Raw genomic sequence first — 57,671 nt, forward strand, 5'->3', positions numbered from 1 at the left:
CAACAGGCGCGCCCCGATCTCCCTGTGGTCCACCCCGAAGGCGTCCGACTCCAGGTGACAGAGCGGCGCACCGGTGATCTCACGCCAGTGCGCGAGCACCCCGGCGAACTCGGCGGGCCGGGAGGAGGCGAGGACGAGCTGCCCGACCTCGTGCAGCAGCCCGGCGGTGAAGGCGTGGCCCTCCCACTCCCGTCCGTCGGCGAACCGCCGGGCGAGCCGCGAGGTCTCGACGGCGTGCAACGTCAGACCCTCGATCCACACCGGGGGCAGGATCCCGTCCGGATCGAACTCGCGGATCAGATCGTGCATGAACACCAGGCCCCGCACGGTGGGCAGGCCGAGCAGCGCGGTTGCCTGCACCACGCCGTTGACCTTGCGGCCCATCGCGTACGCGGACGAGTTCACCAGGTGCAGCACCTTGGCGGCGACCGCCGGGTCCCGCTCGAGCACGAGCCCGACCGACTGCGCGCTCGCGTCCTCCGTGGCGAGCGCGTCGATGATTTCGACGAGGGTCTGCGGCGGGCTCGGCAGCGACTCGATCACCGCCACGTCGCGCCGGACCGCGTCGTCGGCCGCCGTCGGGCTCACCGCGATGAGCCGCTCGACCGCGGTGACGATCTGCTCGGGCGTACTGGGCTTGTTGATGAACTCGTGCGCCAGCACCATGATCCGCAGCAGGTTGTCCTCGTTGGTCTGCCCGGACAGGATGACCCGGGCGATCGCCGGGAACTCCTTGCGGACGCGTTCGAGCAACTGCGCGCCGTCCATGCCGGGCATGCGGTAGTCGGTGACGATCACGTCGCAGTGCCGGCTGTGCAGCGTGTCCAGCGCGGCCTGACCGCCCTCCACGAAGGACATGTCCCACCGGTCGCGGTGGGTCCGCAGCATGCGCCGCAGACCGCTGAGGATCCGCGGCTCGTCGTCGACGAACACGATGTGCGGCCGGTCTGTCATGCGGTCGCCTCCGCCATGTCGTTGCCCTGGGCCAGATCGACCGGCAGCCGGACCGTGAATACCGTGCCCTCGCCCTGCTCGCTCGTGAAGTCCACCGACCCGCCGTGCCGGTCGACCACGAGGGTGCGGACCAGCGCGAGGCCCTGCCCGGTGCCGGTGCCGACCTCCTTGGTGGTGAAGAACGGGTCGAACAGCTTGTCGGCGATCTCCGGGGGCACCCCGGTGCCGGTGTCCGCGACCTCGATGACCACCTGGGAGTCCTCCTGCCGGGTGCTGACCCGGATCCTGCCCCGGCCGCGGTCGGCGGCGCCGATGGCGTGGGCGGCGTTGACCACCAGGTTGAGCACGACCTGGTTGATGTCGCCCAGGTGGCAGTGCACCAGCGGGAGGTCGGCGAAGTCGGTCTCGACGTCGGCGACGTACTTGATCTCGTTGTTCGCGACGATCAGCGTGTTGGCGATCGCCTCGCTGAGGTTCGCCTGGGCCTTCTCCTCGCTGCCCGGGTGCCCGAAGGCCTTCATGGCGCGGACGATGTTCGCCACCCGGCTGATGCCCTCCAGGCTCTGCTGCAGCGCCATCGGCACCTCCTCCATCAGGAAGTCGATGTCGATCTCTTCCGCGATCCGCTCGACGTTCTCGATGACCGTGGCGCACTCGGCACCCTTGCGCGCCGCGTCCGCCAGTTCCCGGTATGCCTCGTGCAGCCGGTTGAGGTCGGCGAAGGCCGTCTCCAGGAACCGGGCGTTGTCGCCGACGAACTGGATCGGCGTGTTGATCTCGTGCGCGATGCCCGCGGCCAGCCGCCCCACCGACTCCAGCTTCTGCGAGTGCCTCAGTTCCAGCTCCAGCGCCTGCCGTTCGGAGACGTCGCGGGCGTTGAAGACGATGCTCCGGGAGCCGTCGTGCTCGTTGACGTAGTCGATGACCGCTTCCACGCTGATCCACGGCGCATCCTCGCGGCTGCGGATCCGGCACGGACGGGCCGCCGGTACGCCGGGGCCGGCCGCGGCGGCGAGGATCTCCTCGAGGTCGTCGGGATGCAGCAGCGACCACAGGTCCCGTCCGGTCAGGGCCGCGCCGGACTCGCCCAGCAGGGTCTGCGTGCCGGGGTTGGCGAAGCGGATGACGCCCGCCTCGCTCGCCAGGACCAGCGCGTCCGGGGAGTGGTCGACGACCGCGCTGAGCCGGGAGCGGTTGAGCAGCTGGTCGAGCGTCAGGGCGGCCTCGTCCGCGAGCGTCTTCACCGGCGCCGACAGGTCGTCCGTGGCCCGGCCGTTCATGGCGAGCACGAGCAGGCCGAAGCATGAGCCGTGCACGGCCAGGGGCGCGAGGGCGACGCCCGGGTGGGGCCGCAGCCGGAACACCTCGCAGGCTTCCTCCGCCGCGACGTCGGTCAGGTACTCGAATCCGCCCGGATTCAGGACCGCCCGGGCGCGCTCGGGGAGCGCCGCCAGCTCGGCGACCCAGCCTGGGGCCTCCGCACCGACGTCGCCGGCCGCGGCGACCACGTGCAGGGCCGGCCCCGCGACGGTGACCACCAGTGCGGCGCTCACCTCCTCGTCCATGCTGAGCGCGGCGCCGAGGGTGACGTCCATGGCCTCTTCGCGGGTGGTGGCGGCGACCAGGCCCGCCCCGGCCGAGGCCGCCGCCCGCTCGCGGGCGGCCGACCGGTCCCGAGCCGCGCTGGCCCGGGCGAGCACGTGGTTCACCACCAGCGCGACGAACGCCGTCAGCAGCAGGGAGACGGTGGCCTCGGCCGTGGCTTCGAAGACGACGACGCCCGCCACCATGATCGCCACCAGCGTCGCGACCGCCAGCGCCTTCTCGCGCAGCCCGCCGTAGAGGGCCCGGAAGTTCACCCACATGAAGCAGAGGCCGACGGTCGTGCGGTAGTCGGAGGCACCGGCGACCAGGCAGACGGCGGCTCCCTCGGCCACCCAGCTCCAGGCGGGGAACCGCTGGCGCCGGTAACCGGCGTAGAGCCAGGCGACGAGGAGAAGGGTCGTGGCGACGGCCGCGACGCGGTAGGGCGGCGAGGACCGGTGCACGCCCCAGAGGCCGGCGAACGGCCAGATGAGCAGGAAGACGAAGAACAGGGCACGAACCTGTCCGAGCATGGTGGTGGAACCGCGGACCCACCGCTGCATGCTTGCCGGCATGCCGTCCATACCTTGACCCCCGGTCGTCCCGGTGTGCGCTTCTTCCTCCCTATCGGCGGCCGCGGCGGGTCGTACAGTTTTCGGCCAACCGGAGGACCCACCGTTTTTCCGGCCTCAGATGTGCCGGGGAGGAGCCGATGGGCAGAAAGGGACCGCCGGGCGCGGAAGCCGCGAAAGGGTGAGCCGTGGGGGAAGATCGGATGACCGACGTGTCGGCGCTTCTCGAGACGATCGAGGCCGCCGTGCCGGCCGGCGTCGCCTTTCTCGACGGGGAGCTGCGGTTCGTCCGGGGCGGCGCCGGGTTCGCGGCGGTGGCCGGCCGGTCGGCGGCCGACCTCGCCGGCCTGACGGTGCCCGAGGCCCTGCCCGCGCTCTCGGACCGGCTGGAACCCGTCCTGCGCGAGGTCACGCGGACGCGGACCCCGGTCGTCGGGATGCGGTTCGAAACCGGGGAATCCGCCGCGCCGGATCACGCCCGGATCTGGCGGGTCGACTGCCGGCCGCTGCCGGGCGACGGGCCGGCCGGGCTGTGTCTGGTCCTGACCGACGTCACCGCCCACACCTTCGCCACCGCGTTCCGGACCGCGTTCATGCAGGACATGCCGGAGGGCCTCTACACCGTCGACGCCGAGGGCGGGATCACCTCCCTCAACCGCGCGGCGTCGGAGATGCTCGGCTGGTCCCAGGAGGAGCTGCTGGGCCGGCCCGCGCACGCCACCGTGCACCTGCCGGGCTCCGACGGCACGCCGGTGCCCGACGCCGACTGTCCCCTGCGCAGGCCCGCGGCCTCGATCGACGAGGTGTTCGTCCGCAAGGACAGGTCGACGTTCCAGGTCGTCTGCTCGGTGGCCCCGCTGCGGGTCGGCTCGGACACCGCGGGCCGGGTCGTGACCTTCCGCGACGTCACCGAGACCCGGCGAGCGGACCTCGCGGCCCACCACGACCAGAAACTCGAGTCGCTGGGGCGGCTCTCCGCGGGCCTGGCCCACGAGATCAACACGCCGATCCAGTTCGTCGGCGACAACACCCGCTTCCTTGCGGACGCCTACGAGGACATGTGGCAGCTGCTCATGGTCTATCGCGAATGCATGGCCGTGGAGCTCGGCGAGGTCTCATGGGACGAGCGCACCGCCCGTGCCCGGGAGGCCGAGGCCAAGGCGGACCTCGAATACCTGGTCGCCGAGATCCCGGCCGCGGTGAAGCAGACCCTCGAGGGCGTGGAGCGGGTGGCGTCCCTGGTCCGGGCGATGAAGTCGTTCAGCTACAAGGACACCGCCGAGCAGTCGTACGCCGACATCAACGAGGCGATCCGCACAACGCTGACCGTCGCCCGCAACGAGGTCAAGTACGTCGCGGACGTGGAGCTGGACCTCGACGAGCTGCCCGAGGTGCTGTGCCACCGAGGCGACCTCAACCAGGTGTTCCTCAACCTGCTCGTCAACGCCGCCGACGCCATGGAGGGCCGGCCGGACCGGGGCCGGATCACGATCAGCTCGCGGCTCGACGGGCCGGACGTCGTCATCCGCTTCACCGACGACGGCAGCGGCATCCCCGAGCACATCCGCCAGTCCATCTTCGACCCCTTCTTCACCACCAAGGGCGTGGGCAAGGGCACCGGTCAGGGACTGGCCCTGGCCCGGGCGGTGCTGGACCGGCACGGCGGCTCCATCGACGTGCAGTCGGTGCCGGGCGAGGGCACCACCTTCACGCTGCGGCTGCCGGCGGACGGACGCCAGGACTCATGAGCACGCCGCGGGTGCTGTTCGTCGACGACGAACCGCGGATCCTCGACGGGCTGCGCCGGTCGCTGCGCGGCCGCCGCGGCGACTGGGACATGGAGTTCGCGGTCGGCGCCGCCGAGGCCCTGGAGCTGCTCGCGGCGGCGCCGTACGACGTGGTGGTCTCCGACATGCGGATGCCCGGCATGGACGGCGCCGAGCTGCTGACCGAGATCAGCCGGATCTACCCGGCGACGGCCCGGGTGGTGCTGTCCGGCCACATCGAGGAGGACGCGATCGTCCAGGTCGCCATGGCCGGCCACCGCTTCCTGACCAAGCCCTCGGACCCGGAGAGCCTGACCGGGGTGATCGACCAGCTCCTGCTGCGCACCTCGGGCTCCCATCCCGGGCCGGCCCGCCGCATCGCCGGCGCGATCCGGTCCATCCCGGTGCTGCCCGGGCACGCCGACGGCATCGCCGCGCTCCTGAGCCCCGACGCCAACCTCGATGCGGCGGTAAGCGCCGCCACCCACGACATCGGGCTGGCCGCCAAGCTCCTGCAGCTGTCCAACTCACGGTTCTTCGGCGCGCGCCCGCGCAACTACTCCATCGAGGCGATCGTGCACGCGATGGGCGTACCGATGATCCAGGCCGTTGCGCAGGCCAGCGGCCGGTCGTGGTCCCCGCCCGGCTGGTATCCGGACGCCGCACCGGTGCTGGAGACGACCTGGTGCCACGCCTGCGCGACCGCCCGGCTGGTCGAGCGGCTGGCCTCGCCGGCGAACCGGCCGCAGGCCCAGGCGGCGGCGCTGCTGCAGGACGCCGGCCGGCTCATCTGCCTGGCCCGCGCGGACGGCGAGCCGGCCGCCGCCATCGACCTCGATGCCGACACGCGTGACGACGTGCCGTTCCGCGACGTCGCCGTGGAGCTGCTGCACCTGTGGGGCGTCCAGCCCCCGATCGTCGGCGCGGTCGCCCATCGGGACGCGCCGCATCGGCCGGACCCCTCCGGGCTCGGCGTCGCCGGTGCCGTGCGGGCCGCCCACCTGCTCATCGCCCAGGCAGAGAACGGGCCCGGGCCGGACGACCAGGAACTCGCTCTGCTGCTCGCCCATCCGCAGCTGCAGGCACAGGCGGTCGACTGGCGTAAGGCGGCCGAGGAGGCCGTACGGCAGGCCGAACCCTCGGCCTGCGGCGCGGGGAGAGCGAGGTGACATCCGTGGCACGCATCCTGGTGGTCGACGACGACCCGGGAATCCGCAGTCTGCTCACCGACGTGCTGGAGATGGAGGATTACGAGGTCACCGTGGCGGTGGACGGGCTGGCCGCGCTGCAAGCCGTGGAGACCGTCGGCCCGGACTTCGTCATCCTCGACGTGATGATGCCCGGCCTGGACGGCTTCGCGGTGCTCTCCGCGATCCGCGCCCTGGACGGCGAGCCCGTGCCCGTCCTCATGCTCACCGCGGCGGCCGAGCCGGGTACCAACACCCGCGCGTGGGCCGACGGCGTGGACTACTACCTGGCCAAGCCGTTCACCGCGGACGCCGTCCTCGACCTGATCGACGGTGTGCTCAGCCAGCAGGTCCGGGTGAACGACCTGTGACCGCGTTGTCCCGAACCTCAATTTCCGCTCAAGTCGGCCACCGGGCCGCCGATGCTCCTTCCACGCGTCGGCACCCGGTCCCCACCGTGCGCCGCCGCGGCAGACGAGATCGTTCCGCCGACATGCGAGGTGCGTAGGCCATGAAACACAACCGCCGACGGGGAGTCGCGCTCGCCGCGGCCGCCGTCGTCACGATGACCGCCCTGCCGGTGTCCGCGGCCGCGCACACCGCCTCCGGGCCGTGGCATGAGGTAGTGGTGACCGGGGCGGGCGCCGACGCCGCCGCGCGCGCCGTCGAGTCGGCCGGGGGCCGGGTCCTGGCCAGCCTCCCGCTCGCCCACGGCGTCGCGGCGCTCCTGCCGCAGGACGGAACGCTTCCCGCGGGGTGGACGGTCGTTCCCCAGCGCGAGCTCACCGTCGCCGACGCCACGGCCGACGCGGCCGGGACCGCCACCACCGTGCGCCAGATGCTCGGCATGCCCGCGAAGGGCAACGAGGGCGACGGCGTCACGGTCGCCGTGGTCGACACCGGCATCGCCGACGTGCCGGACCTCGCCGGCCGCGTCGCGAAGCACCTCGACCTGACCGGTACGGGCGAAGGCGACGGCTACGGCCACGGCACCTTCATGGCGGGCCTGATCGCCGCCTCGGGTGCCGCCTCGGGCGGGGCCTACCGCGGCGTCGCCCCCGCAGCCGACCTGATCGACGTGAAGGTCGCCGACGCGGACGGGCGTACGGACCTCATCACCGTCCTGCGCGGCCTGCAGTGGGTCAGCGACCACCGCAAGGACGTCCAGGTCCTGAACCTGTCGCTGTCGGCGGAGAGCCCGCTGCCGTACCAGGTGGACCCGCTGAACCAGGCCCTCGAGTCGCTGTGGCGTCAGGGCGTCGCGGTGGTCGTACCGTCCGGCAACGACGGTCCCGGCATCGGCTCGGTGACCTCGCCCGGCAACGACCCGGTCCTGCTCACCACCGGCGGGCTGGACGCGTCCGGCACGGCGGACCGCGGCGACGACGTGGTCGGCGTGTGGTCCGGCCGCGGTCCGACCCAGCAGGGCGACGCCAAGCCCGACATGGTCGCCGCGGGTGGCCACGTGGTCAGCCTGCGCTCGCCGGGCAGCGTGGTGGACCGGGGCAACCCGGCGGCCCGCGTCGGCGACGTCTACTTCCGGGGCTCCGGCACGTCGATGGCGGCCGCCGTCACCTCCGGCGCCGTCGCCGCGACGCTGGCCGTGCAGCCGAAGCTCGGTCCCGACGCGATCAAGAACCTGCTGGTCTCGACCGCCTACCCGAGCCCGGGGCTGACCGCCGCGGCCGGTGGCGGTGCGGGCGGCCTCGACGTCGCCCGGGTGCTGGCCGCCGCCCCCAAGTGGCGCACCAGCAAGGCCCAGAGCGACTACGACGAGGACACCGCCGCCGTCGGCCGGGACGCCAAGCGCTGGGCCGCCTTCACCGACGCGGTCGTCGCCGGCGACGGCGACGCCGCCGAGCGGGCGTGGAACAAGCTGAGCCCGGCGTCGCGGGACTGGGCCGCCCGGGCCTGGGCGCAGCTCGACCCCGCGGCACGGGCCTGGGCGGCACGCGCCTGGGCGGCGCGGGCCTGGGCCGGCGCGGACGGCAGTTGGGCGGCACGCGCCTGGGCCGCCCGGGCATGGGCGGCGCGGGCCTGGGCCTCCGACGACTGGGCGGCGCGCGCCTGGGCGGACGCCGACTGGACCGCACGCGCCTGGGCAGGTGAGGACTGGGCCGCACGCGCCTGGGCCGCCGACCGGTGGAGCGCCTCGTCCTGGGCCTGGTTGCCCAGGTCGTGACCGCCGAGCCGCACGACGCCGGCCGCCCGCTCCTGCAGCGGGCGGCCGGCGCCGTGCGCGCGTACGTCCGGGACCCGATCCTGCGGCGGGTGGCGGGGGTCGGCACCCTCGGTGCCGGCCTCGGCGCCGTCGTGGTGCTCGCCATGCCGGGCCGCGGAAGCGTGCTCGGGGGCTCGGGCGTGCCCATGGCCTGGCTCGTGCCGGGACTCGTCGTGCTCACCTGCCTCGCCGAGATCACGGTGGTGCGGTTGCGCCACGGCGAGGCCGTCGAGGAGCTGAGCCTGTACGAGGCGGCCCTCATCATCGACGTCCTGCTCCTGCCGCCGCGGCACGCCCTGCTCGCCGCCGTCGCGGGCCTGGTGCTGGCCACCCTGGTCCAGCGGCGCCCGGCGGTGAAGGCCGCGTTCAACCTCGGTACGTACACCGCCGCCGTGTCGGTGCTCATCCTGCTGGTGCACCTGATGGGCGGCGCGGCCGGCACCGTGACCGCACCCGTGCTGGCCGGCGTCCTGGCCGGCACGCTGGCCTTCACGGCGGTGAACCTGTGCTGCCTGGCCCAGATCCTCGGGTTCATCAACGGCGTCGCCCCGTGGACCGTCATCCGGTCGGAAGCCCGACTGTCGCTCTACATGGCGGTCGGGACCATGGCGACCGGGCTGACGACCACCGTCATCGCGCTGCACGCTCCCCTGCTGCTGCCGTTCATGGCCATGCCGGCCCTCGCCGTCACGTACGCGTACCGGGCCGCGGCCCGCGAGGCCGACGAGCGGGCCCGGTCCGCCTGCCTGCTGCAGTTGTCGCACGCCCTCGCGGAACGGGAGGACGTCGTCCGGCAGTTCCTGGTCCTGGTCCGCGAGGCCTTCGACGCCGACGTGGGCGTCATCGCGGTGTCCGAGACGGGCCCGGCGCTGTCCGTGGCGGCCGCCGAGCCCTCCGCCGTGCAGGCCGGGCCGCTGCCGGCGTACCTCGCCCCCTGGCGGGACGCCGACGCGCCGGTGCAGCTGACCGAGAACCTGCCGGCGGGGCTGCGGCACGTGGTGATCGTCCCGGTCGAGGGCGCCGGCCGCCGGCTGGGCATGGCGGCGTTCGCGAGCCGCAGCCGGCGCCGGATCTCGACCGGCGACGTGACGCTGCTGGCCTCGCTGGGCAACGCCCTGGCCGTGGCGATGCGCGGGGCGGAGCACCTGGAGCGGCTCACCGAGGAGCGCAGCAAGCTGCAGGCCGTGGTCGAGCAGTCCGCCGAGGGCATCATGGTGATCGGCGCCGGCGGCCTGGTCCAGGTCTGGAACCAGGCACTGACCGACTTCGTCGGCACCCCCGCCGCCGAGGCGACCGGCCGGCCCGTCGGTGAGCTGCTCGACGTGCCCGCCGAGGAGGAACGGGAGCTGCTCCTGCCCGTCTCGGTGGACGTGCCGCGGGTGGCGACCGAGCTGACGATCCGCCGCAGCGACGGCGAGGAACGGCGGCTGCGGCTCGCGCACTCGGCGATCTTCGCCGCGGATGAGCTCGTCCGCGACGTCGTCGTCATCAGCGACCTCACCCGCGAGTACCGCACCGAGCGGCTGAAGTCCGACTTCATCGCCATGGTGTCGCACGAGCTGCGCACCCCGCTGACGCCGATCATGGGCTACGTCGACCTGTTGCGGACCCGCGGCGAGCGGATGACGCCGCAGAAGCGCCTCGACGCGCTCACGCTGATCGGTGACCGGGCGGCGCATCTCTCCCGGCTGGTGGAGGACCTGCTGCTCGCTTCGAGGTTCGGCGACAACCCGGACGAGGCGTCGCTGCAGGTGAACACCGCTACGCACGACCTGGTCGCGATCGTCCGGCAGGCCGTCGAGGACCTCCGCTCCGACCGGGTGGTCCTGAGCGCGCCGGAGGAGGCCTGGCTCGCCCGGTGCGACAGCGGCCGCACCGTCCAGGTGCTCACCAACCTGATCGGCAACGGGCTCAAGTACTCGGCTGACGACCGTACCGTCGAGGTGAGCATGCGCCGCGACGACCGGATCCTGCACGTCGACGTCCGCGACCGCGGACGCGGCATCCCCTCCGACTCGCTGGAGAAGGTGTTCGAGAAGTTCCACCGGGTCGAGGACCCCATGACGATGAGCACCAGCGGCACGGGCATCGGCCTGTTCATCGCCCGTCAGCTGGCCCGCGCCATGGGCGGCGACGTCACCCTGGAATCCACGATCAACGTCGGGTCCCGCTTCACGCTGGCCCTGCCGGCAGAGGGTCCCGAACCTCCGGGACCCAGGTCCTGACCTGATCCGGATCGCTCGATCTTGGCCGCGGACGCCCGTACGCAGGCTGCCCGCCCCGGAGCTGCCGGTGCTCGCGCAGGCCGGGGAAGGTTTGCGCCCGGCTTGAGAGCGGCCTGAGGTTGCATTGAGGTTGCAGACCGAATCTTCGGGGCATGACCGTCGCACACCTCATCGCCGTCCCGCCCTTCGTCGTCGCGGGCCCCGCACCCCGGGAATCCTCGACGCCGGACCCGGTCGCCGTCGAGTTCACCGTCGTCATCCCGTTCCACAACCCGGGCGCCAAGCTGCGGCGTGCGGTGGAGCGCATGGCCGAGCTCCTGTACGCGCAGAACATCTCGTTCGAGATGATCGCCGTGTCGGGCGGCTCGACCGACGGCTCCGAACGGTCCCTCGGCGACCTGCCCTGGATGCGGATCATCACCGACCGCGAGCTGCAGGACAAGGGCGCCGCCCTGCAGACCGGTCTCGCCGCCGCCGGCGGGGCCTACGTCGGCGTCGTCGACGTCGACGCGGACGTCGAAGTGGACCCGCACGACCTCATCGAGTGTCTGCACCGGGCCCGCGAGCGCGAGGCCGTACTCGCCTGATCCCCCGCCCGCACGACGACCCCGGCACGCCTGGCGTGCCGGGGTCGTGTCGTGTCAGGGCGCCGCCGACCGGGCCGGGAACGCTTGCCGATTACTTGAAACCGGTCTGAGACTGCCTTGAGGGTCGCTGCCGAAACAGAAGGCATGACTCTCACCGCGGCTCCTCTCCCCGCCCTCTACAACGTGCGGGAAGTGATCCACTCGCAGGCGATCCAGCCGACGTTCCAGCCGGTCGTGCACCTGGAGGACGGCGTCGTCAAGGCGTACGAGGCGCTGGCCCGCTTCGACCAGGCGCACTTCCCCAGCCCGGCCGACGCGTTCGCCGCCGCCCTGGAGGCCGGGGTGGGCGTGGACCTTGAGCTGCTGGCGCTGGAGCGGGCGTTCGCGTACCTGGACGAGATGCCCGCCGGGGCGTGGCTGAGCGCGAACCTGTCGGTGGAGGCGCTGCTGACCCCGCGGGTCTGCGCCACCCTCATGGCCCACGCGCCGCGGGGCATCGCCGTCGAGCTGACCGAGCACACCCAGGTGCACGACTACCCGGCGCTGGTGAAGGTGACCGAGGGGCTGCGCGAGGCCGGCATCCTCATCGCCGTCGACGACGCCGGGGCCGGGTTCGCCAGCCTGAGCCACATCCTGCAGCTGCGCCCGGACATCATCAAGCTGGACATCACCCTCACCCGGGGCATCGACAACGACCCGGTCCGGATGGCGCTGGCCCGCTCGCTGGTCGGTTTCGCCGAGGACATCGGCGCCATGCTGATCGCCGAGGGCATCGAAACCGTCGCCGAACACGAGAAATTGCGGGCGCTCGGGGTCAAGCTGGGGCAGGGTTACTTCATGGCCCGGCCCGGGCCGTTGCCGGACCGCGCCGACATCACGGGGGGCATGCGGAACCTTTGATTCGCCCCGGGACGGCCGATAGGACTCGAAGCCGCGCCGAAACAGACGCGGCGCCCATCCGCCGTTCCGCAGGGAAACTGGAGGCCACGTGGCCAGGCCGCGCGCTCTCGTCGTCGAGGACTCACCCGAGTTCATGCTGCTCTGCCAACACCTGCTGGAGCGGGAGGGCTTCGACGTGATCGTCGCGACCGACGGCCGGGGCGCGGTGGAACAGGCCCAGAAGGAGCGGCCCGAGATCGCCATCCTCGACCTCGGCCTGCCCGACGTCGACGGGATCGAGGTGTGCCGCCAGATCCGGTTGTTCACCGACGCCTACATCGTCATGGTCACCGGCCGCACCGACGAGGTGGACAAGGTCGTGGGCCTGTCGGTCGGCGCCGACGACTACGTCACCAAGCCCTTCTCCCCCCGCGAGCTCACCGCCCGGATCCAGGCGATGCGGCGCCGGCCCCGGGCCTCGGCGTCCGGCCCCAGCGCCGCGATCCGCGAGTACGGCAGCCTGCGCATCGACCCCGACGTGCGCGAGGTGACCCTGGACGGCCAGGTGCTCGAGCTGACCAAGATCGAGTTCGGCATCCTCGACCTGCTCTCCTCCGCGCCGCGCCGCACCTTCACCCGCGGCCAGCTGCTCGAGGACGTGTGGGGTGACAACTGGTACGGCGACGACCACATCATCGACGTGCACGTCGGGAACCTGCGCAAGAAGCTCGGCGAGTCCGCCTCGTCCCCACGCCACATCCGTACGCTGCGCGGCGTGGGGTACCGCTTCGAGCCCTGATCCACGGCTGCACCACAGGCACCACGCGCCCCGCGCGTGGTGCCTTTTCGTTTGTCCGGCCCGGGTCCGGAACAACCCAACGGCACCCCGGAACGGACCGAATTCCCCCGCGGCTCGCCCAGACTTTCCTTCATGACTGAGGCCCAGCCCGCCTACGTGATCTGCGCGACGACCGGCACTTGCCTGCCGCTCATCGTTCAGGATCGCGCCTGCGCAACCGACGGAATAGCGTGACTACCGCGACACAGGCGCTGCGGATCGGGGTCGTAACCGCCCTTCCCCCCGGCCGTAACAGCCTCAACGAGTTCGGCTTCCACCTCGTCCGGCACCTCGCCGGGGTACCCGAGGTGTCCGAGGTCGTCGTCTACGCCGACGAGACCGACGCGGGCCCTCCGGCCACCCTGCCGGGCACCCGGAGCGTGGGCTGCTGGCGGTTCAACAGCCCCGCCAACCTGGTGCGGATCCTGCGCGCGGTCCGGGCGACCCGGCCCGACGTGGTGCTGTTCAACCTGCAGTTCGCCACCTTCGGCGACCGCCGGCTGCCCGGCGCGCTGGGCCTGCTGACCCCGGCGGTCCTGCGGCTGCTGGGCGTGCCGAGCGTCGTCGTGCTGCACAACCTCGCGGACAACGTCGACATGCGCGACGCCGGTTTCGCGGGCTCGCGGCTCGCCGCGTGGGTCATGAAGACGGCCGGCCGGGTCCTGACCCGCGCCCTGCTGCGCTCGGACCTCGTCGCGGTGACCATCCCCCGCTACGTCGAGCTGCTGCGGGACCGCTACGGCGCCCGCAACGCCCTGCTCGCCCCGCACGGGAGCTTCGAGGAGCTGGCGGTGCCCTCCTTCGACGTACCGCCCGGCCCGCGGCGGATCCTGGCGTTCGGCAAGTGGGGCACGTACAAGACGGTCGACGTGCTGGTCGAGGCGTACCGGCTGCTGCTGCAGCGCGGTTACGAGGACCTGGAGCTCGTCATCGCCGGCTCGGACAGCCCGAACTCGCCCGGCTACCTCGACGAGGTCGCCCGCCGGTACGCCGACGTGCCGAACGTGGTCCAGACCGGCTACGTGGCCGAGGACGACGTGGCCGGGCTGTTCCGCTCGGCGACCGTGGTGGCGTTCCCGTACACCTCGACGACCGGCAGCTCGGGCGTCCTGCACCAGGCCGGCGAGTACGGCCGGGCGGTGGCGCTGCCCCGGATCGGCGACTTCGTCGAGATCATCGAGGAGGAGGGCTTCCTGGGCACGTACTTCGAGCCGGGCGACGCCGCCAGCCTCGCCGACTCGCTCGCCCTGATGATCGACGACCCCGAGCTGCGTACCGACCTGGGCCGCCGCAACTTCGCCGCCGCAACCGGCATCCCTATGTCGGAGGTCGTGGAGTGGCACGTCATGCACATGCAGCGCGTACTCGCGGGGCGGTCCCGGTGAGCCGGACCGCGGTGCTGCCCGACGAGGCCGCCGCCGGCACCCGGCTGGCCCGGGCCGGCATGGTGCTGGCCCTGGCCACGACCGTCGCGCACGCCGGCAACTACGTGCTCAACCTGCTGATGGCGCGCTGGCTCAGCCCGGCCGAGTTCTCCGACGCCACCCTCATGGTGACTCTGATGGCCGTGGTGACGGCGCTGGCCATGGGCCTGCAGATGGTCACCGCGCGCTCGGTCGGCAACTTCGAGGTCGCGGGCCTGACCGACGTGGCCGACCGGCTCGCCGGACGCCTGCGGCGCTGGGCCTGGTCGTCCGGTATCGCTCTGGCCGCCGTGCTGATCCTGACGGCGCCGCAGTTGCAGCAGGTCTTCCACACCGCATCGGCCTGGCCGTTCGTCGTCCTGGGCCTAGGCATGCCGTACTACCTGGCACAGGCGGTGGGCCGGGGCGCGCTCCAGGGCCGGCTGGCCTTCGGACGGCTCGCCGTCACCTTCCTGGTGGAGATGCTCGTCCGCGTCGGGGTCTCCGTGTCCCTGCTCGCCCTGGGCGGCGGAGTGCCGGGGGTGACCGCCGGGCTGACGGTCTCGTTCATCGCCACCTGGCTGTCGGTTCGCAGTGCGACGGCCAGGCGCAGTCTCGCGCCGAAGGTGCGCGCGACCGACCTCACCGAGATCCGGGCGTACGCCGCCGCGGTGGGACTGCTGCTCGGCGCCCAGATCATCATCACAAACGGCGACGTGCTGATCGCCAAGCACTTCCTCGAGCCGGAGATCGCCGGCGCCTATTCCGCGCTGTCACTGATGGGCCGGGCGGCGTTCTTCCTGTCCTGGTCGGTGGCGACGGTGGTGTTCCCGGCCGCCGCCCGCCGGCACGCCGCCGGACAGAACTCCGACCAGCTGCTGCGCGGCGGTATCTACGCCGTCGCGGGGATCGGCGGCCTCTGCGCCCTGGCGACCGGGCTGTTTGGCAATGTTTTCATCGGAATTTTCCTAGGCTCGACCTACCGGAACCTCGGCGGGCTGCTGACGGTGTACGTCGTCAGCACCACCCTGTTCGCCGTGTCGAACCTGGTGGCCAGCCATTACCTGGCCACCGGGCGCACCACGGAGTCCTGGGCTCTGCTCAGCGGCGCTGTGGTGCAGACGGTGCTGTTGCTGCACTGGAACCACAGCATGCAGGAGCTGGTCCGCGCCCAACTCGTGGCGATGACCGTCCTGGTCGTCCTCGTGGCTGTATGTCGCACCGCCCGCAAGTCCTCCCCTGAACCGACGGTCGAAAGGCGAACCTCCCGATGAACAACAGTGCCTACGAGGCGTACCGGGCTTGGGCGACGCACGAGATCACCGTGCCGCCCGTGGTGTCCGTGGTGATCCCCGCCTACAACGAGGAAGAGCGGATCATCCCGACCATCGGGGCGATCGCCACCTACATGTCGTCCCGCGGCGAGCCGTGGGAGCTCATCGTGGCGGACGACGGCTCCACCGACACGACGGTGAGCCTGCTGCAGAACATGCGGCTGGCCAACATGCGCGTGCTGGTGGCCGCCCGCAACGGCGGCAAGGGCAGCGCGGTGCGACGCGGCGTCATGGCGGCGCGCGGATCGGTGGTCCTCTTCGCCGACGCCGACCAGTCCACGCCGATCGAGCAGTTCGACCGCCTGTACCGCAAGATCGTCGTGGAGGGGTACGACATCGTCATCGCCTCCCGCAGCGCGACCGGCGCCGTGGTGGCGGGCAAGAGCCGCCTCCGCAAGGTGCTCAGCGGCGGCCTGCAGGCCCTGGTGCGCATCGGCGGTGGCCTGGCGATCTCCGACACCCAGTGCGGCTTCAAGCTCTTCACCGCCACGGCGGCCAAGCGCCTGTTCAGCCTCCAGGTCATCGACGGGTTCTCCTTCGACCTCGAGGTGCTCTACCTGGCGCAGAAGAACCGCATGAACATCGCGGAGGTCCCGGTGGAGTGGATCGACGCCCCCGGCTCCACCGTCAACCCGGTGACAGTGACCCTGCAGTTCCTGCGGGAGATGTTCAAGGTCCGGCTGAACTCCGCCCGCGGGCGCTACATGCAGCACAACCACCTCGGCGCCGGCGTAGGGCCGTCGCCCTCGGTCTCGGTTTCCGTAGGAGAGCACTGATGGAGATTCGCAGTGAGCGCTGGGAAGCGCGGCACCTCATCACGCTGACCGGACGCTTCGACGCGCACGAGACGCCACGGTTCCGCGAGCTTCTCGCGGACCTGCTGGCGAACGGCAGCGGCATCGAGGTCGACATCGACCTGTCCGCGGTGCATTTCATCGACTCCAGCGCGCTCGCCGAGCTGCTGCGGGCCGCCCGGGCCGCAGCGGACGTCGGCGCCACCCTGGTGCTGCTCAACCCGTCCGACCCGGTCCGGGTGATCTTCGAGCTCACCGCGCTGGACCAGGCGTTCTCCATCCGGTACGCGCCGACCGTGCCCGACACACCGGGCTTCGCGGGATGAGTGCGGTCCCCGCGACCATGGCGGAGGCCGTCAACACGCTGCTGCGCGCGGCGGGTACGGAACAGGTGCGCCTGGACGTCGGACCGTTCGCGGCCGGATCGGTCCCCGAGGCGGTCACCGCGGCCCAGCACGTCCTCCAGCTGCTCGACCTGCACGAGCAGGCCGAGGAGGAGCTGACGGACGCCCTGGTCGCCGCCCAGGACCGGCTGCTGGCCCTCTACGACCTCACCCGGGTCCAGGCGGAGAGCCGCGACCACGCCGAGGCGCACGAGCGTACGGCCACCGCGGTGCTCACCAGCACCGAGTGCGACAGCGGGGTGCTGGTCGGCGGCGGGCTGCTCTACGAGGCCGGCGACGAGGCCCACTTCCCGGTCCTCACCCGGATCGCGAAGGAGGCTGTTGCCCGCGGGCTGACCGAGCCTGCGGTGTGGCCCGACGCGCCGACGCCGACGATGGTCGCGCCCGTACCGGTGAGCACCTCGCCGGCGCTGGCGATGGCGGTCACCCGTACCCGCGGCCCCGCGTTCGACACCGGCGACGTCAAGCTGGTCGCCGCCGTGGCGGCGGTCATCGGCGGGCTGGTGAACCTGACCCGGCTGCACCGCTCCGAGGTCCGGCGCGCCCAGCTGGAGCAGGAGCACCAGATGGCGTCCGAGCTCGCCCAGGCGGTGCTCTCCACCGAACCCCCACAGGTGCCCGGCGCGGAAGTGTACGCCCGATGCGTACCCGCGAACCTGGCCGGCGGGGACTTCTTCACCTTCGCCCCGCGCGACGGCGCGCTGTGGTTCGCCGTCGGCGACGTCGCCGGGAAGGGCCTGCCGGCCGCCATGATCATGACCCGCGCGGTGACCGCGATCCGCAACGCCTGCGTCGCCGGCCGCTCGGACGACCCGGCCGACGTGGTCAACCAGGTCAACGAGGAGCTCTTCGGATACCTGGTCGACGCGGGCCGGTTCATCACGATGGCCGTCGGGCGCTACCTGCCCGGCTCCGGCCACGTCGACATCTGCAACGCCGGGCACAGCCCGCTGGCCCGCGCCGACCGCTCCGGCGTCACGGTGATCCCGCCGGCGACCCTGCCGATTGGCGCCCTCAGCACGGTGAACGCGCGCTCCCTGCGGCTGCCGTTCGCCGAGGGCGACCTGCTCGTGCTCGGCTCCGACGGCCTGGCCGAGCAGCAGGACCCGCACGGGCGGCTCTTCGGCTACGAGCGGTTCCTGACCGCGGTCGGGAACGCCCACGAGGCCCTGTCGTACGGCCGGCGCCACGACGACGTGCCCGCCCAGGTCGCGAGGCGCCTGTTCGCCGAGGTGGCGCTGCACGCCGCCGACACCCAACCGGACGATGACTGCACCCTGGTCGTTCTGCGCGCCGCGGAGGTGGACCGATGAGCGCCGCACCGCTCGTCCTGCCGGCTGATCACGAGGCGCTGCGTGGGCTCGGGCCGTGGCTCGCCGAGCTGGTCGGCGAACCGCTGCCCGGCGACATGCCCGGCCTGCTCTCCCGCATCGAGCTCGCGCTGCACGAGGTCTGCGTCAACGTCGTGGACCACGCGTACGGCGGCGGGCCGGGCGAGCTGACCATCGCCGGCACGGCCGACGACACGACCGTCGAACTGCGGGTCACCGACTCCGGACGCGCCTTCGAACAGCACGCGGTGGTCGCGCCGCGCGCCGGCGTCCCGCAGATCCGCGGGTACGGCCTCATGATCGTGAAACAGCTGGTGGACGACGTCGACTACGAGCGCGTCGACACCACCAACATCTGCACGCTGCGGTTCTCGCGGCGCGCCGAACCGGCGCTATGACGCCGGCGATCACTCAACTTCGCACCAACGACGCCGATGGGACAGCTGTGGAGACAACGGAGCACATGGACGAAGCCGTAGGTGCCGCGACCGTGGCCCTCAAGGGACGCCTGGACTCGCTCGAGGCCCAGGGGCTGCGGGACACCGTCCGGCGGCTGATCTCGGGCGGCTGCCGGCGGATGGCGATCGACCTCACGGACGTGACCTTCATCGACAGCGCGGGCCTCGCCGTCCTCGTCCGGACCCACCGCGAGCTGCAGGCCTCCGGGGGTGAGTTGACCCTCATCCGGCCGTCCGGGGAGAACGCGAACCGGATCTTCCAGCTGACGCAGTTCGACCAGATCTTCACCATGCGCGACGCCGCGCCGGAGGAGTGACCCCCATGGACGCCGCGACGGAGCCGGTCCTCGTCGTGGAGGACGACGTGGTGTCCCGCATGATCCTCTGCCGGATGCTGCAGCAGATGGGGTACCGGCCCGACACGGCGACGTCCGTCGAGTCGGCGCTCGAACTCGCCGCGAGCATGGACTACTGCCTGATCATCTCGGACTTCCAGCTGCTCGACGGCACCGGCATCGACCTGCTGGACCAGCTCCCGGTGGCGGGCCGGTCCGCCGCGCCCTTCATCCTCGTGACGGGCATCGAGTCCTCGTCCGCCGAGGCCGACGGCTGGCGGCACCGCGTCGACGCCTTCCTGACCAAGCCTGTGCACTCCCGGGAACTGCGGGCGTGCGTCGAGCGGGTCCGCGGGTCCGGCCGGGAACACGTCGGGTGACCACCGCTCTTTTCGTCGTCCTGCTGGTGGCGACGACGCTGATCTACGCCCTGGTGCTGCTGCGCCTGCTGCGACCGGAGGGGTACGCCGCCCTGGTCTGCGCCACCGCGGTCGCGGACTGGTGCATCCTGACGGCGGCGCCGCTCGCCGTGGTCGCCGCGCTGCTGCACCAGCCGGCGCTGGTGATCGTGCTGACCGCGCCGGCCGTGGTACAGATCGGCAGGCTGCTGCGCATGCTCACCATGCACCTGCGGCGTACCGAGCCGGTGGCTGGTCCCCGGCTGCGGCTCGTGACCGCCAACGTGCTGCTCACCAACCCCGCCATGGAAGCCCTCGCCGGTGAGCTCGCCGACCTCGACGCGGACGTCTGCTGCCTCCAGGAGGTCACGGACGAGCACCTGGCCGCGATCAAGGCCGCCGGGCTCCTCGACGCCTATCCCCATGCGGTGCTGGATCCGCGTCCCGGATACAACGGCTCCGCCATCCTCTCGCGGATCCCGCTCGAGCACGCCGCGCCGATCGACGTGGCGGGCGGCCCGATGACCCGGGCCGACCTGCGCCTGCCCGGCGGCGTGATCCGGCTGGTCAACGTGCACACCGAGGCGCCGGTGAACCGGGCGAAGCTGGCGGCGTGGCGCCGCCAGCTCCGGGAGCTGGCCGGGACCACCGCCCCGCCCGGTGCGCACCTGGTGCTCGCCGGCGACTTCAACGCCACCGCGGACCACCGGTCGATGGCCGCGCTGCTGCGTCCCCTGCGCGACGCGTTCGACGAGGCCGGCCGCGGCCTCGGTGCCACCTGGCCGCGCTGGCGCGGGCCGATGCCCACCCTGCTGCGCCTGGACCACATCCTGGTCTCCCCCGGTGTGGCGGTCCGCTCCGCGCGGGCCGAGCACAGCACGGGCAGCGACCACCGCCGGCTGGTCGTCGACCTCGCGGTGCTGGTCAAGAGCTGATCGTTCAGGGGCGGCACAGGCGGGGCGAGGCAGTCTAACGGACTGTGCCGCCCCGTCGCCGGGTATCCCCGCGACGGCCGATCCGGTGCCGGATCCGCACTCAGCAGACGGCGGAAGTGTCCGATCAGAAAGATGTGAAAACGGTCGAAAGCATCGGGTCCGGGCTCAGCCGTACCCGCCGCGGTTCGGCCGTGCTCCCGTGGGCGCTGCGCGCGGCCACGGCCCTGCTCGTGGTGAGCGCCGTGCTCGTACGCCTGCACGCCGAGAACTCCGTCGTCCTCCTCGCCCTGACCACGGTCGGGGGCTGGGTGCTGCTGCTGGCCGTACCCGTGGCCGTGGTCGCGGTCGTGCGCCGGGAACGGGTGGTCGCCGCCGTCGCCATCGTGCTGTGCCTGCTGCATCTCGCCTGGCTCAGCGGCGCGTACTGGACCGCTGGGCCGCAGCAGGCACCGGGCGGCGCCGTAACCCTGCGGCTGCTCTCGGCCAACCTCAAGGCCGGCAACGCCGCCATCGGGTCGGTGGGCCTCAAGCTGCGCAACTCCGGCGCCGACGTGGTGACTCTCCAGGAGGTCACGCCGGAGCATCTGGCGCGGCTGAAGAAGACCGGCCTGACCGAGGTGTACCCGTACAGCGTCACCGACCCGCTGCCCGGATTCCACGGCTCGGCGATCTTCTCGAAGCTGCCCCTGACCGCGGCCAAGGCCTTCGACGTCAACGGCTCGCCGATGACGACCGCCACGATCACGCGCGGCGACCGGACCATCCGCATCGTCGATGTGCACGCCGTGGCACCGCTCTCCGGCACCAACCTCACCCGGTGGCGCGGCCAGCTCGCCGACCTGGCCCGGATGCAGCCCGCCGAGGACTCGGCGACGGTGCTGATCGGGGACTTCAACGCCACCCTCGACCACCGCTCGCTCGCGAACCTGACCGACTCCGGCTGGCGCGACGCCTTCACCGAGGCCGGCGAGGGCTTTGGCTTCACCTACCCCAACGGGTGGACGCCGGTCGTGCCGATGCTGCGCCTGGACCACGCCATGGTGTCCGAGCCGGTCACGGTGCTGCGCGCGGAGACCGCCGACAACCCGGGCAGCGACCATCGGATGCTGGCCGTCGACATCGCCGTACCCGCGGCCTCGTGACCGTCGACATCGAGGGACGGGCATTGCCCCCCGCGGACTGGCCGCCCGTGACACCCACCCCTCCACCGCCGGCAGCCCCGGTCCCGGCCGCACCGGCTGCCACTCCGGCACCAGCCGCCACCCCCGCAACGGCCGCCACCCTGGCACCGGCCGCGTCGCCGGCTGTGGGCTTCGTCCGGCGGCACCGGCTGTTGCTGGTGGCGCTCGCCGTGCTCGCCTTCTACCACGGCGCCCTGCTGCTCAGTGGCAGCTACCAGCGGACGTACGACGCGTACGTGCACATCTTCATGGCCGACCACTACCGCCGCGGCTGGTTCACCACCTGGGACGACCGCTGGTACACCGGCTTCACCACGGTCAGCTACCCGCCCGGTAGCCACTACGCCATCGCCGCGCTCAGCCCGCTGACCGGGCTGCGGGGCGGGTTCGTCGTCGTCCAGCTGTTTGCGCTCTGCAACCTCACCCTCGGCGTCTACCGCTGGTCGCGGATCTGGGTGGACGAGCGGGCGGCGGGCTGGGCCGCGATCCTGCTCGTCGTGTCGTCGTCCATCTCCGAGACGGTCCACGTCTTCGGCCAGCTCCCCACGACGTTCTCCCTCGGCTTCCTGCTCAACGCGCTGCCGTTCGCGCACCGGTGGGTGCGTACCGGGCGGTTGAAGTTCCTGGTGCTCGGCATCGCCTGCACGATGGGCGCCACCGCGGGACACCACGTGACCACGCTCTTCGGCGCGGTCTTCTTCGTGGGCCCGGTCCTGGTCAGCGCGCTGGTCATCGAGCTGCGGGCGCCGCTGCCGGACGAGCCGGGCGGACACCTGGACGCGATCGGCCGCAGCTCCCTGTGGCCGGTGGTCGCCCGCCGGCTGCGCCGCATCATGCGGCCCTTCGGGCGCACGATGGTGTTCGGCACGCTCATGGTGCTCGGCCTGCTCCTCGTCGTGCTGCCGTACTGGCTCTACTCGCAGGCCGACCCCATCACCCAGGTCTCGATCCCGCACGCCAGCCGCGACAACTATCTGGTGAACACGAACGCCGGGCTGGTCTTCTGGCTGATCCCGTGGGGCACGACGCTGGTCGTGCTGCCGTACGCGCTGATCCGCGGCATCACCTCCAACGCGTGGCCGCTGACCCTGTCGCTGGCCGTGCTGACCTTCCTCGGCACGGGCGGCACCACTCCCCTGCCGAAGATGCTGCTGGGAGGCGCCTACCAGATCCTGACCCTGGACCGGTTCACGTTCTGGGCCACCATCTCGATCCTTCCGCTCGCCGGCAGCCTGGTGTCGAGCACCATCGACGGCACCGTACGCGCCTGGCTGGTGCACAACTTCGGCCGCCGCCTGGCCGGGGGCCTGCCGGTGCTGATGGCCACCGCCCACATCGCGTTCACGCTCTTCTCGGCGAACCTCACCCACTACCGTCCGTTCCAACCGCAGGCCATCGACCCGGGCCCGATCGTCTCCTTCCTCAACAAGGACGAGCACTGGCGCTGGCGCTACCTGGCGCTGGGCTTCGGCGACCAGATGGCCTGGCTGAGCGCCAACACCACGGCGCAGACCGTGGACGGCAACTACCACTCGGCCCGACGGCTGCCCGAGCTCACCTCGCGGCCGGTCGAGCGCCTGGAGGGGGCGAAGTACTCCGGGCTGCCCGGCATCGGCAGCCTGCAGCAGTTCCTCGCGGTCCCCGAGCGCTACAACCTCAAGTACGTCTTCAACAACGACGCGTTCTATGCGCCACTGCTGAGCTTCAGCGGCTGGCACGAGCTGGGCACGCTGGAGAACGGGATCATGGTGTGGGAACGGGCGGACGTGCCCCCGTTGCCGGACACCGAGGTCGACCGGGAGGTCGCCCGCTGGCAGCGGGTGATGTGGGGCACCGTCCCGCCGGCGTCCATGCTCCTCGCCATCCTGCTGCTCGCCTGGGCGTCGTGCGGCGCCCGGGTGCCGGCGCGTGTGTCGCGAGCCCTGCGGTGGGCCAACCGCCTGCTCTGGCGGATGCCCGGGCCCAACCTGGGCAGCCGGCTGGTGGCCCGGATGGACCGCAAGCTGCTGGCCGCGTCGGGACGCATCGGCGCCGAGCGCACCGCCGAAGGCGGCATGCGCTGGCAGTCGACGCTGGAGCGGCTGCGCCGGCGGGCCGCGCATCGCTACGTCTCCCCGCGCCGGCGCCGCTTCCAGGCGACCGCCGTCATCCTGGCCATGCTCGCCGGCCTGGGCTGGATCGGCTACCAGCACCGCCCCGTCGACCCCACGCCGATCGACATCGTCAAGTCCTACTACGACGACCTCGACTTCAACCGGCAGGCGGACGCGTACGCCCGCCTCGATCCGCGCACCGCGCCCACCTTCGCGGCCTACCAGGTGGATCTCTCCCGCAACGGTGGCCTGGTGGCGTCCTTCGGCAAGCTCAAGTCGATCGTCACCACGGTGACCGAGGAGACGGCGACCGGCACCACCGTGTCGGCCGACCTGACGTTCCTCACGTCGCTCGAAGAATTCCACATGACCAGGAAGCTGGTCATGCGGTGGTACCGGAACACGTGGTGGATCGACCTGCCGCCGGCCGAGGTGTACCAGCCGCCGGACCAGTTCGTGCAGCGCCCGGGCGTCACGTTCCTGGAGCAGGGACGACGGGCGGTGGCGACCGACGGTACGTCCACCGCCGACCTGCAGGACCGTCCGCAGCTCGCGTTCGGGTCCGTCCGCTCGCTGCTCGTCGACGGCCGCTGGGTGGTCGTCGGCGAGGTGACCAACATGGACGTGGATCCGGCCGACGTGACGGTCAACGCCCAGATCCGCGACAAGAACGGACGGCTGCTGGCGTCGTGGGACGCCGCCCAGGTGCTCACGCACAAGCTGCTGCCGGGCGAGACGTCCCCGTTCCGGATCGAGTTCCAGCGCATCGCGGGCACCGGCGCGTACGGCACGGAGGTCGACGGCGGCGTCAAGAAAAACGAGACGGGGCCGGACGCGCAGGCGGGCACCGCCCCCGCGCAGCCGTCCGCGAGCTCGTCGAGCGGTCTGCACGGGCCGGTCGAGTTCGACCCGCTGCAGATCACCCCGCTGGTGCTGGGCGCGGCCGACGTGCCCGCGTCGATCGCGGTGTACGCCCGCGGGGTCGTCACCCCGCGCGGCACCACCCGGGGTCTCCAGGTGACCGGCCTGCACGTCACCGAGGCGGACGGCGCGTCCTACCTCGAGGGCGAGATCCGCAACGACATGACCGTCGAAGCGGCCATCCCGCACCTGCTGGTGGCGTACAGCTCCGCGAACGGCGAGCTGGCCTGGGTGGATCACGCGTACCTGGCGGACAGCATCGCCCCGCAGCGCCGGACCACCTTCCGGATCCCGCTCGCGGACGGCTCCGGATTCAAGCCGTCCGGGCTGCCGACGACCGGCTACACCGGCGTCGACGGGCCGGCCCGGGCGCCGCGCCGGGCGACGATGCTGCGCGCCCCGGAGTCCAGCGGCTTCGCCGGCATCACCGTGTACGCCAGCACGTACATCCGGGGCGGGCGATGAAGCACCGCCGCCGCGAACTGCCCGACGGCCGCCGGCTGCTGCGCCTGCTCGCGGCCGGCACCGCCCTCACCGTCCTGGCCGCGGCGGCGGCGGTCGCGGTCAACCGGGCGTTCGTCGCCGACCTGGGCGTGGTCATCACCCGCCCCATGCAGCTGAGCCTGACGTTCACCCGCCGGGTGCAGGCCGCCGAACCGGTGACGGTGGCCGTCGGCGGCGCCCCGCCCGGCGCCGCGGTGTCGCTCATCAGCGTCGGCTCCATCGGTGCGGTCACCGCGGACGCCGTCGCCGGCCGCAACGGGGCCACCTTCGAGCTGTCGGACGACACCACCCGGTGGGCCGGCACGGTCACCCTGATCGCCCGCAGCGGCAACTCCGTGACCTCCGCGACGCTGACGGTCGCGCCGGGGCCGGTCGTCGGGCCGGCGCTGGCCGCCGTCGGCCCGCGCTCCATCGTGGCCGACGGTACGGACCGGTCGATGGTGGTCACCGTGCCCACGGACCGGTTCGGCAACGCCGCGCCCGACGGCACCCAGGTGGACGTCATCCGCGGGCGCGCCGGAGCCGGCGAGCGGCGCACCGAGCTGCGGATGGACGGGCTGCTGGCGCACGGGCTGCTCCAGTCCGGCACGGAGGCGGCGACCGGCGAGGTACGCGTGGGCGTCGGCGCGGTCAGCGGCCCGACGGTCAGCCTGGACGAGGTCGCGGGCCCGCCGAAGCCGTTCACCCTCCAGGTCACCGGGGCGGTGCCCGATGCGGACGGCCGGTCGCTGCTCACGGTGGCCACGGCGGTGCTCACGGACCGTTTCGGCAACGTGCAGCCCGACGGCACCGAGGTGAACCTGCGCTGGAACGAGGCGTCCGGCGGCAGCGAGGCCGACGGCTACACCGTCCGGGGCGTCGCGCAGTTCGCGATCGAGGCGCCGGGCCAGGCCGCCACCCTGGCGCTGCGGGCGACCTGCCGGGGCACCGCCACCGCGCGCCCGCTCAACGTCCGGTTCCGGGCCGTCCAGCCGACGATCGCCCTGACCGCGCGCCGCAACCCGAAGGGCATCGGCGTCGTCGTCGGTCCCGTCCGCGGCTCGCTCGGTGCGCTGGTGGCCGACGGCACGCCGGCGGCGGTGTCCGTCATCGATCCGAAGGGCCACAAGGCCCGCGGTTCCGGCCAGCTCGTCGAGGGCATGCTGCGCCTCGAACTTCCCGACGACGCCCTCAGCGGGGTGCTCTCCGTACGGGCCACGGTGCTCGGCAGGACCGAGCGGGTGACGCTGAGGTGATCCAGCGCAACCGCGTCAAGCGCGTGATCGTCCAGTCCGTCGCGGTGTTCGGTGCCCTCGCCTGCGGTGCCATGCTGGCCGGGGTGGCCCGGCTGGCCAGCTGGCAGATGCCCGGGTCGCTGTCCACCTCCGCGCTGCACGAGGTCGCCGAGCTGCCGCCGGAGGCGGACCGGCTCGTGACCTGGCTGCCGGACCGCAGCGACGCCCAGCGGGTGCTGGACCCGGCCACCCGGGTCCAGATCGAGGCCGCCTACGTCCGGGCCTGGGCGGCCATCGGGCGCTACCAGACCACCGGCGACACCGAGCCGGTGACGAGCACGTTCGCCGAGCCGGCCCGCGGCGCCGCGCTCGCCGTGCCCCGCTCGGCGACCGCCTCCTGGTCCATCGCCCACCACCTGGAGCTGCAGTTCTTCGCCCTGGACGGGATGACCGTGGCTGTGCGCGACACCGACGCCGACATCGTCCGCTCGGCCGTCACCGCCGGCCTGCCCACGCTGACCGACGTGCACGAGACGTACGACGTGGTGCTGGTGCTGCAGGACGGCTACTGGCGGATCGAGCAGCTGCGCCGGGTCGCCACCGAGCCGCCGGTGATCATCGGCCGCACCGCGGGCGGTACGGGCGCCACGGTCCTGGCCGGCGTCCGCGCCGCCAGCGCGCGTACCGTCCCGGAGCTGCACGGCGTCGGCTACCAGCTGCCCTTCGACAAGCCGCTGGACGAGAAGGCGGTCGGCGCGGACCTGGCCACCGTCACCCGGCTCGGCCTGGACACGGTCCGGGTGCCGTTGCCGTACGCGGAACTGGGCGGGGACGCGGCGGATGCCGAGAAGCTCGCGTTGTTCCGGCGGTTCCTCGACCTCGCCGCCGCGCAGAACGTCCGCGTGGTGCCGGTGCTGTTCTCCGGGCTGGCCTCGCTGACCCCGGACTTCTGGGCGGCCACCGACATGCATCTGCGCGCGGTCGTCGGCGCCCTGCGGGACCATCCCGCGATCGCCATGTGGGACGTCGCCGACGCGCCGGACCGCCGGGCCACCGGCGTGGCGGGCTCGGTGGAGGTCTACGGGTGGGTGGTGCACACGGTGACCGAGTTGCGGGCCGTGGACCCGGACCACCCGGCCACCGTCTCGTGGTCCGACGTCTCCGCCGCGGCCAGCCCGACGGTCAACGGGCTGTTCGACGCGGTGTCGCTGGCCTGGGACGGCGCCCACGACGAGCTGGCGGCCGCCCTCACGCAGGTGTCCCGGAACGCCTCCGGCCGGCCGGTCATACTGTCCCGCTTCGGGCTCAGCACGTACAACAGCGTCTTCCCCGGCGGCCATACGGAGGCCGACCAGGCGTACGACGTGCAGCAGAGCCGGCTGATCGCGGCCCGCGGCGGCGTGCGCGGCACCGTATTCGCCTGGCTGCGCGACTCGATGACGACCCAGGCCGCCAGCCTGCTCCCGTGGCGCTCGGGCCCCCCGGAGGCGGAGGGCCTGCTGCACGCCGACGGCAGTTCCAAGCGGGCGGCGGCGCTGATCGGCAAGGACGCGAACCTCGGCCGGCCGGCGCACCCGCCGCTCGCCGACGTGCTCCGCAAGCCCTTCTGGTGGCTGGCGGGGATGCTCGGCGCCGGGTTGCTGCTCCTCGTGGTGCTGGTGGTCCGCCGGCGCCGCCGGACCGCCCGGGAGCGGAAGATCCGTGGCGCCCCGCAGGCTCCCCGGCATCTCGCCCCGGCACGACCCGGTCCGGCGCACTGAAACCCCGTTGCTCCCGAACGCTCCCCCCGCCGCCCCTGCGGGCACCCACCCTGATGCACGGACCCGACCAACCCCGGGCCCAGGCTCCTGCGAAAGGTCAGGTCAAGCGCATGGGATTTGCGGCGCGCACGCTGGTCGAGGCGATACCCGGCCCGGCGGCGATCGTGGATCCGGACGGTCGTGTCCTGGTCGCCAACGGGCGATGGGCACGACCGGACGGCGGCTCGGCGTACCCCGCCGAGGGTGCCGTGCTGGGCGCGTCCGGCGTCACCTGCCCGGGACACCAGCAGGTGCTCTCCGCCGTACGGGAGATGACGCCGCAGGCGGCACCCACGGTCCTGCCGTGCCGGTGCGACGCCGCGGGCGACGGCACCGTGCGGGTCACCCACCTGGAGAGCGACTGCGGCTCGCACCGGCGCCTGGTGACGGTCGAGCCGGCCGCTAACACAGCCGGCGGCACTGCCGGCACCGACGCCGACGCGGACGCCGCGGCGCAGGCCAAGTCGCAGTTCCTCGCGCTGCTCGGCCACGAGATCCGGACCCCCGTCACCACCGTCGTCGCCACGGTCGACCTGTTGCGCGCCCAGCAGCTGCCGCAGGACGTGCGGGAGATCGTCGACAGCGTGCACCGGTCCGTGCACTCCCTCAAGGCGCTCACCGACGACATGCTCGACCTCGCCCGGCTGGAGACCGGCAGCCTGCACGTGGAACGCAAGCCGGTGATCCTGCGCCGGGTGTTCGAGGGCATCGTCGAGCCGTTGCAGCAGCAGTCGCGCCGCAAGGGCCTGCTGCTGCTGGCCAGTCCCGCCCCCGACTTCCCCGCCGCCGTGCTCGGCGACATCGACCGGCTGCGCCAGGTGCTGACCTGCGTGGTCGGCAACGCCGTCAAGTTCACCGAGGCCGGCGAGGTCGTCGTCACGGCCGAGCGGGACGGCGACGACACGTACCTGATCACCGTCTCGGACACCGGGCCGGGCATCGGCGAGGCCCACCTGCAGCGGATCTTCGCCCCGTTCGTGCAGGCCGACTCGTCGGCCGCGCGCCGGCACGAGGGCGCCGGCCTCGGCCTGGCCCTGGCCGCCCGGCTCGTCGAGTGCATGGGCGGCACGATCGAGGTGCACGCCGAGCCCGGCGAGGGCTCACAGTTCTTCATCCGGCTGCCGCTGGAGGCCGCGCCGCAGCAGCCGCCCGCGGCCACGCCACCGCCGCTGATCCGCCGCCGGATCGCCGTCGTCGCGCCCACGTCGCGCTCCACGCTGGCGATGTCGTGGCTGCTGAGCGGCGCGGGCGCCGAGCCCGTGCCGGCTCGCTTCGACGACGTGCTGCGCCGGATCCCGGACGTGGACACGGTGCTGTGGTGCGACGACTCGCACGACCCCGAGGCCATCCGCCGCGCCGACGCCATGACCGAGGCGCTCGGCCCCAAGGGCCGCACGCTCATGATCAGCGCGACCGACCCGCGGACCGGCATCGTCCGCAAGCCGGGCGTGCTGACCGCCCCGCTGGTCATCGGCCGCCTGGTGGCGGCACTGAATCTGGAGCGCACCGGCGTGCGCGGCGCGCCCATCACGGTGCCGCCGCTGGCCGGTGGCCGGGTGCTGCTGGCCGAGGACAACGACGTCAACCGTACGGTGTTCCGCCGCATGATCCAGCTGCTCGGCGTCGAGTGCGACGGGGTACCCGACGGCTCCGCGGCGGTGGACGCGTTGCTCGGCGACACCCCGTACGACGTGGTGCTGATGGACCTGCAGATGCCCCGTACCGACGGGCTCGAGGCGACCCGCCGGGTCCGCGCGGCCGGCTGCACCATCCCGATCCTGGCCCTCACCGCCACCGCGCTGCACGGCGACCGGGAGCGGTGCCTGGAGGCGGGGATGGACGGCCACCTCAGCAAGCCGATCACGCTGCCGGAGCTGCGGGCGGCACTGGAGCCGTACCTGTCCGGGCCCCCGGACGAGCCGGAACCGGAACCGGATGCCGAGCCGGCGGCGGCGGATACCGACGCGCCGGATCTCAGCAAGCTGCGTGACCTCGAGGAGCAGCTCGAGGACCGGGCGCTCGTGGTCACCACGGTGAACACGTTCCTGTCCCAGCTCGACGGGCGCCGGTCGGCGCTCGCCGAGGCGCTGCAACGGCTGGACCACGACGCGCTGCGCAAGACCGCGCACACGCTCAAGTCGTCGAGCGCCCTGCTCGGGGCCGGCTCGCTCGCCGAGGCGTGTGCCCAGGTGGAGCGCAACGCCACCCCCGGCGCCAGCGAGCAGGACCTGACCGCGCTGGTCGCCGGTGTGGAGAACGCCGTCGCCGGAGCCGTCCGGGTCATGGCCGGCTACCTGGCCTCAGACGAGGACGGAGCCGACAGTGCCGGACAACGCTGACCTCCCCCTCGCCCCTTCAGACCCCACCCCCCGGGACGGTGCCCCCATGCGAGTAGTGACTTCCCGCGCCCAGCGGTGGTCGCAGCGCCGTCGGCGGATCGGCCGGTTCCCGCGCCGGTACGTCGTCACCACGGCGCAGCGCCCCGCGACGAACCTGTACGCCGAACTCGAGCGCGAACGCCTCCGCAACGCGGAACTGGAGCGCCGGGTCAACGAGCTGAACCGCTCGGTGCAGGAGCTCGAGGCGTTCTCCCGCGAGATCAGCCACGACCTCAAGGCACCGCTCGCCGGCATCTGCGGGTACGCCCAGCTCCTCACCCACCTCGACATCGGCTACCCGCACCCTGACGACTACGACGACTTCGTGGCCGAGATCAACCGGAGTACCGACCGGATGGGCCGGCTGATCGACGACGTGCTGGCGTACTCGACGGTGCGCGGTGCCCAGCTGCACTTGACGACGATCGACCTGTCGGCGCTGGTCGACGACGTGGTGGCGGACCGGGCGATCGAGCTGTCCTGGCCCGGCGCGACCCGCCGGCCGGAGCCGCAGGTCACCTGGGAGACCCTGCCGGCGGTCCGCGGCGACCACGGGATGCTGCGGCGGCTGCTGGAGAATCTGCTGGGCAACGCGCTCAAGTACGTCCGGCCGGGCGAGGCCGCGCGGGTGCACCTCTCCGCGCGTACCGAGGCCGGCATGGTCCGGGTGGAGGTGACCGACCAGGGCGTCGGCATCCCCGAGGGGCAGCACGAGGCGATCTTCGGCGAGCTGCACCGGGCGCACCCCGACGCGTACCCAGGCACCGGTCTGGGCCTGACCATCTGCCGCCGGATCGTGGAACGGCTGGGCGGCGCCATCGGCGCCGACCCGCAGTTCCACGACGGCGCGCGGATCTGGTTCGTCCTCCCGGCCGCCACGGCCGACACCGCGGGCGGGCAGGCCCCCCTGTCGGCGGACGCCGCCCGCTGATCACGTCCCGGGGACACACCCACCTCCACGAGTCATGATGAGGTGTGTCCCCGCGCCGCAGGCTCGTGCTGCTCGCCGCCCTCGGGATCGTGGTCGCCGTGCTCGCGGTCGTCGGTGTCCGGCTGCTCACCGGCGGCGATCCGGGGCCGCGCGCCGATCAGTCGCGGCCCGGACCGGTCCTGCTGGTTCCCGGGTACGGCGGCAGCCGCACGGCCCTGTCCAGCCTGGCCACCCGCCTGCGGGCAGACGGGCGCGACGCGACCGTGCTGACCCTGCCCGGTGACGGCACGGGCGACCTGCTCGAGCAGGCCCGAACCCTCGACACCGCCGCCAAGGCCGCCCTCGCCAGCGGCGCGCCCTCGGTGGACGTCGTCGGCTACTCCGCCGGAGGCGTGGTGACGAGGGTCTGGGTGGACCGGCACGGCGGCGCCGCCGTGGCGCGCCGGATCGTCACCCTCGGATCCCCGCTGCACGGCGCCCGCCTCGCCGGTGCCGGCGCAGCGCTGGCCCCGGGCTCGTGCCCCCCGGCGTGCCGTCAGCTGGCCCCGGGCAGCTCCCTGCTGGACAGCCTGGACGACGAGGTGCCGGACGGCCTGCCCTGGCTGTCGATCTGGACCGAGAACGACGAGACGGTGCAGCCGCCCGACTCCGCCCGCCTGGACGGCGCCGTCAACGTCGCGGTGCAGAGCATCTGCCCGGCCGCCCGGATCTCGCACAGCGCGCTGCCCACGGACCCGATCGTCACCGCCCTGGTCCTCGGCGCTCTCGGCACGGCGCCGCTCACCGAGCCCACCCGCTGCCCCGCCTAACTGCGGGCGTCGCGGGTCATGAAGTTGGCCTGCCGGGCAGCCCGACGACCACGAACCGGGCCAGTCCGGTCCCGTACGCCCCCAGCGCGGTCACGCCCCCGGCGGCGGGCTGCCGCGGCTGCCCGGCCAGCAGATCCGGCGGCGTCACGGAGTCCCACCGGTCGAGTACGCCCAGCACGTCGGCGGCCTCCGTGGTGGTGAAGCCCGTCCCCGGGCGCCGGGCCGGCGGCTCGAGCACCCCGGCGGCCGGGGCGGCGAGGATCAGCTCGAGGAACCGGGTGACGAAGACGGGCCGCGCGACGCCGCGGGCGGTGACCTCCACGCGCACCGGCAGCCCGGATGCCCGATCGGCCCAGATGTCCGCGTGCGCGATGGTGGTTCCGGCGGCCGCCGGCACGATGCGCAGGCCCGCCGCGAGCACCCCGGCGACCCGTCGGCCGGGCAGCGGCTCCAGGCGGTCCCCGGCGGCCAGGCTCAGCAGGCGGCGGGCCAGCTCGGGCGGGGTCAGGTCGGCGGCGCGGGGCAGCCGCACCGGTTGCTCGCCGAGGATCAGGGAGAGCTGGTTGTCGCCGTAGTCCCAGACGACCTGCCCGTCGCCGCTGCGGTAGAGGTCGCGCTCGGTGCCCGGGCCGAGCACGTCGAGGCGCCAGCGGTCCGGAGCGGCGTACCAGACCCGCATCTCGGTGGTGCCGCTGAGCGCGGCGGTGACCTGGGCGAGGCCGGGTAGCGCCGGGAGGCCGAGGGAGCCGGTGCTCTGGGCGTACCCGTGGAAGGGCCGGCGCGCGGACGCCATGATCTCCTCGCGCAGCGTGCCGGGGGCCACCCCGGTGGCCGGCACCGGCCGGTGGGCCAGCGCCACGGGGACGGCGACCAGGACGACGATCAGGGCCCCGACGAGGCTCCACCGGAGCCGGGCCTGCGCGCGGACGACCGTGCGGCCCGCGCGAAGGAGGTCCCTCATCCTGCGAATCTACGCCGGAGCGCCACGATCGGCCGACGCGCGCGGACCGGCCGCGGGCGCCCGTGGCATGTGGTTAGCTGACCGGCAACAAGCCATACCAGCGAACGGAGCCGGATACCGGTGGATGTGGTGACCGAGTCACGGACGAGCGGTGCCGTCTGCGTCGCGGTCACCGGGGAGATCGACATGGCTACGGTCGGTGCCCTGGAGGCCGCACTGCGCGACGCCTACGACCGGGACGGCGTGACCGAGGTCGCCGCCGACCTCGCCGGCGTGACGTTCTGCGACTCGTCGGGGATCGCGGCGCTCGACCGGGCGTACGGGGAGGGCTCCGCGCGGGGCATCCCCTTCCACGTGAGCGCGGTGTCGGCGCCGGTGCGGCTCGTGCTGGAGATCACCGGCATGCTGGAGACCCTCACCCGGCCGCCCGCCTGACCCTGCCGGGGCGCAGGCCGACTCGCGCGCCGGGGATCCCGCGCTATTGCGCGAATAGGTTCACTCATTGTCCGCCAAGGATCCGCGCCCGGCGAGAGCTCCGCCGATTTCGGATGGTGCAATGAAAGGCCGTAATAAAGCGCGGGCCCGGCCCGGGCCGGAACCGCAGCTTGCCGGGCCGGTGGCGCTATTTATGAACAGCGATGGGTGAACACCGGATTGACGCTTGAATACGGTGGTGTTTCGACTCTGTACGACCGGCTCATCTGTGTCCGCCGTCACCGATTGCCAATGACGGCTATCGACCCCTAACGTAATTCCGGTGCAGCCGACGACGCCGCCACCGAAGCCGGTGATCGCAGTTTTTTACGCCCGCGAAATACGAGCCGAATCCCGGCGCAAACTCTTCGGGAGCGACCATGCCGACCACCGATCCGCCCGCCCGTGCCGCCGCCCCGCCGCGGCGGGCCTGGCGACCGCTGCAGCGGTCCACCCGGGTCGCCATCTTCGGGGCTCTGCTCGCCACGCTGTTCTACCAGTCGTTCCTGCTCGACCCGCAGTATCGCGGGCCGGTCTGGCTGTGGGCCACGATGCTGCTGGCCGAGGGACTGACCGCAGCGCACGCCATCGGCACCTGGTGGACCATCCTCGCCCACGACAACCGCGATGAGCCCGGCGCCGTCACCGTGCGGCGCAACCGGCTCCGGGCTGGCGCCGACGTGCCCGGCATCGACGTCTTCATCACGGCGTACGGCGAGCCCCCGGAGCTGGTCCGCACGACGATGCGGGCCGCGCGGGACATGACCCTGGACCACCGCACCTGGGTCCTCGACGACGGGGACAGCGACGTGCTGCGCCGGATCTGCGCCGACGAGGGGGTCGGATACCTGCGCCGCGACGGGGGCCTGCACGCCAAGGCGGGCAACGTCAACGCGGCGCTGGCCCGCACCACCGGCGAGTACGTGGTGATCCTCGACGCCGACCACGTCCCCGAACCGAACTTCCTGCTCCAGATCCTGCCCCATTTCGAGGATCCGGACGTGGCGTTCGTCCAGTCGCCGCAGTCGTACACCAACCGGACCAACCTCGTCTCCACCGGCACGTCGGAGGCGCAGCGCATCTTCTACGAGCTGGTGTGCCCGGGGAAGAACCACTTCAACGCCGCCTTCTGCGTCGGCACCAACGTGATGTTCCGCCGTACGGCACTGAACGAGATCGGCGGCATCGCGACCGGCAGCAACTCCGAGGACATCTGGACGTCGCTGGAACTGCATCGGCGCGGCTGGAAGTCCATCTACGTCCCGCAGGTGCTGGCCCGGGGACTGGCGCCGACGGATGTGGCGTCGTACCTGAAGCAGCAGCTGCGCTGGGCCAGCGGCGGATTCGAGGTGGTGCTTCGCGGTGGCATTTTCCGCCGCGGCACCGGGCTGACCGTCGACCAGCGCCTGCAGTACCTCTTCGTCGGTACGCACTATCTGCTGTCGCTGGCGATGCTGACCTTCATGCTGTTCCCGGCGCTGTACCTGCTGTTCGCCCTGAGCCCGATCCGCGCCGACGGCCTGACCTGGGCCACGCACTACGTGCCGTTCCAGGTGATGGTCCTGGTCGTCACCTGGCTGCAGTCGGGCGGCTTCAAGGGCTCGGCGATCGTCGCCAGCATCGGGGCCGCCCCTGTGCACGCCCGGGCGTTCTGGGCCACCCTGCGCCGCAAGCCGGCGAAGTGGAGCGTCACCAACCGCGCCGGCGCGGGCTCACGCTCGCTCTGGGTGGTGATGCCGCAGGTCGCCCTGGTCGTGCTCAACGCCACCGGCATCGTGGTCGGCCTGGTCGTCATGGCCGATCCCGCGCCGACGTGGCTCTCGGTGGCCTGGGCCACCATGATCGTCCTGATTCTCGGCCGGATCATCGCCGAGTCGGTCATCGGCCGCGGCGACGAGGCCGCCACCTTCCCCACCGAGCGCGCGGACGCCCCCGTGACCGCCCCGGCCCGCTGAAGCGCCCGCCCGCCCGAACCGTGTCCATCGTTCAAGGGATAACCGCAATGACCAGTGTCGTCGAGCACGACCGTCTCGCACAGTCCCCGCAGTCCACCCCCGTGCCGCCCGTCCCGGCGGACCCCGTGCCGGCCGGCCCCGGCCCCACCCGCTCGCGCATCCCCGCCGTCCGGACCTTCGTCGTCACCGCTCTCCTGCTGGCCGGCGCGGCGGCCGGAGGCACCTACGTGACGACCCACCGCCTCGCCGCGTCCGCCTTCGTGACGCTCGAGGACGCGGTTCTGACCGCGGACGCGCTCCCGGTGGGCCCCACCGGCTCGGGCGTGGTCACCGAGATCCTGGCGGCCGACCAGAGCCGGGTCGCCGCGGGCCAGCAGCTCGCCCGGGTGCAGCTCGCCGACGAGCCGGCCCCGGCCACCGGCTCCCAGCCGCGGACGGAGACGCTGCGGGCGCCTTCGCCCGGAACCGTGTCCAAGGTCGACGTCCCGGTCGGCGCGGTGGTGGGCGCCGGAGAACCGGTCGTCACGATGTACGACCACACCAAGCTGAGGTTCCACGCCAAGGCGACGGCCGACCAGCTCCGCGAGCTGCGCCTCGGGATGACGGCGACGATCACCGGCCCCGGCCTCGCCCGGCCGGCCCCGGTCGTCGTCGACCACGTGGAGGCGCGGATCGGACCCGACCCGCTCTCCGACGCCCCGATGACCGCCGACCAGGAAGCGGCCCACGAGCAGCTCACCGTCGTGCTGGTGCCGCGTACCGACGCCGTCGACACGATCGGCGCGCTGGTGCCGGGACTCCGCTTCACGGCCGACATCGACACCAACACCGCGGTCGGCCGGATCCCCGCCGTGAACGGTGCCGGGTGACGGCCCGCCTCCGGCGGATCATGACCGCCGCATGCCTGGCCCCGGTGCTGCTCACCGCGGCCTGCTGGACGCAGGCGTCCCCGGCCGGGAACGGCCGGATCCCGGCGCCGCCCGCCTCCGGGGCGCTCAACGAGGCGGCCGCCGCCACGGTGCTGAAGGCCCCGGCCGCCGGCGGGAAGGCCCGCCTGGCCGACGCCCTCCCGGCGGGCACCGGCCCGAAGCAGGGGCCGGTGCAGGCCGGGCAGCCGCTCGGCGGCCAGGCGCTGCCCACCAGCCAATGGTGGAGCTCGGCGCTCACCGGGCCGCTCGCCCAGCCGCTCTGGGCGCACCCCTTGGCGATCAAGAACACCGGTGCGGGGCTGGGCGTGAGCGCCGCCGCACCCGTCGCCTCGGCCGACGCGGTGGTGACACCGTTCCGGCCGGCACTCACCCTGGGCGGGCCGATCACCACGGTGCGGGTCGTCGGGTACGGCGCCTTCCACGTCGTCCTGCGGGCGGAGCTCCGCGACGGCGGCAGCGTGGAGATCACCCTGGTGCAGGGCAGCCCCGTGCTGTACCTCGACTTCGGGGACACGACTCCGTCGCTGACCGCGAGCGCGCCGATCGTCCGCTCCGGCGGCGGCGGCCCGCTCGCCCGGCTCACCGTCGCCGGCCAACGCTGGGACGTGCAGGCCGAGGAGGGTGCCGGCTGGCGCCAGGACGGCGACCGGCTCACTGTGGACCGCTCCGGCCGGCACGCGATCGCCGTCGCCCGGGTGCCGAACCAGGCGGACGACGCCCAGTGGACCGGGGCGCTCGCGGGTGCCGCCGGCGATCCGGTGATCCGCACCACGTCGAACATGGCGTACGACGGCACCACCGGCACCGTGACCCAGACACTCGGCGCCGAACGCCGGTCCGGCAGGCCCGGGGTGTGGGCGCTGCTGCCGCATCAGCAGGCGGGACTCGTACCCGGAGGTGGCCTGGAACCGATGACAGGCAGCTACGCAGACGCCCGCGGAACCCTGTCCGTGGCCCGCGCAACCGGGGTCCGCGTCCGCGTGCCGATGCCCGGCCTGATCACGGAGGCGCCGGCGATCACACTCACGGGTGCGGCCCGCACCGCCGTGCTCACCGAGCTCACCAAGGATCTCGCCGACCACCCCAAGACCGCGAACGGCGGCAGCTACTTCGGCCTCAAGGAGCTGGGCCGGCTGGCCACGATCGCGGAGGTGGCCAAGGGCGTGGGTGCCCTGCCGCAGCAGGAGGTGGCGTTGCGGCGGCTGCGCGCGGCGCTCGTCGACTGGCTCACGTACGGCGGCCCGGGAGACGTCCGGTACTTCGCCTACGACCGCGTGTGGGGCGGGCTCATCGCCGTACCCGCGGAGTTCGGCAGCGGCGACTACAACGACCACCACTTCCAGTACGGCTACCTGGTCCGCGCGGCGGCGGTGATGGCGGGGGCCGACCCGGCGTTCCTGCGCGACTACGGCGATGCCGTCGGCCTGGTGGCCCGCGACTACACCGGCACCCTGGCCGGCGACGGCGCGGACGGGTTCCCGCCGTTCCGGGTGTTCAACGCCTACCTCGGACACTCGGCGGCGTCCGGCTTCGCCCCGTTCGCCGACGGGAACAACCAGGAGTCGTCGAGCGAGGCGGTCGCCGCGTGGGAGGCCGTGACCCGGTGGGGCATCGTGACGGGCGACGAGCGGCTGACGGCGTACGGCGTCACCCACTACGCGCTCGAGGCGGCGACCGCGCGCCGGTACTGGCTCGGCGAGGAGGGGCAGCGGCCGCCCGGCTATGCGCACACGGTCGCCGGGATCGTGTGGGACGCCAAGATCGACCACGCCACCTGGTTCGACCCGAGGCCGGAGTCGGTCATGGGCATCCAGCTGCTGCCGCTCACCTTCGGCTCGTTGTACCGCACCGATCCCGGGAAGGCGGCGGCCCGGGCGGCCGAGGTGACGCGGGAGGCCGGCGGGAAGCCGCGGGTGTGGGGTGACCTGTTCGCGGCCGACCTGGCCCTGGCGGACCCGGCGGCGGCCCGGCGGCGCCTGAATCCCGCGCCGCCCCGGGAGGACGGCACGAGCCGCGCGATGGTGCGGTACTGGGTCGAGATGCTGGCGGCCTACGGGCCCCCGCAGACGTCGGTGGTCGCGGACGGGCCGTACGGGCTGGCCTTCGGGAGTGCCGAGCACCCTCGTCTGCTGGCCGGCAACCCGACGACGGCCCGCCGGACCGTCACGTTCCGCAGGAACGACGCCGTCATCGCGACGGTGGTCGTCGACCCGGGCCAGAGCATCCTCCGGCAGCCCTGAGGAAGGCATCCCATAGGAGGCATCGCGCCGGGCCGGCACAGGCCCGGCGCGATGCCTATTTCGGGTGGAGGGCCACGAAGCGGTAACCGCGCGCCTTCAGGGCGGGGATCACCGTGCGCAGCGCCGCGTACGTCTGGGACCGGTCCCCGCCCCCGTCATGGCAGAGCAGAATCTGGCCGGGCCGGGCGGCGAGCAGCCGCTGGGTGATCGCCCCGACGCCGGGGCGTGACCAGTCGCGGGGGTCGTCGCTCCAGTCCAACGGCACCATCCGGGCCTTGGCGGCGCCGGCGAGCAGGCCGGGTGACCAGTCGCCGCCGGGTGAGCGGAACAGCGCCGGCGCCTGGCCGGTGGTGTCGTAGATCTTGTTCTGGGCGCGGTCGAGCTCCCGGTGGACCTTGGCCGACGACAGTCGCGACATCCGTATCGGATGGCTCCAGGTGTGGTTGGCGACCAGATGGCCGTCCCGCACCACCTCGCGCGCCACCGTCTCGTGGCCGAGGACCTGGTTGCCGATCATGCAGAACAGCGCGGGGACGTGATGGCGCTGCAGCAGGCGCAGGATCTTCGGCGTCCACAGCGGATGCGGGCCGTCGTCGATGGTCAGCGCTACCGAATCGCCGGGGAATGCGGGGCCGGGCACGACCCGGCGGTAGTCGCGCAGGGTGAACACCGGGCGCTTCAGCACCGGTACGGCCGGAGCCCGGGCCGGGGCGGGCGTCCCGGACGACCGCGGCGCCGGTGGGCGGGGCGCCGTGGTGAAGCGGGCGTGCCGGGGCTCCGGCGCGGACCCGGCGAGCAGCAGCGCGCCGGCGACGGCCGGAGCCGTGCGCAGCAGCCGGCGGCGGGTGACCTCCGTTCGGGGGTTGATCATGGCAAACCAAGCTAGCAAATATGGACGAAGGCGAATTGTCCGCCCGGAGCTTGTGTTACACGCGTTACATGCCCCGCCGCGCCCACTTCCAAGCAGCTCCTAACGCGGAACATATTGACGAAGGGGCGAACAGAATGTTTCCTGAAGACATCCCCGTTTCACCAATGTTTCATTGTTTCATCCGAGCCCCCGATCGGAGGGACCCCTCATGCCTGCCGTCCCCTCAGGCCCCGTCAGCCGCCGCCGGCGCCGGCTGGGCGCCGTCGGCGCGGTCGCCGCGGCGCTCGTCGCCTCCGGCGCCTTCGTCGCCGTCACCGACGCCCCGTCCCAGGCCGCGACCGCGGCCGACGTGTGGCTGACCACGCCGGACCGCGCCAATCTGCTCAGCCAGAAGAGCGCCGTCACCTTCGGTACGACCGGCAGCGGCCCGGTCATCACCGTCAACCCCGGCACCACGTACCAGTCGATGGTCGGCTTCGGCGCGGCGTTCACCGACGCCGCTGCGTGGAACGTCTTCAACTCACCGCAGCGCGACACCGTCATGAACGCGCTGTTCGGCACCGGAAGCGGCATCGGACTGAGCTTCCTGCGCCAGCCCGTCGGCGCCAGCGACTTCTCCCGGTCCTTCTACACCTATGACGACGGGGCCGCCGATCCCTCACTGTCACGGTTCTCGGTCGCGCACGACCAGGCGTACATCCTGCCGCTGCTGCAGCAGGCGAGGCAGCTCAACCCGCAGGTCACCGTCAAGGGCGCGCCGTGGAGCGCGCCGGCGTGGATGAAGACGAACAACAACCTCGTCGGCGGCTCGCTCAGCCAGGCGAACGAGGGCGTGTACGCCGACTACCTGGTGAAGTTCGTGCAGGCCTACCAGGCCGCGGGCGTACCCGTCGGCTACCTGAGCGTGCAGAACGAACCGCAGTTCTCGCCGCCCGGATACCCCGGCATGCTGATGTCCGACGCCCAGCAGAGCCGCATCATCAAGCTGCTCGCGGCGAAGCTGCGCACCGCCGGGCTGAGCACGAAGATCCTCGGCTGGGACCACAACTGGGACAACACGTCCTACCCCCAGGCGGTCAACAACGCGGCGGGTGCGGACGTGGCCGGCTCGGCGTGGCACTGCTACGCCGGCGACCCGAGCGCGCAGTCCACGGTGCACAATGCCCAGCCGGCCAAGGACATCTTCTTCACCGAGTGCTCCGGCACGGAGTCCGCCGACACCTCGAAGACGTTCGCGGACAGCCTGTGGTGGCAGGGCCGCAACCTCGCCGTCGGCGCCACCCGCAACTGGGCGCGCTCGGTGGCGCTGTGGAACCTCGCACTGGACGCCAACCACGGCCCGGTCATCGGCAGCTGCACCACCTGCACGGGCGTCGTCCGCATCAGCGGCAGCTCCGTCACCTACAACGCCGAGTACTACGTGCTCGGTCACCTCAGCAAGTTCGTCAAGCCGGGCGCCGTCCGCATCGACTCCACCGGGTACGGCCAGGGCGGCATCGAGAACGTGGCGTTCCGCAACCCTGACGGCTCGATCGCGCTCGTGGCGATCAACACCGGCGGCACCCAGAACTTCCAGGTCTCGTACGGCGGCGCGTCCTTCGGGTATCAGCTGCCCGCGGGCGCCATGGCCACCTTCACCTGGGCCGGCGGCACGACCCCGACCACCCCGCCGGCCGGCGCGACCGGGGCCGTCACCGGCTCCGGCGGCAAGTGCCTCGACGTCACCGACGGCTCGACCGCCAACGGCACCCTGCCGCAGATGTGGGCCTGCACCTCGGGCCCGAACCAGCAATGGACCCGCGCCGCCGACGGCACCCTGCGCGGGCTGGGCAAATGCCTCGACGTCAAGGACAACGGCACCGCCGACGGGACCGCGGTCCAGCTGTGGGACTGCTTCGGCGGCGCCAATCAGCGGTGGACGTACACCGCCGGCCGGGACCTCGTGAACGCCGCGTCGGGCAAGTGCCTCGATATCGTCGGCAACAGCACCGCGGACGGCGCCAAGCTCCAGATCTGGAGCTGCACCGGCGGCGCTAACCAGAAGTGGACGGTCCCCGCCTGACCGGTGCGGGGCCGGTGGACCCCCGGACGACCAGATCGGTGGCGAGCTCGACGTGCCGGGCGTCGAGCTCGTGCCGCTTGATCATGCGCAGCAGCAGGGTGACGGCCATCCGCCCGAGCTCGGCAAGCGGCTGCCGTACGGTGGTCAGCATCGGCTCGGTCGCCTGGCTGATGTCGCTGTCGTCGAAGCCGACGATGGACAGGTCCGCGGGCACCCGCAGGCCCCGCTCCCGCGCCGCGCGCACGGCACCGACCGCGACCTTGTCGTTGAAGCCCACCAGCGCCGTCGGCCGCTCCGGCTGGTCCAGCAGGTCGCAGGCCGCCGCGTAACCGTCGCGGACGGTGGGCTCCACGAACCGCAGCAGCTCCGGGGCCGGCAGGACGCCGACGTCGGCGAGCGCGGCCACGTACCCGGCCATCCGGTTGTCGGTGACCAGCCACTCGCGCGGGCCGGCGATGATGCCGACCCGCCGGTGGCCGAGCTCCACCAGGTGCGCCATCAGGCTGCGGGCACCGGTGACGTGGGCGGCGGAGACCGCGACGATGTCCCGCGGCGGGGTGGTGCGCGGATCGAGCACGACGAACGGGAACCCCTGCTCGCGCAGCCGGATCAGGCTCTCACCGGGCTCCGGCGGCAGGATCAGCACGCCGCCCGCGACATCGTCCGATCCCGGCAGGGCGGTCAGGGCGGCACTGCGCCGGGCGGCCGTGCCGGCGTCGAGGACGGCCGTCATGCCGTGCAGCTCGACGGTCTCGACCACCGACGTCACCATCGGACCGAAGTAGTCGTCGAGCAGGTACGGGCACCGCACGTAGATGCCACCGCGGCCGGCGGACGCCGACGCGGGGCCGCCCAGCCGGTCCACCGCCCGCAGGACCAGGTCCCGCGTCCGCGGCGCGACGTTGGTGCGGCCGCTGAGCACCCGCGACACCGTCGCGATCGACAGGCCCGTCTCGGCGGCCAGTTCCCGCACCGTCGCGCGCTGTCGCAAGAAACCCGTCCCAGGTAGAGGCTCCGATCCGCCGATCATAGCCGCGGGACCCGCGGCCGGTCCGGGCCGGATTTTCAGGCGGCACCCGGGGTCGCCACAGCTTCCTGACAGGTACGGCGCCGACGGTGATGCTGACCCGTTCTCACCCGGAGGTTCGACGTGCAGCGTTCCACGAAACTCACCACCGCCGTGGCCGGGGTGGCCGCCACCGGCACGGCCGGCATCCTCGGCCTCATGCTCGCCGGCAGCCCGGCCCAGGCGGACCCGAGCCCGTCGGCCGCGGCGGCACCGTCCAACTCGGCGCCCGCGAACGCCCCGGGGGACCGCGACGCCGACCGGGCGCAGCGCCAGGACGAGCTCGCCGGCGCGCTCGCCACCGAGCTGGGCGTCGACAAAGCCAAGGTCGCCGCCGCGCTGGCGAAGGTGCAGGCCGACCAGCAGGCCAAGGCGAAGGCCGACCGTACTGCGCAGCTCAAGACGCGCCTGGACGAGGCGGTGAAGGCCGGCAAGCTCACGGCCGACGAGGCCGCCGCGATCCAGAAGGCCGCCGAGGCGGGTGTGCTGCCACAGGGCGGCGGCCCGGGTGGCGGCGGGCACGGCCGGGGTGGCTTCGGCGGCTTCGGGCGCTGACCCGGTGGCTCCCCGGCCGGAACATGCCCGGCCGGGGAGCCGTCACTCGGGCGTACGCGGAAGCCGGACCGTGACCGTGGTCCCCGCCGGTTCGTGCCGGCTGAGGGTGATGGTGCCGTGGTGGTGCTCGACCACGGCCCGGCACAACGCCAGGCCCAGCCCGTTGCCCGGGATGCCGCTGTGGCGGGCGTTGTCGCCCCGGTAGAGCCGGCGGAAGAGCGCGGGCCGGTCGTCGCCCGGCAGGCCGATGCCGTCGTCGGTGACGGTGAGCACGACGGCCTCCCGGTCGCCGGTCAGGCGCACCGTCACGGTGGAGCCGTCGAAACTGAACTTGACGGCGTTGTCGAGCAAGTTCTCCACGACCTGGCGCAGCCGGCCGGCGTCCCCGGTCACCGTCACCCCGGGCTGCAACTCGGTCGTGACGGTGACGTTGTGGGCGCTCACGCCGTCGACGGCGGCGGCGGTCAGGGCCGTGAGGTCCACCTCGCCGGCCGCGAAGGTGCGGTGCCCGGCGTCGAGCGCGGCCAGGTCCAGCAGCTGATCGACGAGGTCGCGCAGGCGGCGGCTGTTGCGGTCCACGACCTCGGCCATCTCGCGCAGGTCGTCCGGGAGCCCGGGCGCCGCGGCGAGGAGCTCTATGTACGCGCTGATCGAGGTCAGCGGGGTACGCAGCTCGTGGCCCACCAGGGCGACGTACTCGTCCGTGGTCGCGGCCAGGTGGCGCGCCAGGTCGTCGGCGCGGTGCTGCTGCAGGTGCGCGCCGATGCTGCCCGCGACGCCCGTCAGCAGCAGGCCGAGGGCCGGCTCCGGTTCCTGCGAATCGTACGAGAAGAAGGTCATGACCCCGGTGACGTGCTCGCCGCTGCGGACCGGCACCGCTCCCCCGGCGCGGAACTCGGTGCCGGCGACCACCTCCGGCAGGATCGGCGAACCCTCGGCGTGGAGGTCCGTCACCCACAGCAGCTCTCCGCGCTGCCAGCACAGCCCGGCGAGCCCTTCGCCCCGGGCGATGCTGGCCGGCAGCGGCAGCGGTCGCTCGTCCGGCCCGGTGTAGGCGGTCTCGGGGCGCAACCGGTCGGTGACGGGGTCGACCAGCCACAGGCGTACGGAACGCCAGCCCAGCATCTCGCCGACCGTACGCACGACCTCGGCGCGCGCCTGCGCGGCGCTGGTGCTCTCCGCGAGCGCCTTGAGCACCTCCGTCTTGCAGGCTTCATAGATCCGGGACCGGTGCGCCGCGGTGATGTCCCGCAGAGCGGCAACGGCGCCCACCACCGTCCCGGACCGGTCGCGGACCGGCCGGGCGTTGATGGTCAGCCAGCGCGGGCGGCCCTGCCGGTCGGTCGCGAGGAGGCCGGCCCGCTCCACCACCTCGCCGGTCAGGGCGCGGGCCATCGGAAGGTCCTCGGCGTCCAGCTCGCTGCCGTCGTGGTGGCGCAGGGCGAACCGCTTCGGCCATTCCTCGAGCGGCACACTGCCGCTGGTGTCGCCGAAGAACTCCCGCAACATCGGGTTCAGCAGGATCATCCGGCCGTCGGCGTCACAGGCGGCCAGCCCGGTGTCCACGCTCCGCACCAGGGCATCGACGAAGTCGGGACCCAGCGCCGGGCCCTCCAGCAGGGGTCCGGGCTGCTCAACCGGTGGACGCGCCGAGGCAGCGCCGAGGTGGGGAACCAGCGCGGCGGCGAGCTCCGTGAGCGTGAAGGGCTTGCGGATCACCGCCGTGGCCCCGACGTCGCGCAGCCGGGTGTCCCCGGGCAGCGAGAAGGCGGTGACCAGGACGATCGGCACGCCGGCCAGGTGCGGGTCGGCGCGCAGCGCCCGGCACAGCTGCAGCCCGTCCATCTCGGGCATGTCGACGTCCGCGACCACCAGGTCCGGCCGGCGGCGCTCGGCCGCCGCGAGCGCGGCCCGGCCGTCTCCGGCCACCGTGACCTCGTGCCCCAGGCGCCGGATCACGCCCGCGACGAGGCGCTGGTGATCGAGGTCGTCCTCCGCCACGAGTACCGAAGCCATGCACCTCACCCTAGGCCCCAAAAGGTGCAAAGTTCCTAGATCGGCGGCCACGGGGCCCAGGCAGCGTTGCCGAGCTCCGGCTGATGCGCCTCCAGCCGGCGCAGGAGGATGCCCTCGCGCAGGCCCCACGGGCAGATACGGACGGAGGCGACACCGAGCCCCCGCATCACCTCGTAGCCGACGATCGCGCCCGCGAGGATCTGCCCGGCCCGGTGCGCCGACACCCCGGGCAGCCGCTGGCGCTTCACGGCCGGCATGCCCGCGAGGCGGTCGATCCACGGCCGCAGCGCCGGCCCCTGCAGTTCCCGGGTGACGAACGGCCCCCGGCGCAGCGGTGCCGAGCCGGTGAGCCGGGCGAGCTGCTGGAACGTCTTGGAGGCGGCCACGGCGGTGCGGGGCGCCTCCCAGGAGCCGTGCGCCGCGATCCGGCGTACCTGTTCGCGGACGTGTTTTCGCAGGTCCCGGACCGCCCGGCGGGACGGCGGATCACCGTCGCGCAGGAACTCCCGGGTGAGCCGCCCCGCGCCCAGCGGCAGCGACAGCGCGGAGTCGGGCTGCCTGTCGCGGCCGAAGGCCACCTCCAGCGTGCCGCCGCCGATGTCGAGCAGCAGCATCGGCCCGGCGCTCCAGCCCAGCCAGCGCCGGGCCGCCAGGAAGGTCAGCTGCGCCTCCTCCAGGCCGGACAGGGTGCCGAGCCGGATCCCGGTGGCGGCGGCCACGTCGTCCAGCACGGCGTCCCGGTTGGGCGCGTCCCGCACCGACGCCGTCGCGTACGCGAACACGAGGTCGACCCCGGCCCGCCGGATCTCCTGCGCCGCCCGGCCCACCGCGTCGATGAGGCGGCGGCGCCCGCCGGGCGCGATGGTCCCGTCCGGTCCGAGCCGTTCGGCGAGACGGGTGTGCAGCTTCCAGCTGTGTGCCGGCAGCGGCACCCCCGCCCCGGCGTCGGTGGCCACCAGGTTGACCGTGTTGGAGCCGATGTCGAGGACCGCGAGGCGCATGTCCGACGCCTACCCCGCGATCCCCGATCTCTCACCTGGCGGCGTTCACGGACCGCTGGTCAGATAGGTGACCTGGTGACCGGAGTTCACCGCGTCGCCCTTGTTGTTGATGACACGGGAGATGGTTCCCGTGCCGCCGAGGGACACCGTGACCATGTCGGTGAACCTGATGCCGGGCTTGGCGGGCACCTCGAAGGCCCGCGCGTTGACCACCGACCGGTTGACGTTGAAGTAGCAGTAGCTGCCGAGTCCCCACGCCTGGTGGTTGTTCACGGAGTCGGCCACCTTGTACGCCGCCCAGCCCTGGGTCGAGCCGTTCATGTACGCCGCCTGGTTCGGCGGGTCGTACGGCATCTCGTTCTGGTAGAAGTACGTCCGGCCGTTCTCGCCGTTCCAGATCGTCTGGTACTGCTGATAGTGCTCGACGAACAGGCCGTAGAACGTGACGTCGTCGCCGTTGACGACCAGGCCGTTGGCCGCCGGGTTGACCGTCCACCCGACCGTGCCGGCGTTGCCGTGGTCGGCCCGCCAGATCCACGCGTGGTCGCCGATCACGTCGTCGCTGTTGATCCGCAGGCTCACCGAGGCCTTGCCCGCGATCGAGCCGCCGATGCGGAAGAATACGTCGGACAGCACCGTCGGGTCGGCCGAATGGTCGGCCGACGCGCCGTTCGGGCCGACCTCCATCAGCACCGGCGAGTTCGTGGTGCCCGCGTCGAACAGCAGGCCGGCCACCCGTACGCCGTCGACGTCGGCGACGGTCATGGCCACCGCGCCGTTGTCCGGTACGAACGTCGCCAGCCCGAGGCCGAGCACGACGGTGCCGGCCCGGTTCACGGTGATCGGCGCGTTGAGGTGGTAGACGCCGGGCGTGACGAGCAGGTTCTTGCCGGCCGCCAGCGCCGCGTTGATGGTGGCGGCGGTGTCGCCGGCCTTGACCACGTAGAACGTGGCGATCGGCAGCGAGGAGCCGGCCGGGTTGCCGTTCGCCCAGGTGGTGCCGGTGGCGTTGCGGCGCAGGGCGGGCACGAAGACCTGGTACGCCCCGGCGCCGTCCACATAGAGGTACGGCTTCTCCGCGACCACCGGAGCCGACCCCACGCTCGTGTACGGCGGCGATGGGAAGCTCTGCGCCGGCGCCCCGGGGGCACCGACGAAGACCTGGTTCCAGTTCGAGCCGGACCAGCTGCCCATGGCCGAGTTGCGAGTCAGCCACTGCTGCTGCGTACCGGACTGGATCTGCCCGTCGATCCTCGAGTCGGCGAGGAAGCCGCCGGAGGACCAGCCGCCGTCGGACAGCGCCAGGTTGCCGCGTACATGCATCCGCCGGTACGGGGCCGCCTGCGACACCGCCCATCGGTCCAGCCCGCCGGTCGGCGTGACGGACAGGCCCTCGGCCGAGCGCCAGAAGTTCTGGGTGGCGTTCTGCGAGCCGTCCGGCCACCAGTCCGCCTCGGCGTGCACCCGGCCGTTGACGGTGACGGCGTCCGGGCTGAGGCCCAGGCCGGCGACCTGGGTGAAGAAGCCGACGTTCGCGTCGACGTTGTAGCTGCCGGGCTTGAACAGCAATGCGTAGCGGGCATTGCCGAACTGGTTGGTCACCTGCTGGTTGAAGACCTGGTTGAGCCGGTTCTGGATGGTGGCCGCCGACATCGACGGATCGAAGACGCTGACGTTCGGCCCGAGGTCGGGGTTCGACGGGTTCGGTGGCACGGTGCTCGGCGGCGTGGTGGGGGCGCCGGAGGCCGTCCACTTCTGGTTGGGGGTGCCGGCACACGACCACAGCTGGAGCCGCGCGCCGTCGGCGGTGCTGTTGTCCTTGATGTCGAGGCACTTGCCGGAGGCCGTGTTCACCAGGTCGCGGCCGGCGGTCAGCGTCCATTTCTGGCTCGCCACCGAGTCGTAGCACGTCCACAGGTGCACGACCGCGCCGTCGGTGGTGGCGCCGTTCACGACGTCCAGGCATTTGCCCTGGGACTGCACGGAGCCGTTGTCCGCGAGGGCCCATTTCTGGCTCGCCACGGAGTCGTAACACGTCCACATGTGCACGACGGCGCCGTCGGCGGTCGAGTTGTTCGCCACGTCGAGGCATTTGCCGCTGGACGCGCTGACCAGGGAGCCGGTGGAGGCGGCGAAGGCGTCGGTGACGCCCGCGACGCCGAGCGCTCCGACCGTGAGGGCGGAGCCGAGGACGGCGAGGAGCTTTCTTCTTCTCATGGCGTCCTTTTCGGGGAAAGGAGGGGATGGGGGACGCCAGTCAAAGGCTTGTTACGGCACCGAGTCAAGTCGATGAACGACAATAGATAATTGTTATGGGAGAGCGCTCTCTCGGCGCCGGGAAATGGCGGATGTCTCACGCCGGGGTCTGTCCGTGGGCACCGCCGCCCTGCTAGCCTGCCGATCAGCTTACTCTTATTTTTAGGCAAAGCGAAAGACGGGAGGCCCGATGGGCTACCTCCGCACCCGCGGAACGGAGATCGTCGACGAAGCGTGCCGGGCCCTGTTGCTGCGCGGGGTCGGGCTGGGCAACTGGCTGCTGCCCGAGGGCTACATGTGGCGCTTCGGTGACGGCCTCGGGTCACCCCGGGAGATCGAGGCCCGCATCGCACACCTGATCGGCGCGGACGCGGCCGCCGACTTCTGGAAGCGGTTCAGGGACGTGTTCGTCGCCGAGGAGGACATCGCCCGCATCGCGGAGCTGGGCTTCGACCACGTACGGCTGCCCATCAACTCCCGCATCCTGCTCACCGGCGACGGGGACTTCCGCGCCGACGGCTTCGCGCTGATCGACAGGGTGATCGACTGGTGTGCGCGCCAAGGGCTCTGGGTGCTGCTGGACCTGCACGGGGCGCCGGGCGGCCAGACCGGCACGAACATCGACGACTCGCCCCGCGGCAAGCCGGAACTGTTCATGGACGAGCGCTACCGCAGGCTCACCGTCGCCCTCTGGCGCGAAATCGCACGACGCTATCGGCACAACACCACGGTGCTCGGGTACGACCTGCTCAACGAGCCGCTCCCGGAGCAGTGGCAGTACGTCTATCCGCGCGAGCTGATCGACCTGTACATGGACCTCACCGCCGCGATCCGCGAGGAGGACCCGGACCATCTGATCATGTACGAGGGCCCGCAGTGGGCCACCGACGTGTCGGTCTTCACCCGGGTGCTCGACCCGAACTCCGTGCTGCAGTTCCACCGCTACTGGTGTGCGCCCGAGCGCGCGAGCATCGACGACTATCTGCGCGTGCGGGACCGCCTCGGGATACCCGTCTACATGGGCGAGGGCGGCGAGAACACCCCGGAATGGATCTACACAGCCACCCGGCTCTACGAGCAGTACGGCATCGGCTGGAACTTCTGGCCCTGGAAGAAGCTGGGCACCCGCACCTCGCCCGTCTCCGCACCGGTGCCGGACGGCTGGGATCGGATCGCCGACCCCGGTGACGAGGTGGACGCGGCGACCGCGCAGCGGCTGCTCGACACCATGCTGGACAACGTCGCGCTGCGGCGGTGCGAGGTCCGTGAGGACGTGATCAACGCACTCTTCGGGCGCGTACCGCTGCGGTTGCCGGCCTGGGGTCACGCGGAGACCGGCCCCGACGCCCCGACCCGCTTCGCCGGCCGTGACGAGGCCGCCCTGGAGGCGATCTGGCACCACACCGCGGGCGAGCCGTACCCCGATCCGCTGGAGCTGACCGTGCGCGCCGGGCAGGAGCTGCGGTTCCCCCTCGCCGCGCCACCCGCGGGCTGGACCGTCCACGCGGACGACCCGGCGGCCTTCGACGTACGGTGGTCCGGCGACGCGCTGGTGGTGCGCGCGACGGCCGGCGGCGTGCTGCGGGGACTGGACCTCACCGGGCGAACCGGGTAGACATGTCCGCAGGTCGTGGCACTCGGAGGCATATGGGCGTCAGTTTCACCTCGGGTCGCCGGAGCCTGGTCGTGCCCGAGGCATCCACCGTGACGTCGCTGCGCCACCGGAACCGCTCGCTGGTCCTGCGCCACATCATCCTGGCCCGCGAGACCACCCGCGCGAAGCTCGGTCAGCTCTGCGACCTCTCCCCCGCCTCGGTCACCAAGCTGGTCGGCGAGCTGATCGCCGAGGGCCTGGTGCAGGAGAACGGCTCTGTGGCCTCGCGCGGCGGCCGGCCCATCGCGCTGATCGGCCCGCGCCCGGAGGCAGCGTATTCGGTGGGCGCCGACATGGGCGAGCGCGGCGTCGCGGTCGAGCTGTTCGACCTCACGATGAACCGGGTCGACCGGGAGTTCCGCGGCGGCCGCGAGCAGGAGGACGCCGCCACCATCGCCCACGACCTGAGCGACGCGCTCGCCGCGCTGCGCGAGCGCAACCCGCAGGCGTGGACGCGGCTGCTCGGCATCGGCGTCGGGCTGCCGGGGCTGGTGGAGACCGACGCGAGCGGCGGGCAGGTGCTCTACGCCCAGACGCTGGGCTGGCCGCCCGTGCCGGTCGACCGGCTGGTCACCGCCGACGTCCCGGTCTTCGCGGAGAACGGCGCCAAGACCCAGGCCAAGGCCGAACTCTGGTTCGGCGCCGCGCACGACGTCGAGCACTCGCTGGTGGCCCTGCTCGGGCGCGGCGTCGGTCTCGGCGTCGTCAGCGACGGCCGGTTGACCCACGGGTACGCCGGCAGCGCCGCCGAATGGGGCCACACCAAGGTCGAGCGCAACGGCCGCCGCTGCCGGTGCGGCGGGCGGGGCTGCGTAGAGGCGTACGCCGGCTCCGACGCGATCCTCACCGCCTGGCGCGAGCAGGGCGGCGTCTTCGAGGGCACCGGCTGGCGTGCCGTCGGGGCCTTCCTCGAGGCGGCGGAGACGGACGCGACGGCGGCCCGGCTGCGCGACGAGGTGATCGACACCGTGGGAATCGGCCTGGCCAACATGGTCAACCTGACCAACCCCCAGCGCATCATCGTCGGCGGCTGGGTGGGCCTGCGCCTGATGGATCGCCTCGCCGGCCCGCTGGAGCAGGCGATCCGGCGGCACAGCCTGCCCCGCCCGGGCACCCAGTTCGACCTGCACCCGTCGACCTTCGGCGGCGACGCGGTGGCGCTCGGCGCGGCCATCATGCCGGTCGAGGCGATGATCGCCGCCGAGACCGCGGCCGCCTGACCGGTCTCAGTCGGTGAGCGGGATGATCTCGGGCCGGCCCGACGCCCAGTCGCAGTCGTCGGCGGCGACGCCGACCGGCTGGTAGTAGACCCGGATCCCGTAGCCGCCCTTCGCGGTGCTCACGGCGAACCACCATGGGCAGCCGCCGGCCGGCTTGATCGCCGAGTACACCCCGGCGGAGAACCCGGCGGGGCGCCAGCCCGAGCGCGCGGCCAGGTCGGCGTAGTAGGCGCGGATGTCCGCCGCGCTCTTCGACGTGGTCAGCCGCCGGGCGACGACGGCGTTGTTCACGAACGAGACGGGGCTGTCGCTCGGTGACGAGCCGCAGGAGTACGACTCGACGGGCTCACTGAGCCGGGATCCGGCCGGATGCTCACGGAACACCGCCTCCTTGCGGATCTCGCGTACGGTCTCCGGCCGGCCGCGGCAGGGACTCTGGGCGGCCGGTGCGGGTTCGTCCAGCGCCGCGAGCGCGACGGCCCAGAGGAAGAGTGCGCTCACCACGATCGGTCCGGCGAGCATGCCGATCCTCCGGAGGAGACTCCTGCGCGGGGCGGCAGGTGGGGTCGGCGGATTCGCGCTCATCTGTGTCCTTCACTGCGGGGCGATCGACGTCGTGATCATGCCGGACCCGGCCCCGCGTCGGCAGACCCGTAACCTGTTGGTTACGCTTCCGGGGTGGACGAGGTGGCGGGCGCGATCGCCGATCCGGTGCGGCGGGAGATCCTGCTGATGCTGCGCGACGAACCGCTCTCCGCCGGGCAGATCGCCGACCGGTTCGTGATCAGCCGCCCGGCCGTCAGCCGGCACCTGCGCGTGCTGCGCGAGGCCGGCCTGGTGCGCGACACGGCCGAGGGACGCCGGCGGGTCTACGCCCTGGTCATCGCCCCGCTCGACGAGCTGGCCGGATGGCTGGCCCGGCTGACGCGCCCGTCCGGCTGGCAGCACCACCTCGACGCGCTGGAGACCGAGGTCTACCGCACCCGCCGCGAGCGGCACCAGGCCGCCGGGCGACACCCATCTCAGAAGGAGACCGCATGAGCCCGACACCCACCGGCCGGCTGTTCGGCGACGACCTCGTGCTGACCCGTACGTTCCGCGCTCCCCTGGCCGACGTCTGGGCGAGCCTGACCGATCCGGCGCGCACGGCACGCTGGTTCGGCCCGTGGGAGGGCGACGCGGCACCGGGGAACACGATCAAGGTCCAGATGGTCCAGGAGGAGGGCCGGCCCTGGATGGACATGACCATCGACGCGTGCGAGCCTCCGCGCCGGCTGGCGCTCTCCTCCGTGCACGAGCACGGCAGCTGGCACATGGACATGGTGCTGACCGAGGACGCGGGCGTGACCGAGCTGCGGTTCACGCACCACCTGAGCGGCACGGAGGGCGTCGGCGAGGTCGGGCCGGGCTGGGAGTTCTACCTGGACGCGCTGGTCGCCTCGCGCGACGGCGGCCCGGCGCCGGACTTCGACGACTACTACCCCGCGATGAAGGAGCACTTCGAGGCGCAGCGATAGGGCCAGGTGCGGCGCTTCCTGTGTTGTTCGTGGGGGCTGGGAGCTGCCGGGGCGGGACCTGCGCCCGCCCCGGGTCGGCATGATCGAGATGGTGGCCTGCGTGCTGGTCCTGGGCGGGTCCTGCTGCTCTAGCTGGCCGTCTGGTCGTCGACGGTCGCACCCGGAGCGTTCTTCCGGATCGACTCGATCGTCTCCAGCGCGGACGACTTGCGGGTGTACGTCTCGCTGGTGGCCACGGTCTGGCCGTTGCTCGCGACCATGTTGAACCGGAACTGTCCGTTACTGGCCTTCTTCACGATGAACTTCATCGGTGATCACCTCCCGCACTGGTGATACCCGGTCCCGGCCTGCGCCGAAACCCCATACGCACCAACGGACACAGCAGTGGGCCCGCGGTACGACCGCGGGCCCACATGGTTGCGTTGCGTCAGGAACGGGCGTCGCTGAACGCCCGCTTGCTCTGGTCCTGTGCGTCCTGGGCGGACGAGCGGGCCTGATCCTTGGTCGCCTGCGCGGCGTCCTGCGCGGTCTCCTTCAGCTGGCCGACGGCCTCCTGCACCGTGCCGGAGAGCTCGTCCTTCATGCCCGCGGCGACGTCCTTGACCTTGTCGGTCAGGTCGCCGCTGTGCTCCTTGAGCTGCTCACCGGCACGCTTTTCGGCGTCGGTGACCGGGATCAGCGTGGCGGCCAGCATGCCGACGCCGAAGGCGATGATGCCGGCGGCGAGCGGGTTGCCCTGCGTCTGCTGGGTCACGGCCTGCGGCGCACCGCGGACCGTGTCGGCGACGTTGTGCGCCGCGCCCGACGCCTTGTCACCGAGCTGCGATGCCTTGTCCGACGCCATGCCGCCCAGGTGCGAAGCCTTGTCGCCGAGCTGGGAGGCCTTGTCCTGCACCGTGCCGGCCGCCGAGTGCGCGGCGCCGGAGGCGGCGTGCCGGGCGTGGTCCGACGTACCCATGATCTTCTCCTTCACCGCGGTCCAGCGTCGCTGCGCGACCCGCGAGGGGCTGGTCTTCTCCGCCAGCAGGTCCACGTCGCGCGTCAGCGAGGCGCGCGTCTGCTCGATCTCCTGCCTCAGCCGGTCGGGTTCTTGAGCCATTGCGCGTCCTCCTTGAGGGTGTCGACGGTGCGGTGCGGTACGGGATCGACGGTCTGGAGCTTCTTGCGGCCGTTGAGCGCGAGCACCGCCCCGGCGGCGCCCCAGAGCGCCGCGACGATGAGTGCGGCCCAGCCCAGGTCCATCACGTTGCCCAGCGCGAACACCAGCGCGAAGCTGAGCAGCACGATGGTCATGTAGCCCGCGAAAGCGGCGCCGCCGAGCATCCCGGCGGCCTTGCCGGCCTTGGCGGCCTCCTGCTTGATCTCCGCCTTGGCGAGCTCCACCTCCTGGCGGAACAGCTGGGAGAGGTCGTTGCTGACATTGCCGATCAGCTCGCCGATGGAGGTCGCGCCGACGTCCTCGCGCTGATCGTCGCGGTGGGCGGTCGCCGTCATCGCGTTCCTCCGGGCAGGTCGGTGGCGTAACCGTTGTCGGCGACGACAGGAGTGCCGGTACCGGTCGCGGCGTACTGCGTGGAGGTGCTGTACGAGCCGGGGGTGGTGCCGGTGCCGTAGGTGGACGCCGGGGTGTAACCGGTGGTGCCGTACGGCTCGGTCTCGGACGTACGGGAGACGAAGGCGTCACCGGCGGGCTTGCCGCTGTCGTCGTCGGCCTTCATCACGCCCTTGCCCAGGCGCCCGACCACGAAGCCGGCGGCCAGGGCGGTCGCGAGGAAGGCACCGGGACGGCGCCGGGCGAAGTCGGTGACCTCCTGCAGAACCCCTTCCGGGCCGTTGCGGTCCAGGTAGTCGGCGAGCTGCCGGCCACCGTCGGCGACCCGGGAGACCACGGTCGCGGCCGGCGAGTCCTGCCGGTCGCCGCGCATCTGGTCGAGGTGGTCGGCCGTCTCGCGGATGGTGCTCACCAGCTTGTCGCTCTGCGTACGGGCCTGCTCGCCGACCTTGTCACGCAGCTCGGCGGCGACCGTACGGGCCTGGCTCCCGGCCTCCGCGGCGACGCGCTGAGCCTGGTGCTTGGCGGTGCCGGCGACCTCGCTCGCCGCCTGTCCGGCGGCCTGGGCGCTCTGGCCCGCCGCCTGTCTGGCCGCCGACGGCGCGTCCGCGTGCGTGCCGTTCGGCGCGTACGGGTCCGCATATACGTCAGTCATATCAGCGCCTCCTCCTGAAGGTGTTCGGCAATGTCGTGCGGTCCACTGCCTACCCACCGTGATCCACTGCAATCCTGTTCGGCGCCGCCTTCATGCCGTCGGGTGGCGGGCGAACTCAGCGCCCGCGGCCGCACTGCCGATAGGACAGGCGGAAGAGGAGGTACGGCGGGTGGCACGGCTGCTGGTGGTCGACGACGAGCCGGACATCTGTGCCCTGGTCGCGCGGCACCTCATCCGGGCCGGGCATCAGGTCATCTGCGCGCACGACGCGCCGACCGCGCTCGCCGAGATCGCGGTGCACGGCGTGCCCGACGCCGCCGTGCTCGACGTCGGCATGCCGGGCATGGACGGCTTCGCGCTGCTCGAGCGCCTGCGCGCCGGCATCCCCGGCCTGCCCACCGTGTTCCTGACCGTGCTGTGGGACGCCGACGTCCTGGCGGCGGCCGCCCGGTACGGCGCCGGATACGTCGCCAAGCCCTTCACCCCGTCGGCACTGCACGACGCGCTGCACGACGTCCTCACCCGAGCGCGTGAGGCACCGCGGCACCCGGGAACGGCCTCATGAGCCTGCGGAGCTCGCTCGGCCGTACGGCGGTCTTCACGCTGCTGTACCTGGCTGCCACCTGGCTCGGGCGGCAGACGATCATGGACGGCACCAACCTCAGCCTGGTGTGGCCCGCCGCCGGCGTCTCCGCCGTCTGGTTCCTGGCCCAGTGGCGCTCGCGACGGCGGTGGCTGGACGTGCTGGCGTTGTCCGTGGTGACCATCGTGGTGAACATGGCCACCGGTGCGCCGGCCGTGCTGGCCGTGGGGTTCGTCGTGGCGAATCTGATGCAGGCGGGGGTCTTCGCGTACCTCTTCCGCCGGTGGCTGCCGCACCTGTGGGGCGGCGGCGGTGACCGGCCGCTGGCCCGGCTCGCCGAGCTCTGGCACCTCATCGTCTCCGCGTTCCTGGCCACCGCCGCGGGCGCGGTGATCGGTCCCACCGCCGGCTGGATCGTCAACGGGGTCTACTCCTGGCCGGCGACGGCGGTCTGGATGACCCGCAACACCGTGAGCATCCTGCTGATCGGCGCGACCGGCCTGCGACTGGGCCACGCGCTGCACCGGTGGCGGGCCGCGCGCCGGGCGGCCCCGCGGTGCGGCATCGTGCCGCCCGTCGGCAGGCACCTGCTGGAGTACGTCGCCGTCGTCGTGTGCTCGGCGCTCACCTACACCGTCGCGTTCGGTCTCGACAACGGGCTGCCCCTCGCGTTCCCCCTGCTGATCATGACCGTCTGGGCCGGGCTGCGGCTGCACACCGCCTTCGTGGTGGTGCACGACCTGGTCTTCGGCTCCACCGCGGTGCTGTTCACCCTGCACGGCGACGGCCCGTTCGCGCAGATCGGGGACAACGCCCTCCGCGCCCTGATCGCCCAGGCGTTCGTCGGCATGGTGGCCGTCGTCGGGCTCGCGCTGGCGCTCGGCCGCGACGAACGCGTCCGGCTGCTCGCCGACCTGCGCGCCTCCGAGAAGACGGCCGCAGACCAAGCGACGATGCTCGTCGCCATCGTCGACAGCATGGCCGAGGGACTCGTGGTCATGGACGACGACGGCCGGGTCATCCTGCGCAACTCCGCCGCCGCCCGGCTGATGGGCGGTGTGGTGAGCACCAGCGGGCAGGCGGCCGACGCCGGCTTCTACGGCCTGTTCCACCCCGACGGCAAGCCGCTGAGCACCGGCGAGTTGCCGTTCCGCCGGGCGTCGGAGAGCGGCGAGCCGCACAGCATCGACATCGTCGTCCGCAACCCCGGCGTACCGGATGGGCGCATCCTGCATGTGACCGCGACGCCGATCCCGCAGCTCGTCGACGGCCGGCCCTGCACGGTCAACATCTTCAGCGACGTCACCGCCGACCGCCGGCACCGCGACGAGCTCGCTTCCTTCGCCGGCGTCGTGGCCCACGACCTGCTCAACCCGCTCACCACCGTCGAGGGATGGTCCGACGCCGGCCTGTCCGCGCTCGACGAGGCACCCCAGCACCCCGCCGTCGAGGACGCCCGGGACGGCCTGCGCCGCATCCAGCGCGCCGGCACCCGCATGCGCAACCTCATCAACGACCTGCTCGCGTACACCACGGCCCGCGACGCGGCCCTCGCCACGGTCGACCTCTCCCTCGACGCCGTGGTCTCGGAGCTGGCCACCGCCCGCGTCGACCAGGCCCAGAGCGGCGGTGGCCCGGTTCCCCGGTTCACCGTCGACGGGCTGCCCGCGGTCCACGCCGATCCCGTCCTGATCCGTCAGCTGCTCGACAACCTGATCAGCAACGCGATCAAGTACACCGGCCCGGGCGTCGTCCCCGAGCTGGAGATCACCGCGGTGGCCGGCGACGCGGGCCAGGTCGAGGTGCGGATCCGGGACAACGGCATCGGCATCCCCGACGGACAACACGCCCGCGTCTTCGACAACTTCCACCGCGCCCACCGCACGGCCGGCTACCAGGGCACCGGCCTCGGGCTGGGCATCTGCCGCCGGATCGTGGAGCGGCACGGCGGCACGATCAGCGCCGAGCCGAACCCGGACGGGCAGGGCACCAGGTTCCGGTTCACGCTGCCCGCGGCCACCGCCGGCTCAGACCGGCGCGAGGGGCGCCGAAGAGAAGCTCATGAAGAC

Annotated in this window: 50 protein-coding genes (3 of these 50 running past the window's edge); 37 read left to right on the forward strand and 13 right to left on the reverse strand. The window is 72.6% G+C overall.

Translation table 11 applies throughout. The annotated features are described in order from the left end of the window. Together AB0368_RS26810 and AB0368_RS26815 are read right to left on the reverse strand one after the other, a co-directional pair. Positions 1-954, reverse strand: partial view of a response regulator gene (locus tag AB0368_RS26810; protein WP_366156730.1) — the 5' portion only. 246 nt of this gene lie to the left of the window's left edge; the window shows 954 of its 1,200 coding nt (coding positions 1-954); the start codon lies at positions 952-954; its stop codon lies off the left edge, out of view. Then, positions 951-3,113 (reverse strand): ATP-binding protein, encoded by a 2,163-nt coding sequence (locus AB0368_RS26815; protein ID WP_366156731.1) that lies wholly within the window; start codon positions 3,111-3,113, stop codon positions 951-953. Before AB0368_RS26815 ends, AB0368_RS26810 begins: the two co-directional genes overlap by 4 nt. Positions 3,114-3,313: 200 nt before the next feature. Here AB0368_RS26815 and AB0368_RS26820 point away from each other — a divergent pair, with 200 nt between their 5' ends. The 24 genes from AB0368_RS26820 (at position 3,314) to AB0368_RS26935 (ending at position 32,035) form a co-directional block, all read left to right on the forward strand. Beyond that, positions 3,314-4,858 (forward strand): ATP-binding protein, encoded by a 1,545-nt coding sequence (locus tag AB0368_RS26820; RefSeq protein ID WP_366156732.1) that lies wholly within the window; start codon positions 3,314-3,316, stop codon positions 4,856-4,858. Beyond that, positions 4,855-6,045 carry a response regulator gene (locus AB0368_RS26825; protein WP_366156733.1) on the forward strand — a complete coding sequence of 397 codons (1,191 nt, stop codon included), beginning with the start codon at positions 4,855-4,857 and terminating at the stop codon, positions 6,043-6,045. The genes AB0368_RS26820 and AB0368_RS26825 overlap by 4 nt, the downstream gene beginning before the upstream one ends. 5 nt (positions 6,046-6,050) lie before the next feature. Continuing rightward, positions 6,051-6,434: a response regulator transcription factor gene (locus tag AB0368_RS26830; RefSeq protein WP_366156734.1), complete on the forward strand. Its 384-nt coding sequence runs from the start codon at positions 6,051-6,053 to the stop codon at positions 6,432-6,434. A 140-nt stretch (positions 6,435-6,574) separates the two neighbouring features. Further along, complete coding sequence (locus tag AB0368_RS26835; RefSeq protein WP_366156735.1) at positions 6,575-8,245, forward strand: S8 family peptidase; 1,671 nt, start codon at positions 6,575-6,577, stop codon at positions 8,243-8,245. Then, positions 8,206-10,509, forward strand: a complete 2,304-nt coding sequence (locus tag AB0368_RS26840; RefSeq protein ID WP_366156736.1) for an ATP-binding protein — start codon at positions 8,206-8,208, stop codon at positions 10,507-10,509. Before AB0368_RS26835 ends, AB0368_RS26840 begins: the two co-directional genes overlap by 40 nt. A 152-nt stretch (positions 10,510-10,661) precedes the next feature. Next, positions 10,662-11,096, forward strand: coding sequence for a glycosyltransferase (locus AB0368_RS26845; RefSeq protein WP_366156737.1), 435 nt, complete (start codon positions 10,662-10,664; stop codon positions 11,094-11,096). Between the two features lie 144 nt (positions 11,097-11,240). Beyond that, complete coding sequence (locus AB0368_RS26850) at positions 11,241-11,996, forward strand: EAL domain-containing protein (RefSeq protein WP_366156738.1); 756 nt, start codon at positions 11,241-11,243, stop codon at positions 11,994-11,996. Between the two features lie 88 nt (positions 11,997-12,084). Then, positions 12,085-12,774, forward strand: a complete 690-nt coding sequence (locus tag AB0368_RS26855) for a response regulator transcription factor (RefSeq protein ID WP_366156739.1) — start codon at positions 12,085-12,087, stop codon at positions 12,772-12,774. A gap of 230 nt (positions 12,775-13,004) precedes the next feature. Continuing rightward, a complete protein-coding gene (locus AB0368_RS26860; RefSeq protein ID WP_366156740.1) occupies positions 13,005-14,198 on the forward strand; it encodes a glycosyltransferase in 1,194 nt (397 codons plus the stop codon). Beyond that, positions 14,195-15,490: an oligosaccharide flippase family protein gene (locus tag AB0368_RS26865; protein ID WP_366156741.1), complete on the forward strand. Its 1,296-nt coding sequence runs from the start codon at positions 14,195-14,197 to the stop codon at positions 15,488-15,490. Before AB0368_RS26860 ends, AB0368_RS26865 begins: the two co-directional genes overlap by 4 nt. Beyond that, positions 15,487-16,326, forward strand: a complete 840-nt coding sequence (locus AB0368_RS26870) for a dolichyl-phosphate beta-glucosyltransferase (protein WP_366156742.1) — start codon at positions 15,487-15,489, stop codon at positions 16,324-16,326. The genes AB0368_RS26865 and AB0368_RS26870 overlap by 4 nt, the downstream gene beginning before the upstream one ends. After that, entirely contained in the window at positions 16,326-16,670 is a 345-nt protein-coding gene (locus AB0368_RS26875) for an STAS domain-containing protein (protein ID WP_366156743.1), read from the forward strand. Before AB0368_RS26870 ends, AB0368_RS26875 begins: the two co-directional genes overlap by 1 nt. Then, a complete protein-coding gene (locus AB0368_RS26880) occupies positions 16,667-18,061 on the forward strand; it encodes a PP2C family protein-serine/threonine phosphatase (RefSeq protein ID WP_366156744.1) in 1,395 nt (464 codons plus the stop codon). The genes AB0368_RS26875 and AB0368_RS26880 overlap by 4 nt, the downstream gene beginning before the upstream one ends. Next, positions 18,058-18,477, forward strand: a complete 420-nt coding sequence (locus tag AB0368_RS26885) for an ATP-binding protein (protein WP_366156745.1) — start codon at positions 18,058-18,060, stop codon at positions 18,475-18,477. The genes AB0368_RS26880 and AB0368_RS26885 overlap by 4 nt, the downstream gene beginning before the upstream one ends. 65 nt (positions 18,478-18,542) lie before the next feature. After that, positions 18,543-18,854 (forward strand): STAS domain-containing protein, encoded by a 312-nt coding sequence (locus AB0368_RS26890; RefSeq protein WP_366156746.1) that lies wholly within the window; start codon positions 18,543-18,545, stop codon positions 18,852-18,854. Positions 18,855-18,859: 5 nt separating this feature from the next. Then, positions 18,860-19,252, forward strand: coding sequence for a response regulator (locus AB0368_RS26895; protein ID WP_366156747.1), 393 nt, complete (start codon positions 18,860-18,862; stop codon positions 19,250-19,252). Then, the gene (locus AB0368_RS26900; RefSeq protein WP_366156748.1) at positions 19,249-20,205 is read left to right on the forward strand and encodes an endonuclease/exonuclease/phosphatase family protein; all 957 of its coding nucleotides are present in this window, start codon (positions 19,249-19,251) and stop codon (positions 20,203-20,205) included. The genes AB0368_RS26895 and AB0368_RS26900 overlap by 4 nt, the downstream gene beginning before the upstream one ends. A 134-nt stretch (positions 20,206-20,339) precedes the next feature. Continuing rightward, complete coding sequence (locus AB0368_RS26905; protein ID WP_366156749.1) at positions 20,340-21,347, forward strand: endonuclease/exonuclease/phosphatase family protein; 1,008 nt, start codon at positions 20,340-20,342, stop codon at positions 21,345-21,347. Continuing rightward, positions 21,344-24,865 carry a hypothetical protein gene (locus tag AB0368_RS26910; protein WP_366156750.1) on the forward strand — a complete coding sequence of 1,174 codons (3,522 nt, stop codon included), beginning with the start codon at positions 21,344-21,346 and terminating at the stop codon, positions 24,863-24,865. The genes AB0368_RS26905 and AB0368_RS26910 overlap by 4 nt, the downstream gene beginning before the upstream one ends. Then, entirely contained in the window at positions 24,862-26,139 is a 1,278-nt protein-coding gene (locus AB0368_RS26915) for a hypothetical protein (protein ID WP_366156751.1), read from the forward strand. The genes AB0368_RS26910 and AB0368_RS26915 overlap by 4 nt, the downstream gene beginning before the upstream one ends. Next, the gene (locus AB0368_RS26920; protein WP_366156752.1) at positions 26,136-27,878 is read left to right on the forward strand and encodes a hypothetical protein; all 1,743 of its coding nucleotides are present in this window, start codon (positions 26,136-26,138) and stop codon (positions 27,876-27,878) included. Before AB0368_RS26915 ends, AB0368_RS26920 begins: the two co-directional genes overlap by 4 nt. A 110-nt stretch (positions 27,879-27,988) precedes the next feature. Further along, on the forward strand, positions 27,989-30,256 hold the full coding sequence (locus AB0368_RS26925) for an ATP-binding protein (RefSeq protein ID WP_366156753.1): 2,268 nt from the start codon (positions 27,989-27,991) through the stop codon (positions 30,254-30,256). Positions 30,257-30,302: 46 nt separating this feature from the next. Next, positions 30,303-31,226: a HAMP domain-containing sensor histidine kinase gene (locus AB0368_RS26930; protein ID WP_366156754.1), complete on the forward strand. Its 924-nt coding sequence runs from the start codon at positions 30,303-30,305 to the stop codon at positions 31,224-31,226. A gap of 44 nt (positions 31,227-31,270) precedes the next feature. After that, positions 31,271-32,035: a lipase gene (locus AB0368_RS26935; protein ID WP_366156755.1), complete on the forward strand. Its 765-nt coding sequence runs from the start codon at positions 31,271-31,273 to the stop codon at positions 32,033-32,035. A gap of 16 nt (positions 32,036-32,051) precedes the next feature. Here the strand turns inward: AB0368_RS26935 and AB0368_RS26940 are convergent, their stop codons facing one another. Further along, positions 32,052-32,996, reverse strand: coding sequence for a hypothetical protein (locus tag AB0368_RS26940; protein ID WP_366156756.1), 945 nt, complete (start codon positions 32,994-32,996; stop codon positions 32,052-32,054). 120 nt (positions 32,997-33,116) lie between these two features. Here AB0368_RS26940 and AB0368_RS26945 point away from each other — a divergent pair, with 120 nt between their 5' ends. The 4 genes from AB0368_RS26945 to AB0368_RS26960 all read left to right on the forward strand — a co-directional run bounded on the left by AB0368_RS26945 (position 33,117) and on the right by AB0368_RS26960 (position 38,594). Next, positions 33,117-33,431, forward strand: a complete 315-nt coding sequence (locus AB0368_RS26945; protein ID WP_366156757.1) for an STAS domain-containing protein — start codon at positions 33,117-33,119, stop codon at positions 33,429-33,431. Between the two features lie 419 nt (positions 33,432-33,850). After that, positions 33,851-35,425 carry a glycosyltransferase family 2 protein gene (locus AB0368_RS26950; protein WP_366156758.1) on the forward strand — a complete coding sequence of 525 codons (1,575 nt, stop codon included), beginning with the start codon at positions 33,851-33,853 and terminating at the stop codon, positions 35,423-35,425. Positions 35,426-35,472: 47 nt separating this feature from the next. Further along, positions 35,473-36,294, forward strand: coding sequence for an HlyD family efflux transporter periplasmic adaptor subunit (locus tag AB0368_RS26955; protein ID WP_366156759.1), 822 nt, complete (start codon positions 35,473-35,475; stop codon positions 36,292-36,294). Continuing rightward, on the forward strand, positions 36,291-38,594 hold the full coding sequence (locus AB0368_RS26960) for a glycosyl hydrolase (RefSeq protein WP_366156760.1): 2,304 nt from the start codon (positions 36,291-36,293) through the stop codon (positions 38,592-38,594). Before AB0368_RS26955 ends, AB0368_RS26960 begins: the two co-directional genes overlap by 4 nt. 55 nt (positions 38,595-38,649) lie before the next feature. Here the strand turns inward: AB0368_RS26960 and AB0368_RS26965 are convergent, their stop codons facing one another. Beyond that, positions 38,650-39,465 (reverse strand): polysaccharide deacetylase family protein, encoded by an 816-nt coding sequence (locus AB0368_RS26965; RefSeq protein WP_366156761.1) that lies wholly within the window; start codon positions 39,463-39,465, stop codon positions 38,650-38,652. Positions 39,466-39,673: 208 nt separating this feature from the next. Between AB0368_RS26965 and AB0368_RS26970 the strand changes: the two genes are divergently transcribed. Continuing rightward, positions 39,674-41,527, forward strand: a complete 1,854-nt coding sequence (locus tag AB0368_RS26970; RefSeq protein WP_366156762.1) for a ricin-type beta-trefoil lectin domain protein — start codon at positions 39,674-39,676, stop codon at positions 41,525-41,527. On the opposite strand, the gene AB0368_RS26975 is transcribed toward AB0368_RS26970, so the two are convergent. Continuing rightward, complete coding sequence (locus AB0368_RS26975; protein WP_366156763.1) at positions 41,499-42,518, reverse strand: LacI family DNA-binding transcriptional regulator; 1,020 nt, start codon at positions 42,516-42,518, stop codon at positions 41,499-41,501. The two genes, AB0368_RS26970 and AB0368_RS26975, sit on opposite strands and share 29 nt — an antisense overlap. A 159-nt stretch (positions 42,519-42,677) precedes the next feature. On the opposite strand from AB0368_RS26975, the gene AB0368_RS26980 reads away from it, so the two are divergent. Beyond that, positions 42,678-43,148 carry a hypothetical protein gene (locus tag AB0368_RS26980; RefSeq protein ID WP_366156764.1) on the forward strand — a complete coding sequence of 157 codons (471 nt, stop codon included), beginning with the start codon at positions 42,678-42,680 and terminating at the stop codon, positions 43,146-43,148. Positions 43,149-43,190: 42 nt separating this feature from the next. Here the strand turns inward: AB0368_RS26980 and AB0368_RS26985 are convergent, their stop codons facing one another. From AB0368_RS26985 to AB0368_RS26995, 3 genes are read right to left on the reverse strand one after another with little or no spacing between them, the layout of a single operon-like run. Continuing rightward, positions 43,191-45,164, reverse strand: a complete 1,974-nt coding sequence (locus AB0368_RS26985) for an ATP-binding protein (protein WP_366156765.1) — start codon at positions 45,162-45,164, stop codon at positions 43,191-43,193. Between the two features lie 35 nt (positions 45,165-45,199). Then, positions 45,200-46,165, reverse strand: coding sequence for a Ppx/GppA phosphatase family protein (locus tag AB0368_RS26990; protein WP_366156766.1), 966 nt, complete (start codon positions 46,163-46,165; stop codon positions 45,200-45,202). A 45-nt stretch (positions 46,166-46,210) separates the two neighbouring features. After that, positions 46,211-48,382, reverse strand: coding sequence for a ricin-type beta-trefoil lectin domain protein (locus AB0368_RS26995; protein WP_366156767.1), 2,172 nt, complete (start codon positions 48,380-48,382; stop codon positions 46,211-46,213). Between the two features lie 229 nt (positions 48,383-48,611). On the opposite strand from AB0368_RS26995, the gene AB0368_RS27000 reads away from it, so the two are divergent. Beyond that, entirely contained in the window at positions 48,612-50,036 is a 1,425-nt protein-coding gene (locus tag AB0368_RS27000; protein ID WP_366156768.1) for a cellulase family glycosylhydrolase, read from the forward strand. Between the two features lie 71 nt (positions 50,037-50,107). Continuing rightward, a complete protein-coding gene (locus AB0368_RS27005) occupies positions 50,108-51,295 on the forward strand; it encodes an ROK family protein (protein ID WP_366156769.1) in 1,188 nt (395 codons plus the stop codon). Positions 51,296-51,301: 6 nt separating this feature from the next. Here the strand turns inward: AB0368_RS27005 and AB0368_RS27010 are convergent, their stop codons facing one another. Beyond that, positions 51,302-51,817: a hypothetical protein gene (locus tag AB0368_RS27010; RefSeq protein ID WP_366156770.1), complete on the reverse strand. Its 516-nt coding sequence runs from the start codon at positions 51,815-51,817 to the stop codon at positions 51,302-51,304. 156 nt (positions 51,818-51,973) lie between these two features. On the opposite strand from AB0368_RS27010, the gene AB0368_RS27015 reads away from it, so the two are divergent. Both AB0368_RS27015 and AB0368_RS27020 read left to right on the forward strand, forming a co-directional pair. Further along, complete coding sequence (locus AB0368_RS27015; RefSeq protein ID WP_366156771.1) at positions 51,974-52,336, forward strand: metalloregulator ArsR/SmtB family transcription factor; 363 nt, start codon at positions 51,974-51,976, stop codon at positions 52,334-52,336. After that, positions 52,333-52,812, forward strand: coding sequence for an SRPBCC family protein (locus tag AB0368_RS27020; RefSeq protein WP_366156772.1), 480 nt, complete (start codon positions 52,333-52,335; stop codon positions 52,810-52,812). The genes AB0368_RS27015 and AB0368_RS27020 overlap by 4 nt, the downstream gene beginning before the upstream one ends. Before the next feature lie 128 nt (positions 52,813-52,940). Here the strand turns inward: AB0368_RS27020 and AB0368_RS27025 are convergent, their stop codons facing one another. The 4 genes from AB0368_RS27025 to AB0368_RS27040 all read right to left on the reverse strand — a co-directional run bounded on the left by AB0368_RS27025 (position 52,941) and on the right by AB0368_RS27040 (position 55,019). After that, positions 52,941-53,120 (reverse strand): YegP family protein, encoded by a 180-nt coding sequence (locus AB0368_RS27025; RefSeq protein WP_366156773.1) that lies wholly within the window; start codon positions 53,118-53,120, stop codon positions 52,941-52,943. A gap of 119 nt (positions 53,121-53,239) precedes the next feature. Next, a complete protein-coding gene (locus tag AB0368_RS27030; RefSeq protein ID WP_366156774.1) occupies positions 53,240-53,911 on the reverse strand; it encodes a DUF3618 domain-containing protein in 672 nt (223 codons plus the stop codon). After that, positions 53,887-54,306: a phage holin family protein gene (locus AB0368_RS27035; protein ID WP_366156775.1), complete on the reverse strand. Its 420-nt coding sequence runs from the start codon at positions 54,304-54,306 to the stop codon at positions 53,887-53,889. Before AB0368_RS27035 ends, AB0368_RS27030 begins: the two co-directional genes overlap by 25 nt. Continuing rightward, entirely contained in the window at positions 54,303-55,019 is a 717-nt protein-coding gene (locus tag AB0368_RS27040; RefSeq protein ID WP_366156776.1) for a hypothetical protein, read from the reverse strand. The genes AB0368_RS27035 and AB0368_RS27040 overlap by 4 nt, the downstream gene beginning before the upstream one ends. Positions 55,020-55,188: 169 nt before the next feature. Here AB0368_RS27040 and AB0368_RS27045 point away from each other — a divergent pair, with 169 nt between their 5' ends. Beyond that, positions 55,189-55,584, forward strand: a complete 396-nt coding sequence (locus AB0368_RS27045) for a response regulator (protein WP_366156777.1) — start codon at positions 55,189-55,191, stop codon at positions 55,582-55,584. Beyond that, on the forward strand, positions 55,581-57,671 hold the 5' portion of the coding sequence (locus AB0368_RS27050) for an ATP-binding protein (protein ID WP_366156778.1). Its footprint extends 15 nt past the window's final position; the window shows 2,091 of its 2,106 coding nt (coding positions 1-2,091); its start codon is at positions 55,581-55,583; the stop codon falls past the right edge of the window. The genes AB0368_RS27045 and AB0368_RS27050 overlap by 4 nt, the downstream gene beginning before the upstream one ends. Beyond that, positions 57,664-57,671: the start of a DUF1059 domain-containing protein gene (locus tag AB0368_RS27055; protein WP_366156779.1), read on the forward strand. It continues 172 nt past the right edge of the window; the window shows 8 of its 180 coding nt (coding positions 1-8); the start codon lies at positions 57,664-57,666; its stop codon lies off the right edge, out of view. Before AB0368_RS27050 ends, AB0368_RS27055 begins: the two co-directional genes overlap by 23 nt.

The organism is Actinoplanes sp. NPDC051475 (assembly GCF_040689425.1).
Classification (GTDB): Bacteria; Actinomycetota; Actinomycetes; order Mycobacteriales; family Micromonosporaceae; genus Actinoplanes.

Excerpts from the sequence above, each read along its gene's own strand:
- AB0368_RS26870 (WP_366156742.1), top strand. The coding sequence starts at position 15,487 with ATGAACAACAGTGCCTACGAGGCGTACCGGGCTTGGGCGACGCACGAG.
- AB0368_RS26955 (WP_366156759.1), top strand. The coding sequence starts at position 35,473 with ATGACCAGTGTCGTCGAGCACGACCGTCTCGCACAGTCCCCGCAGTCC.
- AB0368_RS27020 (WP_366156772.1), top strand. The coding sequence starts at position 52,333 with ATGAGCCCGACACCCACCGGCCGGCTGTTCGGCGACGACCTCGTGCTG.
- AB0368_RS26995 (WP_366156767.1), bottom strand. The coding sequence starts at position 48,382 with ATGAGAAGAAGAAAGCTCCTCGCCGTCCTCGGCTCCGCCCTCACGGTC.
- AB0368_RS26845 (WP_366156737.1), top strand. The coding sequence starts at position 10,662 with ATGACCGTCGCACACCTCATCGCCGTCCCGCCCTTCGTCGTCGCGGGC.
- AB0368_RS26825 (WP_366156733.1), top strand. The coding sequence starts at position 4,855 with ATGAGCACGCCGCGGGTGCTGTTCGTCGACGACGAACCGCGGATCCTC.
- AB0368_RS26880 (WP_366156744.1), top strand. The coding sequence starts at position 16,667 with ATGAGTGCGGTCCCCGCGACCATGGCGGAGGCCGTCAACACGCTGCTG.
- AB0368_RS27030 (WP_366156774.1), bottom strand. The coding sequence starts at position 53,911 with ATGGCTCAAGAACCCGACCGGCTGAGGCAGGAGATCGAGCAGACGCGC.
- AB0368_RS26820 (WP_366156732.1), top strand. The coding sequence starts at position 3,314 with ATGACCGACGTGTCGGCGCTTCTCGAGACGATCGAGGCCGCCGTGCCG.
- AB0368_RS26915 (WP_366156751.1), top strand. The coding sequence starts at position 24,862 with ATGAAGCACCGCCGCCGCGAACTGCCCGACGGCCGCCGGCTGCTGCGC.
- AB0368_RS26930 (WP_366156754.1), top strand. The coding sequence starts at position 30,303 with ATGCGAGTAGTGACTTCCCGCGCCCAGCGGTGGTCGCAGCGCCGTCGG.
- AB0368_RS26970 (WP_366156762.1), top strand. The coding sequence starts at position 39,674 with ATGCCTGCCGTCCCCTCAGGCCCCGTCAGCCGCCGCCGGCGCCGGCTG.
- AB0368_RS27035 (WP_366156775.1), bottom strand. The coding sequence starts at position 54,306 with ATGACGGCGACCGCCCACCGCGACGATCAGCGCGAGGACGTCGGCGCG.
- AB0368_RS26835 (WP_366156735.1), top strand. The coding sequence starts at position 6,575 with ATGAAACACAACCGCCGACGGGGAGTCGCGCTCGCCGCGGCCGCCGTC.
- AB0368_RS26895 (WP_366156747.1), top strand. The coding sequence starts at position 18,860 with ATGGACGCCGCGACGGAGCCGGTCCTCGTCGTGGAGGACGACGTGGTG.
- AB0368_RS27010 (WP_366156770.1), bottom strand. The coding sequence starts at position 51,817 with ATGCTCGCCGGACCGATCGTGGTGAGCGCACTCTTCCTCTGGGCCGTC.
- AB0368_RS27000 (WP_366156768.1), top strand. The coding sequence starts at position 48,612 with ATGGGCTACCTCCGCACCCGCGGAACGGAGATCGTCGACGAAGCGTGC.
- AB0368_RS26885 (WP_366156745.1), top strand. The coding sequence starts at position 18,058 with ATGAGCGCCGCACCGCTCGTCCTGCCGGCTGATCACGAGGCGCTGCGT.
- AB0368_RS26965 (WP_366156761.1), bottom strand. The coding sequence starts at position 39,465 with ATGATCAACCCCCGAACGGAGGTCACCCGCCGCCGGCTGCTGCGCACG.
- AB0368_RS26985 (WP_366156765.1), bottom strand. The coding sequence starts at position 45,164 with ATGGCTTCGGTACTCGTGGCGGAGGACGACCTCGATCACCAGCGCCTC.
- AB0368_RS26940 (WP_366156756.1), bottom strand. The coding sequence starts at position 32,996 with ATGAGGGACCTCCTTCGCGCGGGCCGCACGGTCGTCCGCGCGCAGGCC.
- AB0368_RS26990 (WP_366156766.1), bottom strand. The coding sequence starts at position 46,165 with ATGCGCCTCGCGGTCCTCGACATCGGCTCCAACACGGTCAACCTGGTG.
- AB0368_RS26815 (WP_366156731.1), bottom strand. The coding sequence starts at position 3,113 with ATGCCGGCAAGCATGCAGCGGTGGGTCCGCGGTTCCACCACCATGCTC.
- AB0368_RS27040 (WP_366156776.1), bottom strand. The coding sequence starts at position 55,019 with ATGACTGACGTATATGCGGACCCGTACGCGCCGAACGGCACGCACGCG.
- AB0368_RS26925 (WP_366156753.1), top strand. The coding sequence starts at position 27,989 with ATGGGATTTGCGGCGCGCACGCTGGTCGAGGCGATACCCGGCCCGGCG.
- AB0368_RS26850 (WP_366156738.1), top strand. The coding sequence starts at position 11,241 with ATGACTCTCACCGCGGCTCCTCTCCCCGCCCTCTACAACGTGCGGGAA.
- AB0368_RS26890 (WP_366156746.1), top strand. The coding sequence starts at position 18,543 with ATGGACGAAGCCGTAGGTGCCGCGACCGTGGCCCTCAAGGGACGCCTG.
- AB0368_RS26875 (WP_366156743.1), top strand. The coding sequence starts at position 16,326 with ATGGAGATTCGCAGTGAGCGCTGGGAAGCGCGGCACCTCATCACGCTG.
- AB0368_RS26950 (WP_366156758.1), top strand. The coding sequence starts at position 33,851 with ATGCCGACCACCGATCCGCCCGCCCGTGCCGCCGCCCCGCCGCGGCGG.
- AB0368_RS27025 (WP_366156773.1), bottom strand. The coding sequence starts at position 53,120 with ATGAAGTTCATCGTGAAGAAGGCCAGTAACGGACAGTTCCGGTTCAAC.